The organism is Hamadaea tsunoensis DSM 44101, assembly GCF_000428945.1.
In the GTDB taxonomy this organism is placed as follows: domain Bacteria; phylum Actinomycetota; class Actinomycetes; order Mycobacteriales; family Micromonosporaceae; genus Hamadaea; species Hamadaea tsunoensis.
In genome coordinates this window covers 1-49,223 of the sequence record NZ_AUAX01000044.1, presented here as the reverse complement: position 1 = coordinate 49,223, position 49,223 = coordinate 1, and the positions used below count along the sequence as shown (strand labels likewise).

Sequence of the window (49,223 nt, the reverse complement as noted above, 5' to 3'; positions counted from 1 at the left end):
AGGACCACCGAGAACGGCCGCCGGCGCACCTTCTCCGTCAGCTGACCGCCCTCGTCGTAACCGACATACCCGGGCGGCGCGCCGACCAGACGCGAAACCGTGTACCGGTCGTGGAACTCGGACATGTCCAGCTGGATGAGCGCGTCCTCACTACCGAACAGGAACTCCGCCAAGGCCTTGCTCAGCTCCGTCTTACCGACACCCGAAGGACCGGCGAAGATGAACGAACCACTCGGACGCTTGGGATCCTTCAGACCCGCCCGCGTACGCCGGATGGCCTTGGACACCGCCTTGACCGCGTCGATCTGCCCGACGACCCGCTTGTGCAGCTCGTCCTCCATCCGCAGCAGCCGAGCGGTCTCCTCCTCGGTGAGCTTGTACACCGGAATACCGGTCCAGTTCGCCAGCACCTCGGCGATCTGCTCGTCGTCGACCTCGCTCACGACGTCGAGGTCGCCGGCCTTCCACTCCTTCTCCCGCTGCGCCTTCTGCTGCAGGAGCTGCTTCTCCTTGTCCCGCAGCTGAGCGGCGCGCTCGAAGTCCTGCGCGTCGATCGCCGACTCCTTGTCCCGGCGAACCTGAGCGATCTTCTCATCGAAGTCACGCAGATCCGGCGGCGCGGTCATCCGGCGGATACGCATCCGCGCACCGGCCTCGTCGATCAAGTCGATCGCCTTGTCCGGCAGGTAACGGTCGGAAATGTACCGGTCAGCCAGGTTCGCGGCAGCGACGAGAGCGGCGTCGGTGATCGTCACCCGGTGGTGCGCCTCGTAGCGGTCCCGCAGACCCTTCAGCATGTCTATCGTGTGGTCGACCGAGGGCTCGTCGACGTGTATGGGTTGGAAGCGTCGTTCGAGGGCGGCGTCCTTCTCGAGTTGCTTGCGGTACTCGTCCAGGGTGGTGGCGCCTATGGTCTGCAGCTCTCCTCGGGTCAGCATGGGCTTGAGGATGTTCGCGGCGTCGATCGCGCCCTCGGCGGCGCCCGCGCCGACCAGAGTGTGGATCTCGTCGATGAAGAGGATGATGTCGCCGCGCGTCCGGATCTCTTTGATCACTTTCTTGAGGCGCTCCTCGAAGTCACCGCGGTAGCGCGAGCCGGCCACGAGGGCACCCAGGTCAAGCGTGTAGAGCTGCTTGTCCTTGAGCGTCTCGGGCACCTCACCCTTCACGATCTTCTGGGCCAGGCCCTCGACGACGGTCGTCTTGCCGACGCCCGGCTCGCCGATGAGCACCGGGTTGTTCTTGGTCCGGCGGGAAAGTATCTGCAAGACGCGGTCGGTCTCCCGTTCGCGTCCTATCACGGGGTCGAGCTTGCCCAGCCGTGCCGACTGGGTCAGATTGCGACCGAACTGGTCCAGTACCAGGCCCGACGATGGTGAGGAATCGTTGCGGGCGGCCCCCACCGGGCCGGAACCGTCCTCGTCGCCGGAAAGCAACTGGATGACCTGCTGCCGGACTCGATCGCGGTCGGCGCCCAACCGGGCGAGGATGCGCGCGGCGAGGCCGTCGCCTTCGCGGACCAGGCCGAGCAGGATATGTTCGGGGCCGATGTGGTTGTGGCCGAGCTGCAGTGCCTCACGCAGGCTCAGCTCCAGCACCTTCTTGGCGCGAGGGCTGAAGGGAACCTGACCCCCGCCCGACGGCCGGCCCGGGCCGGTCTCTTTCGCCACCTGCTCGCGGACGCCCTCGACCGTGACGCCCAGCTTCTCCAGCGCCCGGGCGCCGACGCTCTCGTCTTCCTGCATCAGACCCAGCAGCACGTGCCCGGTGCCGACACTGGTGTGGTCGAGCATCCTGGCCTCTTCCTGAGCCAGCACCATCACCCGGCGCGCCCCGTCGGTGAACCTTTCGAACATGCTCATCAACGCCCTTCTCGCGGCTGATCGGATCGGCGCTGAGTCGGAGCCTCTTGGCCCCGCGGGGCGGGGCACGGGCAGGCGCTCTGCCCGAGGTCTAGGTATCTGCGGCTTACGCGGCGCTCGGGCCGGTCAGCACGAGCAGCGCACGGGGAGCGACGATGAGGTCCGTGGCCGGCGGCTCACCGGCCAGGCTGTGCGGGCGAACGGCGTACGCGACCGGCGGTCCGGCGACGTCCCACATGGCCGCCACGATCGTGGCGGGCCGCCCGGACGTCATCGCGACGCGAGTACCAGGGACATGCCCGTTCGCGCCGGCTATCAGCAGGGCATCCATGATCTGCCGGGCGCCGTCGGTCCGAACCGTCATCAGCTGGTCGGACGACGGCGGCGCGGCGGCCGCGATCCGTTCCCACCCCTCGTCAAGCACGAGGCGGACCTCCCGGTCAAGCTGTGCGCAGGCTGCGTCGAGCGTCGCCTCCTCGCCGGACTCCGCCTGCCAGGCCAGATCGATGGCGTCAGGTTCGAGGTCCGGTCGCTCGTCGATCACCAGCGCGTACGCCGACTCCAGCAGTTCCTGCCGCCCCGCCCCGCCGTAGAGGGTGCCGATGCCAGGTCCGGCATCACGTGGCGGAAACCGCCGTGTCACGTGGGCGGCCCGGCCACGGGGCAGATCGGCGGCCAGTCTCGCGTCCGCGATCCGCTCGGCGAGCGTACGCCCGAGGCGCGTCGGGTCGGCCGGATAACAGGTGCGCCCTTGATCGGCGCTGGCCGTCCCGGCCGCGAGCCGGCGTGCCGCCACGGTGTATGAGACCCCGGTGCAGGCCGCGTGCAACCGGATGGCGCGTTTGCGGGCACGATCGGGGACCGACTGCCGCCGGTGCCATCCGTCGTTCGGCGGCCGGCTGGCGTTCGGGAGCTGGTTGTCGTTCGAGGGCTGGCTGTCGTTCGACGGCTGGTTCTCGTTCGGGGGCTGGATGTCGTCCATGGCAACCTCCGGCGAGGTCTCACGCTCCCCGCCGAACAGCGACGCGGACAGCATCGGCGACATTCGGCGCGCTGAGTCGGAGCCTCTTGGCCTCGCATGACGGACGGCGTGAGCATCCCGTCGGGCTCGGGCAGGCGCACTACCCGCGCCGAGCATAACCCGCGTTCACCGTAAAGCGATCCAGTGTTACGCGCAGGGCGTACACGACACTTGCCAGTCGACGCTGGAAGTGGGATCGCGTCTTCGATGCGGGCGACGGTGTTCCGGCCGGGTATACCGCTGTCCCCCAGCGCGATCTGCGCATCCAAGAGGACCTCTATCTGCGCGGCTGACAGCGAAGGGCCGTAGCACCCGAGCGCAGCGAGCCGTCGCCATCACCACTGTGGACGTGCAGCCTGCGGTCGAGCTACATCGTCAGCGGCCTGGCCGCCGGGGAAGAGGTTGTCGGCCGCCCACGCCGGCGAGGGCGCGAGTCCCTGCGGAGGTGTCTTCCGAGGAGGGGTGTTCGCTGGCGAGCGCCGAGCGGGTCGCGTGCAACGACGCCAGCAGTTGCAGCCGGTCCGCGTCGGCTGTGCCCGGCTCAACTGTGAAGACCAGCATGACCGGGCCGGGGTTGCCCGGCAATGGGTACGTGTCCCAGTCCAGAACGATGTCGCCGACCTCGGGAACTCGGAAGGTCTTGGTGCCGCTGACCGACTCGCGTACGTCGTGCCGGGCCCACAGCCGCCGGAACTCGGCGCTGCGGATGCTCAGCTCGCCGACAATCGCGGTGGCACGGGGGTGGGTGGGGTCGGTGGCGACGGCGGCGCGCATCATGCCGATGTAGTCCAGGGCTTGGCGTTCCCAGTCCGGGCAGCTTCGCTCGCCGGTCAGCGTGTCGTCGAACATCAATAGGAGCAGGTTGAGCCGGTCGGGCGGGTAGGCGTCCGGGTCACCGAGCAGCGCCTCCGCCATCGGGTTCCAGGCGAGCAGGTCGAGGTGCCGGCCGAGTACGACCGCCGGGGTGTCCATCACCCGCAGCAGACGCCGTGTGCTGTCCGGTACCCGTTCCGGATCGCGCTCCATCCGGGCGGGCATCGGCCGGCGGGCGGCGTGGGCCAAGGTGAACAGGTGCCGGCGTTCGTTGTCGTCGAGGCCGAGCGCGCCGGCAAGCGCGTCCAGGATGTCGTCGGACGGGCGTACCTCCCGCCCCTGCTCCATCCGCTGGTAGTAGTCGGTGCTCAGGCCGGCCAGCAGGGCCAACTCCTCGCGTCGCAGCCCCGTGACCTTGCGCCGGCCGCCCGGCTCCAGGCCGACGTCGTGTGGGCGCAGCCGGCTACGCCGGGCGCGTAGGAAGTCACCGAGTTCACGAGCGTACGGATGAGGGCTGCCCACGCCACAAAGTGTGCCGCGGCCCGCACCGCCCAAGGTAGGTCCCTCAGACCTAGGCAACCGAGAACGATCGAACCCGCCCGGATCGGCCCTAACGTCGATGGTCCAGCGCATCGACACCTTCAGGAGCAGCAGATGGCCGGATGGACCGCCGACCGTATACCCGACCAGCGCGGCCGAGTCGCCGTCGTGACCGGCGCGAACTCAGGCCTCGGCCTGGTCACCGCCACCGAACTGGCCCGCCACGGCGCCCACGTCGTGCTGGCCGTGCGCGACACCGCCGCCGGCGAGGAGGCCGCCCGCCGCATCGGCGGCGACGTCGAGGTGCGCGAGCTGGACCTGGCCTCCCTTGCCTCCGTGCGGGCCTTCGCGGCGAAGCTGGCCGCCGACCACACCGTGATTGACGTGCTGGTCAACAACGCGGGTGTGGTGCTGCTCGGTCCCCGCCGCACCTCTGCCGACGGCTTCGAGCTGCAACTCGCCACCAACATGCTGGGCCACTTCGCACTGACCGGCCTCCTGCTGGGCAACCTGGCCGCGGCGCGGGAAGCCCGCGTGGTCAGTCTCAGCTCGATCACCCACAAGAACGCGCACTTGGACTTCGATGACCTGATGTTCGAGCATGACTACCGGGCAGCTGCCGCCTACGGCAGATCCAAGCTCGCCACCACGATGTTCGGCGTCGAACTGGACCGTCGCCTGCGCGCCGCCGGATCGCCGATCGTCAGCGCGCTGGCCCACCCCGGTCTCACCCGCACCAACCTGACTCCACGTGCCTGGGAACACCGTGGCCGGTTCGGGCAGCTGATCGCGTGGGCCGGCCTGCTGGCCACCCAACCGGTGGAGCAGGGCGCGCTGCCGCAGTTGCGCGCCGCGACCGAACCCGGTGTGCGGGGTGGCCAGTTCTTCGGGCCGTCCGGGCTCTGGGAGACACGGGGCCAGGTCACCGAGGCCCGGCTCAGCCGGGAGGCCGCCGATCCGGCCGTCGGCCGGCGGCTCTGGGCAGCGGCCGAGGAAATGACCGGCGTCAGATACCTCTGAACCCTGCAGGAGGTGGACACCGGCGACGGCTACCGGCCCAGCCTCGACGAGATCGTCGCATTCGCGAACGCCGGCTGGTGAGGGAGCGAACGACCTGACCCCGCTCGGACACTGCGTTACACGCGTACACAGCCAGGCAATGTGTCAACGGCTACCGATCATCAAGCGCGTACTCGTCGAGGTATCGACCGGGCCGCGTTTCGGCTACGGTGGGCCGTCTGGTGTGGAGGAAAAGCATGCGTATCGGTAAGTACGTCGTGGCGTTGACAGCAGTGTCCGCTTTCATCGTGAGCGGCTGCGGCCGGAGCTCCGATCCGGCGCCGACGGAGTCGGTCACCGGCTGGACGGTCGGCGCCTGCGTACGCCAGACGGCCGGGCCCACGGTCATCGCAGCGACCATGAATCCGGTGCTGCGCCAGGCGATGGAAGCTCAACGGCGGTTCGCGGCGGTCCCCTGCTCCGATCCGAACGCCGTCACCAGGATCGTCGCCATCGGGGCCGCCTTCGACCCGGTGACCGACCGGGGATCCGGCGACACCGGCTGCCCCGACGACACGGATGTGGCGTACCGGCAGACGGACATGTTCCCGCTCGGCGCCCACTACGCCTGCGGCCGGAATCTGAAGGACCCGCACCCCGGCGATCCCGGCGGAGGCGGCGGCCCGAAGACGATCGTCGGCGACTGCGTCGTCGTCATCGGCATGCTCGACAACGGCCTGGAGGAAGTCGCCTGCCGGCCCGCCGGCTGGTTCGCCCGCGTCGTCGGGCTGGCCACGACAGCGGCGAACTGCCCCACCGCCACGATCAGCCGACTGCCGGCCGCTTCCGGCGTACTCTGCCTCGGCTCCGGTGACGGCGGCACGATCGCCGAGGTCGGCGACTGTCTCACCGCCCGCGAAGCCGTCCTGCGGCCGATCGGCCACGTTCCGTGCCAGGGCACCGGCCAACGCAAGCTGGTCGCGCTCGTGCCGACGTCCGCGAAGTGTCCCCAGGGCACCTACCGTGAGCCCTCCCCCGGCTACGACCGCGTCCTCTGCGTACGCTGACGCCGCAGCCGCTGCGGCACCGGCGAATTTCGCATGGTTACCCCAGGGTCTGACCGGTGCCGAGTGTCAGACTCCGGTCAACGCGCACCGCCGAAGCCCAGTCGGGCTCTAGTTTGGAGTCGTCGATGGGGAGGTGGTCGCGACATGACCGTACGCGACGTGGAGAGCCGGATGCCCCACGGCCTGTCCGCCGCCGACCTCGGCGAGGCCACCGCCGAGGTGATCGGCCCGCGCGGCGAGCGCTTCGTCCTGGTCAGCTACCTCACCTCTCCGCTCGTGGTCCGCACCAAGTTGGACTACGTCCTGTTCGCCCTGCCGCCAGCCGGGTCCAATGAGGACCTGTGGCTCGAGTACGTGTCGGTCGCGAGCTACAAGTGGACGGTCCTGTCCAAGTCCGACGCGTCGTTCATCGAGCAGAGCGTGACCGACAACGGCTGCTGGTCCTGGACGGCGCAGGCGCCCGGCACCTACACGACCCGCGTGGAAGCGCGCGACGGCGACGGCAAGGTGCTGGCGACGCTGTCCCTGACGCAGACGGTGACACCGCGCGACGCCCGGCTTGAGGAGTTCCTACGGCCGCAACCCTCGCGCAGCAAGTGCGACGCGATCCGTGAGCTCGTCAACGACCTGAGCGGATACATCAATCAGGGCGCCGCGGCCACCGGCCCGACCGGCATTCCGGCGCGGCTGCTCGCCGGCGTCGTGTTCATGGAGGCGTGGGGGCGGCCCAAGGAGGGCACCGCCAACGCCAAGGCGATCCGGGCCCGCGCGGGCGGCAAGGACGATCCGGACTGGCTCGACTGGACCGAGGACCAGCTCGCCAAGCGCGGCAACCGCGAGTTCGGCGCCATCTCCGACATCCGCTGCGTCGAGATACAGGCGATCGCCGAGGTGTTCCAGGACCGCTGGGTGGGCCGGCTGACCTTCGTCGGCCCGACGAGCATGGGTGTGGCGCAGATCCAGATGGCCGTCGCGGCGATGGTTCTCGGCATGACGGCCTGGCGGGAGAAGCCGCCGGGCGGCGCGGAGAACGCCGAGGCGCGCAAGGAGATCGACGATTCCGTCGAGGAGGACTGGCGGGTGCTCCCCCGGCGCAAGCAGGTCGAGATCTTCAACCATCTGCGCTTCCCGAAAACCAACATCGCGCTGTGCGCCAAGCTGCTCGCCCGGATCAAGGAACGGCCCAACCGCGCGCTCGGCCTGCCGGTCGGCGCGGTGGCCGCCAACGCCAAGCTTGTCGGCCTCATCGCCACCGAGTTCAACGCGGGCGCGACGACGTCGAGCTTCGACGAGGCGAAGGTGCCCGAGGGCAACACCAACGGCCAGCGCGCCATCCAGTACGTCAAGGACGGCAGCGTCCTGCACCCCGAGCTGTACTTCCCGTAACCCGGTACGCACAGGTCGGCCCTGCGACCGTTGGACGACGGCTCCTCGTATCCTGCGTCGACGCCCGCCCAGCAACCGGCAGCTATTTCCGGTTGTCGGCCATCCACGCGGTGGCGAAGTCGACCAGAGCCCGCTGCGCCATGAGCCGGCCGGTGGCCTGCCCAACCTGGCCGACACGTACCGCGCCGGTCGCCTCGAACGCGGCCCCGACGGTGTCGAAGTCGTCCTCGTCCACGGCTACCTCGTCCCACGTCACCCACGCGGCCGACCCGTCCGCTTGGCGTACCGACGCACCGGACGTCATACGCGGCGGTGCCGCCTGCCGTGTCTCGGCCAGATGGAGGGACGTGCAGGAACTGTAGCCACAGCCGAGGAGAAGCACCTTCGCGTCCAGCCGATAGAGCACGCCGAGTGGTGAACCCTCGCCGTGGGCATCCTCCAACGGATGGCGCCGCACGATGTCGGCCGCGTACGGGCCCAAGGCCGCACAGGACACCTGCGGATGACCGCTTCTGACTGCGCTGGGCCAGGTGCGCACGGTCTCCGCGATGACCCCCATCCAGCGGCTCGGCGTACGCACGGCATCGAAACCGGGCATCTCGGAGCGGATCACCGGCCACCAGTCCGCCGGGGCCGGAGGATGCGCCCAGCCCGCCGGATCGCAGTTCTGCGGAGTGTGCGTCGGTACGGCCAACGTACCGTCCGGGCCGATCGCTTCCAGGATCGCGTACACGACCGCTTCCGACCCGCCGATGACGGAGCCGATGCTGCGCATGGACGAGTGAAGCATGACGACATCGCCCGAGTCGACGCCGAGCCTACGCAGATCCGCGGCGAGCGAGCGGACGGTGAGGAGGGAGGGCTGGCTCATAAGCGGGCACGGTACGGGCAGATCGCAGCGCCGGAAACGGAATTTGGGCGATCGTCGGCCCGAGACATCAGGGTGCTCTATCAAAGCGTCTCCCGACACGTCCCAGCCCGGGACCAGCGGCAGCCGGTCGAGGAACCCGGGCCGCCGCCGGTGTACCCGGTCGGTCGGGCTGATACCCGCCGCGTGTACGCGTACACGTTGGCCGTGTCGGCATCCTGCGCCGTCGGTGACGGTGGCGGCCGGCGTACCGGTGATCAGGAGATGGTGTAGGAGTCGCCGTAGGTCTTCCACTTCAGCGGGGTGTTGAGGTCGAGGTTGCCGGCCTTGAGGAAGACGCGCTGCTCGGTGTCCACGCGGCTGGTGTCGTCGTGGGCCGCCTCCGCCTTCATGGCCGCCTTGCGGGCGTCGAGGAACGCGTTGAGGTACGTGGTCTGGTTGCCGCCCTGCGCCGGCGTCTTGGCCTTGCCCATGGCGGTCTTGCGGATGCCGCCGAAGCTCAGCTTGTCGTTGCCGGGGCCGTGCATGACGATCGCGTCGTAGTAGCAGAACTGGCCGAGCGCCCACAGGCCGTCCGCGATCGCCTGCGACACCGCGGGGGTGAAGTAGACGCGGTCGCGCTCGGAGTCCTGGGCGGACCGGAACACCGAGTCCTTGGCGGCGGTGTGCCACGCGGACACGAAGGCGGATCCGAGGCCTGCGTGCGAGTCGGACCCGTTGACCTTGCGGAGGGCGGGCAGGTACTTCGCCAGTACGTTGCCCGGCTTGTTCTTGGTGTACAACTCGACCAGGTCGAGCATGTCGCCGGTACCCGAGCAGAAGCCGATGATGCCGGCGGTGTAGCCCCGGCCGTCGCCGATGTCCTCGATGTAGGTGTACTGGGCCTTCCAGTCGAGGGAGGAGTTCTCGGCGCTGGAGACGAGCTCCATCGCGATCTCCTTCTTGCGGGAGTCGGTCAGCGGCGTGTGGGTCGCTGCGAACGCCTCGCCGGCCGCCGCGACGGCGGGCAGGGCGGCGGCGATGCTCAGCGCCCCGGCGATGCCGAGGCTCCGTCGGGAAAAGTGCATGCGGGAGCTGAACACGGGGGTCCTTTCAGGACGTCGTCCGCCGGGCGGAGCGACCCGGCGAGAACTGTTAGGCAGATTGCCTAACAGATGGAAACATTGACAGCCCGGCCTGTCAATCGTCAATCATGTCCCCTCGGCCGTCCCCGTCACCGTGTCAGCGCATCCGCCGATCAGCCGGTAGCGCCAAGCCGGAAAGGCCCCGGTGGATCGCCGGCCGCCGGGCCTGATACACCCACGTCCGTAGCCTGTTCAGCGGTAACCGTCGGGCGCGTGCCGCAGCGAAGCCCACTGCTCCGCATCGTGATTGTGGATCACCAGGCGTACGCCCCGCGCGTCGGCGATCTCCATGAGACGCCGCTGGGCGAGTCGCGTCGCGGGCTCGTCGAGGTCGAACGGCGTCATGGGCCGGGCAGCCGGGTCGGTCCCCCGCATCCAGGCATCGCCGGCGAGGAGGACCGGTCCGGTTTCGGGCAGTTCGACGAGGACCGCCTGATGGCCGGGCACATGGCCGCCGCACTCCAGCACCGTGACGCCCGGCGCGATCTCGACGTCCCCGTCCACCAGGCGGTATCGCAGCCGGGGATCGTCCCAGTACGCGCGCATCCACTCGTACCGGTGCAGTCCGCTGGACCGGGCGTGCTCGTATTGCCGTCGTTGCACCACCAGGTCGGCGTGCGGGAACTCGTCGTTCGCCCCGGCGTGATCGGGGTCGAGGTGGCTGACGACCACTGTGGACACGTCCGCGGCTGCCAGTCCGAGCGCGGCCAGCCGACCGGTCACATGCTCGTGCGGGCCGACCTCGAACGGGTGGGCGGCGTCGCCGATGATCTCGGCCGGGCAGCCCGTGTCGACGAGGATGTGCCGCCCGTCGCGCAAGCGGATGAGGAAGCCGGGAATGGGCACGCCGTGTCCGCGTACGGCGCCGTAGTGGAGGAGGAAGAGTTCGGTCGCCTCGGTCATGAGAGTCACTATAAACATGAGTGACTTCAAAATTGTAGTCGCTCAGCTATGCTGCCCCCATGGACGGTCTCCGCCAGCGCAAGAAGCAGCACACTCGGCAGGCGCTCAGCGACGCCGCGACCAGACTGTTCGCCGACAACGGCTTCGACGCCGTCACCACCGCGCAGATCGCCGCCGCCGCCGGGGTCGCGGTCGGCACCGTGTTCAACTACTTCAAGACCAAGGAAGACCTGTTCTTCGATCGAGCCGAAGACCTCACCCGCGCCGCGGCCGCCGCGATCCGCGACCGCCCACCCGGTCTCCCGGCCGTCGCGGCCTTCCGGCGCTGGCACGACCGCGAAATCTCCTTTCTGCTCGACCCCCGGGGGGCCGATACCGTCCAGCGCTTCTTTCGCACCATCGCCGCCAGCCCGTCCCTCCGGGCCGCCGAACGCCGGCTCCACCAGGACATCGAGTACGCCGTGGGGCAAGCACTGCGAGCCGGCGTACCAGCCGACGACCCGACGCCGGAAGTGCTCGCGGCGCTCCTCGTCGCGATCCACCGCGTGGTCGTCGAGACGGTACGCAAGCTCACCCTCGACGGCGTACCGGAGAAGCAGCGCAAGCACCGTGTCGCCCAGGTCGCCGAGGCGGGGTTCGCCGGACTGGCTCCGGAGTTGCGCGGAGGAACAACCATGAGCACGGAAGTGCCCGCCCCTCACCCCGCCGACGCCGACTTCACCCAGCAAGGGCAGGCCTGACACCGCGCGCACGAACAGCGCCGCGCCGACCGGCACGGCTTCCTCGCGATCACCGGCATCCACGGGCCGACCGCCGAGCCGCAGCGGTTCACCGACGCACCCGGCGCGTGGACGGGTACCGCGGAGGAGATCCGGGTCGTCCTGGACGCGGTGGTACTGAACGCGCGTATGGGCGGCCACCCATACCCGCGAGGCGCCGTGGACCGCTCATTGCAAGCAGTCGAGGACCAGCTGGACCGCTTGTGGCAGCGGGCCGACCGGCCGCTTGTCCTCAGTCCAGTCGGGCAGATGGCCACCGTTCGGCAGCACGGTCGCGGTGGCGCCGGCGTGGAGGGCGAACAGGAGTACGTGTTCGAGCGGGTTCGGGCTGAGGACGGTGTCGTCGAGCGCGACGAGCAGCCGTGTCCGCTGGACGGCGGAGCGGATCCGCGGCCAGTCGAAGCCGCTTTCCGGAAAGAAGCCGGCGACCGCTTCGTAGCCGACCGGACCGGCCATCGTCGAGACGAGCACGGCACCGGCGTACCGGCCGCGCGGATCGTCGCCGTGCCGGGCCAGTAGATCGAGGAGGGCGACGCCGCCGGCTCGGGCGATGTTCGAAGACCAGGAAATGTCGATGTGGTTGTGTGCGGTTGTTGCGCAGTTGAGGGCCGTTCAACACAGTCGTGTCGAGGTCTGCGCCACGGTCTACGCCTCACTCCGACAGTGACGCGACTCCGGACGGCCCGCGGTCGCCGCTCGGCGTCGGCGATCGCGCAGCCCGTAGCCGGCGCTCGTTCAATCCTGGTCGGCACACCGGGCGATGATCTGCGGATCGTCGATGCCCCGCTGGTAGCTCTCCCACCCGACCGGGTCCTCCTCGCGCGGCGGGCGGTTCGCCGGGTTGCCCGAACCGGCGCGGACGAGGCCGCCACGCGTGCGGTCCACCGCCAGCTCGGCGTCCTGCATGGACAGAGCGAACCGGGTGACCAGGTCGCCCGCGACCTCCTGCGTGGACCGGCCGGCGAGCAGGCCGGCGATGACCGCGTCGACCACCTCGGCGTACTCGTGGTCCTGCAGGAGGAGCGTCAGATCGTCGGTGGCGACGGCCGGTTCCCCAGCGGGATCGGTGGCCGCCGGCGCGACCCGGGACAGCAGGCCGGCCGCCTCCGCCGCGGGCAGCCGCTCCTCGACGACGAACTCCGGGAGCATCAATGGGTACGCGCGTCCGGCGTTCCACGAGCGGTGGTAGGGCGGCGGATCGAGGACGACGACCCGTACGCCGCCCAGGAGCGGGATGTCGTCGGGCCGGCCTTCGTTCCAGATCCACTTGCCGTCGGCGCCGGTCAGGTTGAACCGGCCCGTGAGACCGCCGGCTGGCTGGGGCTCGCCGTCCGTGGCCGCCGCCAGTTCGGCCGCGCTCAGCGGCCGCACCGCGAGGTCGCCGGCCAGCCGCGCGGCGAGCAGAGTGTGCAGCTGGAAGTTGTCGCCGACACCGCTCATACGCAGCCGGAAGCCCTTGCCCGTGGCGCGATCCAGCACCAGCAGCGGTTCGTCGTCCAGCACACGCAGCAGCCCGGCCAGCCAGTGCGACACCTCTAGGTGCTCGGCCGTCGCCGCCACCGCCCGCGTCAGGCGCTCCCGCTGCGGCAGAGCGAGCCGGACATCCTTGCGCTGGCACAGATACAGCACCGGCTGCGTCCAGTCGTCGGCAGTGTGGAACGACGCCGTCAGCCGGTACGCCTCGCGTTCCGTCAGCTCCGCGCTCAACCGTCGCAGATCGGCGTCGGGATCGCCGCGATCCGGTTCGACGCCCAGGCGCGCGTACACCGCGAGGAACTCGGCCGCGTCTTCGAGGACCGTCGATGCCCGCTCGACCAGCACGGGCAAGGCGACCAGCGGATCGGGAGCGTCACCGGCCAGCGAGCCCACGATGCCAGCGACCGGTGCGCCAGGACCGAGCGGCGCGGCCGCCAGGACCGGCAGCAGAAGCTCCACCGCCGCCTGGCAGTCGCGCGGCTTGGCCCGACCGGCGGCCTGCGCCACGATGCCGAGGGACTGACCGAAGGCGTCCATGTCGCGGCGGGTGAGGGCGTCGGCGAGCGTACGCGCAGCGTCGACCACGGTCTTCCGGAAGATCACCGCGCGATGCTAACGGGTCCGCGCATCACCCACTGCCCCGTGCTCACTCAAGCCCGGTCGAACCTGGCCAGACCATCGGGAACCGGACACGGATGTCGGCCTACCGGTGCAGCGCGATGCCGTGGCGCCGCAGCTGTACCTGCCGCAGGTCGAACGACCGCCAGCCCGGCGGCCAGGGCCAGCGCCTGTGCCAAGGCGTGATTGACGCAGCCGGGTCTGATCATTCGGCGGTTAGTTCTCACCGGATGGGCGTATGCGCGACCACATCTCGTGGAGGCCTGGAGGAAGCTCGTCCACCAGCCCGTATCCGGGCACCCGGCGACAGGATGAGCGACGATAGACGACTCCGAGCGCTGTCGCGGCTGCCGGCAGCACGGTAAAGAGAGACTGTAGGCGCCTATCCCGTTCAACAATGGAGTCGATCCAACGGCGGGCCGGCGGCGAGGCGGCACGAACTGACCGACGCGCAATGGGAGGCGCTGCAACCACTGCTGTCGCTCGGTAGATCCACGGCAGCCGGGCCGGAATCGACCGCGTGTGCTTCTATCGACGTGCCACCGTACGAGGGAGTCGCGCCATGCATATCTCCGCTCACCTTGATGTCGACGTGATCGCCGTCGAGACCGACGACCAGCTGTCGGTGCTCGTCGAGATGACCGCGCCCACCGCACCGCAGTCCGTCGAGCCACGCCCACCTTCCACATTGGAGGTGGTGCTCGACCGGAGTGGTTCCATGGCCGGCGCCCGTCTCGACGGCGCGAAGATCGCGTTGGCCGGCTTGATCGACAGGCTGGACCCGACCGACAACTTCGGGCTGGTCACCTTCGACAACCATGTGACCGTCGCGGTGCCGGCCAGCCCGCTCGCCGACAAGAACGCGGTGAAGCGGGCGATCGCCGACGTGCAGGCCGGCGGCAACACCGATCTGTCCTCCGGGTACCTGCGGGGTCTGCAAGAGGCGGAACGGGTCGCCGGCCCGGCCGGCGCGACCGTGCTGCTCATCTCCGACGGCCACGCCAATGCGGGCGTCACCGACCCGGACGCGCTGCGCGGTATCGCCGCCAAGGCACGGGGCAAGACCATCACGACCTCTACGCTCGGCTACGGACTCGGGTACGACGAACGGATCATGTCGGCGATCGCCGACGGCGGCGCGGGCAACGAGCACTTCGCCGAGGAGCCCGACACCGCCGGCGCGCTGATCGCCGGCGAGCTCGAAGGCCTGCTGTCCCAGACCGCGCAAGCGGCATCCTTGGCCATCCACGTGTCGCCACAGGTCCGAGCGGTCCAGGTGATCAACGATCTGCCCACCACGACCAACGGCGACGCCGTGGTCGCCGAGCTGGGCAGCTTCTACTCCGGCGAGACCCGCAAGCTGGTGCTGGTGTTCGACATCCCCGCCATCGCCACCCTCGGCCTCGCGCAGGTGGCGACCTGCGTGTTCACCTGGGTCGAGCTGCCCGCACTGGCCCAGCACACGCTCACGGTGCCGGTGCACGTCAACGTCGTGCCCGGCGATCAAGCCGCTGGACGGGTTCCCGATCCAACGGTCCGGACCGAGCTGGTCTACCTGCAGGTGCAACAGTCGAAGCGCCGCGCCTCCCACCACCTGAGTGCAGGTGACGCCCAGGCCGCCCTCGGTGAGATCGCCCTGTCGCAGAGCACCATCAACCGCATCCTCGCCTCGGCCCCGGAGGCGATGCGGGCCGAGCTGGCCGACGAGGCCGCCGCACTGGCGTACGTGGCCGATCAAGTCCAGCAGGGCATGCTCTCGCGAGCAGCCAAGTATTCGTCGATGGATGCCCGGTCGAAGTCATCCAAGCACGGCCGCGAGACCCAGCCGCCGCCACCACCCACCAACCCCGTATAGGTGTGGTTCGGTCAGTCCGCGCCCAACGTCGCGGCCAGCTCGGCGTCGCGTTGCGCGAACGCCTGCCACTGCGGCGTTGCGGCGCCGGCCAGACCTGCCGCGGCGGTCTGGGTCGCTCGCCGGATCCGCCAGCCGTCCAGCCCCGAACTCGAAAAGATCGCGGGGCACGGCTCGCTCACGACGGCGCAGCGATACCTCCAGCCCGATCGCCGAGCGATCGAGGCCGCCTCCACCGCCCTGAGCCCTCAAATCAACCGGCCGAGGCCCACATCTGGCCCACACTCGATCACGAATCGGCGCCGCAGTAGAAGACAATCAAGGCCGATGACCTGCCCAAATGGGTATCACCGGCCTTGATTTATCGGGTCGGGCTGGCCGGATTTGAACCGACGACCCCTTGACCCCCAGTTGATGCAAGGGTCAGCGGTGTACTAGGCAACGCTTGCCGAGGTCACTGGACGTATTAAACTGCCCCAGTCAAGGGGTCTGTGATTGCACCATTTCTACGTCGCGTTCGCCCAGCTTAACCGCATGCCCGAACGCATCTCCACTCCAAAGTCGTCCCAAACAGGACTTCATCCGACCGGGCTACTGGAGCGGCTTCGCGGCCACCGCTTCTGCTGCAGAATGGTCGGCGTCGACGGCCCAGTCCCGCCCGTGTACGGCAGCTGGCCTGTGACCAGCGCTGCGGCGTGGTCGGCAGCCTGGCAGCTGCGACAGCGTTGACCCGGGTGTAGCAGCGCATGAGCGTTGCCGGGTCATGACCCAATGCCACATCAGCGCAAGTTGATCTTGCTCGTGGGCTGACTGATCGGTCGTGCGTGGGCTCTGCGGTTGGACCAGATTCTCCTGGTGGCTGAACATGTTGCGACTGCCCGGGTTGGCATTGTTCCTGATTGGATCTGGATCGGTGTGACCGAAGGTTGACTTTCCCGTGAATCCGGGCGACTCCAGCAACTAGGTTTTGCGCTGCGGCACGGTCGGCGACCGACCGGCCGTGCCGGCTACCAACAGAGAGAGAGCCCCGTGTCAGCGGAAAAGAGCTACTCGGTCCACGAACGCAGAATGTCACCCCGCAGGGCCAGCCGGATCGCGCTCGCACTCGCGAGTGGGGTTGCTGTCGTCGCGCTCCTACCCGCGGCCCCGGCCCAGGCGGTCACCTCGGGCGGGATCATCAACGGCGGGCGCTGGTGCTCGGCGGGCCAGCGGGTGACCGGCGGCGGTGCCTCGGTGATCGGTGAGGGCAGCGGCGACTTCAACACCCGTATCGAGGGATCCGAGGTGAGCGCGCACTTCGACCACACCACGAACACGGTGGCCGGCCTGTGGGCGACCACCATCCGCAACACTGACGGTACCTCCCACCAGATCGGCCTATTCGGCGTCTGTGTCGACAGCGTCGCCGGATACCAGGTCGTCTCGAAAGACGTCACCGTGGTCGCGGGTGGGTTCCTGCGTGACATCGCGACGTGCCCAGTGGGAACGGCGGCGCTCGGCGGGGGTGCCAACGACACTTCCTACAGCTACAACCAACCGGCTTCCGGCGATCGCATCGTCCAGGAGTCCTCGCCGGGCACCACAGGCAGCCAGTCTCTGTGGCTGACCGCCCTGCGCAACAACGACACGGTCTCCCATCTGATCAGGCTGTTCGCGGTCTGCGCCAACACCCCGGCCGGCTATCAGATCATTCACAAGGATCTCACCCTGGCCGCCGGCGGGTTCGTCCGCGACACCGCGCGGTGCCCGGTGGGCTCGGTGGTGCTCAGCGGCGGCGCGGCAGTCGTCGGCTCGGGCAGTGCCGACTTCAAGACCCGCATCCAAGAGTCTGCGCCCGGCGTGGCCGACAGTCAGTCCTTGTGGATGACCGCCCTACGCAACAGCGCCAGCGTCTCCCACACCATCAGCCTGTACGCCGTATGCGCCAACCCGATCGCCGGTTACCAGGTCGTGAGTTCGACTGTATAGAGCCGACAGGTAATGCGGCTTGTCGGTAGGTAGGCGGAAACAGCGTCCGGGCAAACTCTGGACGCTGTTTCTCGCTGGAGGCTTCTCCGTATGACGGCGTACGAACTTCGCGGGGGTCGGTGTTCTGGACTTGCTGTGACCGTTCCCGTGAGGACTGTCCTGTTGAGATGAGCTGCGGCTCTCAGTGATCATCTTGTTGTCGATGCAAGCTGGTCATCGAGCAACGCGCCTCTCCGGCGCGAACAGAACCCGGCTGCGGAGCCTGACCGTCAGCCGTCCGGCGTTCCCGCCGGCCTCCAGACAGCGGAACCAACGCCAGGCAGTACGGTCGGCGTATGCCAGGCCTTGGATTGTTTCGGCGCATCTGCCACGAGGCAGCACGCCGGACCGGTGGCGAGGTGACCGAGTTCCGCATTGCTGATGGGCCTTCGCCCAGCTTCCACCAGGGCATCATCGGCTACGAAGGCCGGGCCGTCGCGGTCGTCTGGGTCCGCGATACGGCACTCCTTGCGATCGCTGCACCCCGAGACCTCGCGTTCGCGCCGGCCCGAGTTGCAGGACCACTCACGTTCCTCGAAGTTCCAGGCTTGGCCGCCGCATTGACTGAAGCCGAAGGCTTCAGACTGCTCACGCTGACCGAGCTGGCCGGCCCGGTCGACACCGCCGAGTGGTCCAGCATCCGGCAAGAAGACATGCAGTACTGGTGCCCCGATTCACTGGGCGAGGCGCGGTTCAACTACTGGGACTGACAACGAACCATCCCGTCACCGCGGCTCGAGGGACACATGCGCGGATCTGCCGCGAACCGCGCGTTGATCAAGGGACTTGCGGCCGTCGTTGCTGTCGGCTACAGCACGCTTCGTGTGACAATCGCGGTGTGTCGGTACCGTACGTACAGCTGTCGACCGTGGCGCGTACCGTTCTTTTCGTCAGCGTTGGCGCCTTATCGGCGGGTGAACTCCTCCGGGCGCTGCTGCAGGCCCTCCGCGGTCGCCGCGGTGCGGAACGCGTCAACCTACGTGCGGAGGCAGTGTTCAGGGCGGTGTTCGTCGGCGGGATCCTGCTGTTGCCCATCGGCCGGGCTTTGGCACCGGCCGCCGTCATCGGCGGGGGTGTGTGGGTCTTCGCCCTGGGAGCGGCGATCGCATGGTTCGGCCTGCTGCTGCGCTGGTGGTCGTTTGTGAGCCTGGGCAAGTACTTCACCGTGGTGTTGGAGACCAGCAACGACCAGCCCATCGTCGACCGTGGCCCATACCGGGTTCTGCGCCACCCGAGCTACACCGGTCTCCTGCTCGCGTTCGCGGGATTCGGCTTGATGCTGGGGAATTGGGTCAGCGCCGTAGGTGCGGTGGGCTTGATACTGATCGGCCTGATCTATCGTATTCGGGTCGAGGAACGCGCCTTGAGCGCTGCATTCGGCGACCGCTACAGGGAGTTCGCCGCTAGCCGCGCTCGGCTTATCCCCTACATCTGGTAGCCCTCACGCTCAGGTGTACATCAGTGGGATTCGCGGGAGACGTCCGGGCCGCTGGCACCGACGAGAAAGTCGAGGTCCGCGCCGGTGTGGGCCTGCCCGACGGTGCGAACGTAGAGGAGTTCCCAGCCGCGCGTCGGCGCCGCGTACGCGCTGACAGTCGCCGGATCCGGGACGCGGGAAGCCAGCTCCTCGGCGGAGATGTCGATGTCGATCCGCCGCCCGGGCACGTCGAGGACGATCACGTCGCCGGTGCGTACCAACGCCAAGGGGCCGCCCGCCGCCGCCTCGGGTGACACGTGCAACACGACCGTCCCATAGGCGGTGCCGCTCATCCGCCCGTCGCAGATGCGCACCATATCGCGTACGCCCTGCTGCAGCAGTTTCGTCGGCAACGGCAGGTTGGCGACCTCGGGCATGCCGGGGTAGCCCTTCGGGCCGCAGCCGCGCAGGATCAGCACCGAATCGGCGTCGACATCGAGAGCTGGATCATCGATGCGGGCATGCATGTCCTCAATGGAGTCGAATACCATCGCCTTTCCCCGGTGCTGTAGCAGGTTCGCCGATGCGGCCGCGGGCTTGATGACCGCGCCGGAAGGGGCGAGGTTGCCGTAGAGCACGGCGATGCCGGCCTGGCCTTGCAACGGCTCGGCACGTATCCGGATCACCTCCCGGTCCCAGATCTCGGCATCGTCGAGATAGGAAACCAGCGGCTGGCCGGTCACCGTGAGCGCGGCCGGGTCGAGGAGATCCTTCACCTCGTTGAGAACGGCATGCAGGCCACCGGCCCGGAAGAAATCCTCCATCAGGAACCGGCCGGCGGGCTGGAGGTCGACGAGCAGCGGCACGGCCGAACCCGTCCGGTCGAAGTCGTCCTGCGTCAGCTCGACGCCCAGCCGCGCGGCGATCGCGAGCAGATGCACCACTGCATTGGTGGATCCGCCGATGGCGGCGAGCGCGACGATGGCATTCAGGAACGAGCCTCGGGACAGGATGGCGCTGGGCGTACGCCCTTCGGCCACCATCTCCACGGCGAGGCGGCCGGAGTCGTGCGCGGCTTCGAGGAGACGGCTGTCGGCGGCGGGCGTACCGGCGACTCCCGGGAGCACCATGCCGAGCGCCCCGGCGAGCAGACCCATCGTCGACGCCGTGCCCATGGTGTTGCAGTGGCCCCGGCTGCGTATCATCGACGACTCGGACTTCGCGAACTGCTCCGGCGACAGGGTTCCTGCGCGTACTTCCTCCGACAAACGCCACACGTCCGTGCCGCAGCCGAGCGCCTGACCCCGGAACGTCCCGGTCAGCATCGGGCCGCCGGGCACGACGACCGCTGGTAGGTTCGCCGAGGCGGCGGCCATCAGCAGGGCGGGGATCGTCTTGTCGCAGCCGCCGAGCAGCACGACGCCGTCGATCGGATTCGCGCGGATCATCTCCTCGGCGGCCATCGCGGCCATGTTGCGCCACAGCATCGCGGTCGGCCGGACGAGTGTCTCGCCGAGGGAGACGACCGGAAGGTTCAGCGGGATGCCGCCTGCCTCGTAGACGCCCTGCTTGACACTCTCAGCGACTTCGTTGAGGTGCGCGTTGCACGGCGTCAGATCCGAGGCGGTGTTCGCGATCGCGATGTGCGGGCGGCCGTCGAAGGCGTGGGCCGGTAGCCCCCGGCGCATCCAAGCCCGATGGATGTAGGCGTTGCGGTCCGTCCCCGCGTACCATTGGGAGCTGCGTTGCTCAGCCACATTTCCACCTATCGCTATAGTGAACTATCTTCTGGAATGTGGCGGAGCCTACATCTGCCGGGGCACGATCGGCGTGGCTACGCGACACCGAGAATGGCCTCGGCAATGTCGACGATCCTTGCCTTGCGTTCACCGCCGGCGACGGTCAGTGTCTTGTCGCCGATCACGACCTCGATACCCCAGTCCGCGCGGCTCCGTTGCGTTGAGCGTTGGCAAGACGGAGGCAGACTTGAGCAGTGAAGTCATCGATCGGCCCGCGCCCGTGGCTGCCGCCGAGGTCGGCGTTCGTTGAATTCCGGTTCCCGCCGGAGGTGATCGTCGTCGCGATCCGCTGGTACCTGCGATACGACCTGTCCTACCGCGACGTCGAGGAACTGCTGGTCGAACGCGGCGTGGAGGTGGACCACGTCACCGTCTACCGATGAGTGCGGCGGTTCATCCCGCTGCTGGCCGATGCCGCCCGCTTCACCCGCCACTCGCCCGGTGACCGGTGGTTCGTGGACGAGACGGGACGGGACGTCAAAGTCTACGGGGTGTGGCAATACGTGTACCGAGCGGTCGACCAGCACGGGCAGGTCATCGACGTGCTGGTCTCGAGCCGCCGTGACGCCGACGCGGCCCGCAGGTTCTTCGGTCGGGCATTGTCGACGTTGAAGGTGACCCCCACTGAGGTGGTCACCGACGCCGCCGCGGTCTACCCCGTCGTGCTGGAGGAGTTGATCCCGTCGGCGTGGCGTCACCTCGAGCAGTACGCCAACAATCCGATCGAGGCTGATCACAGCCAACTCAAACACCGGTTGAGGGCGATGCGCGGGTTACGAACCGAGAAGACAGCGCAGATCATCATCGCCGGACACGCATTCCTGCAGCCATGGCCTGCGAGGCTGTGGCTGGGGTCGCTCGGAAACACCTGCCGCCTGCGGGCTGGCCCTCTAATGGCTTGCGTCCCGGCCACAACCGCTGGCAGGGGTGGCCCGAGAGAGGTCTGCTGAGCTGTAAGAACGTACTTCAGCTCATAGTCGCCGATGAGGCGGCATGCAGGCCGCCGCACTAGTCTGGCGCTGTGATGAGTCCGCCTTCCCTCACCGAGCGCCGCTCGCCGTGGGTGGTATTCACCCGCTGCGACGATCCCTGGGTAGGCGCCGAGACGGCTGAGCTCTTGAACCGGGGCGGAAGTGTGTTCCGGCTGGATGGTCGGGAACTCCGGGATCCCGGCTCACTGTTCACCGCGTTCGCCCGTGAGCTGACCTTTCCCAGCTACTTCGAGCGAAATTGGGACGCGCTCGTTGACTGCCTGTGGGACTGGCATAGTCATGCAACCATCACGGATGACGTCGCGATCATCATCGATGATGCCGACGAGCTGCTTTACGCCGATTTCTTGGGGACCCTCGTCTCAGTTCTCTGCCAAGCGGCGTGGAAGGCCAACCTCCAGCTTGATGCCGACGGTAACCCGCACAACGACGAGCACTGGACGCCACGGGCCCTGCATACCGCCGTCCTCCTCGGCCACACGCCGCCGGCCGCCTTCGCCGAGCGTGCGGTGAGCGACCAGGATGTGGCGGTTGTCTTTGACGGTGGCCGCCTATCGGCGACTCTCACAGGCCCGGACTGGCCCGGCTTCAAGGCATGAGATTCGGTAGATTTCCAGCTTCGTCACGGCGTCGAGATAGGTCGGGAACCGGTCGGGCATGCCACGGTAGCCCGTCGACAAGATCCTCCAGTTCTTCATATGCGCGATGACGCGCTCAACGCTGGCCGTTGCGAGGCGATCACCCGGTTGAACTCGCGGTCGGACGCGGTCAGGGATTGGCCCTTCGGTTTGCGGTCGGGCACGCACAGGCCGGTACCGGTGTACGCGGTGTCGACGAAGCCGCCCGGACCGCCGTCCGCGTACAACCGGCCGACAAAGCGTTGCGCCAGGCCGCTTTCGTGCCATGCCTTGGCGTCGTGGGTGGCGCCAGGCAGCGGACGGTCGGTCAGCGCCGGCGTGCCATGGGCAGAGCCAACGACCTGGATGTTGAAGCCGCACCGATGATGTTTGCCGGAAAACATGCCAGAGGTGAAGGTGTTGGCACGCCGGTCGCCAGTCGGGGCCAGGAAGCCGTCAACACGCACCGTGGAGCGCAGTTCCTTGGCGGCGACCTGCTCGGCCAGCGGCGCAAGCACCGCGGTGATGACTGGCAGGAAGCGGTCGACCAATCGCGACACAGTGGGCTGCGAGCACCCGAACAGCTCGGCCGGCAGCGCCTGTGACACGTTGTGGCGCACGAGCAGCACCAGCTGGTCGACTTGATCAGGCGCGAGGCCCGTCATCCGGGCGCTGGCCGCCGGGGAGCGTCGGCGCGACCGAGGCGACCGCCCAGGCGGGCAGGGTGAGGTCGATGTCGAGGACGCCGTCGTCGCCGACGGTCAGCGTGCTGCGGTGGAGGCCGTCGGCGACGTGGCGCAGCTCGGCGGTCTGTTCCCGCGTGATGTTGAGCGGGGCGCCCATCTGGTACCAGGCCTCGGCGACGTTCCCGTGCTCCCAGTCGAGGATCTCCACGGTGAGCTCGGCGCCCGGGCGCAGTCCCTCGACCCGGTGCCGGACGCGGCGCTCGGGGCCCATCTCGACGAGGGCTCGCGTCTCGGCGTAGCCGTTGCGGGACGCGAGCCCCGTCGTGCCCATATCGGCGGGGTAGTTGTAGAAGATGGCCGACACGTCGCCCGTCGCGGACGAGCGGGTGATGGCGCCGTCGGGCAGCTCGGCCAGGAGGCGGTCACCGAGGCGGTGGAGCATGGCCATCGCGTGGAACGTCGGCTTGTGCAGGCCGTTCTCGTTGACGAACCCGAAGCCTCCGTGGAAGGGGCCGATGCCGCCGCCGCCCTCCTCGAACACGTCGGTGAAAGTCCAGTAGGAGATCGAGTCGGCCAGCGGCGCGCCCTTGAGGAACGCCCGGACGATGTACGCGGCGGCGAAGAGCGTGTCGTGGATCGCGTCGCGGCTCGACGGCGAGGTCGACCACTCGGTGATGTGCAGCTCGGCATCCGGGTACGGGCTGTTCTCGATGATCGTGCCCAGGACCTGCAGGTCGACGTACGTGGCGTCCTTCTGGCGCGTGATCGCTTTGAGGTTGCCCAGGGAGTCCGCCGCGTAGTCGGTCGGATACAGGTGGGTGGAGACGAAGTCGATCGGCAGCCCGCGCTGGGCGCAGTACTCGATCAGCTCGTGGATCCACACCGGCTGCCAGTCGAGCTCGTCGGGGTCGGTGGCCACCGCGGTCTCGACCTCGAGCGACGGGTCGTGGGTCTCTCCGGAGTAACGGGCGTCGGGGACGAACACGCTCGTCGACGGGCCGCCGACCCGCAGCCGGGGGTCGATGGCTTTGATCGCGCGCGCCGTGGCCTCGTATAGCTCGAAGTACTCGGTGCGCGTCCCGGTCCAGAAGTTGGGCACGAGGTTCGGCTCGTTCCACACCTCGAACGGCCACTGCCGCACCTCGTCGATGCCGTACCGCTCGATCCAGTGCCGCACGGTGGCGTCGACCAGCGCGACCCATTGGCCCATCTCCTTGGGCGGGCTGCAGTGGGCCTTCCACCAGAACAGCGTTTCGGTCTGGGTGGCGAGCTGGCGCGGCATGAACCCGAGCTCCACGAACGGGCGGGCGCCCGCGTCGAGGATCGCGTCGAACACCTTGTCGACATATGCGAACGTGTAGACCGGCTCGGGCAGCGGCTGGTTCGGGCCGAAGCCGCCGCCGTTGTCCGTCCGGTAGACGAACATGTCGTCGTGGAACAGGCCGTGGAAGCGCACGTGCCGGGCGCCCAGCACCTGGACGGCCTCGCGGAAGTGCGCCTGCCAGTCCGCCCGCAACGCCTCATTCGCGCGGCCGGCACCGACGCATTCGTTCCACACGTGATGCAGCGGCACCTCGGCGGGTTCCTGTCCGTCGATCAGCAGGGCTGACGTCGCCTGCTCAGTCATGAACAGCTCCTTCGCTCCGTCCGTGAGTAGGGCTTGCGAGCCCGGTGGGGTCGCTGACACGGAACCAGTCCACGTCGACGTAGCCCCCGGGCTCGGCAGTGGCGTAGTTGAAGAGGGCGAACCGGTACCCGGTGAAGTGCGCGAGGTCGTATTGCATCCGCAGGGTGTCGCCCAGCCACGTCCAGTTGCTGCCGTCGTACGAGTACGCGAACGACGCCGTATCGACGGCATTCCGGAAGTCGACGTCCGCGCGCAGGTAGACGACGTCCGCCCGCAGCGGCACCGGTGCGCTGGTGAAGGCGATGACGCCGTCGCCGCCTGCCCGGCGCATCACCAGGCTCTTGGTCCCGCCCTCCATCGTCACGGCAACGTATCCGTACCTGCGCTGATAGGCGGAGATGCCTGCGACGTCCCCGTCCTTCATGTACGAGACGTCCAGCGAGATGGCGCCGGAGCTCGCGGGCCCGAGCGTGCGTTGGGTGAGCGTGTTGCGCGCATCGAGGATGCTCGACGCGACGCTGCCCGTGGTCAGCCGCAGGTGTCCGGGCCGCTCGGTGAGCGACCAGAACCGGTTGTCCGGGTTGTGGTTCCACTGCCACTGGAGCCCCAGGTCCGACCCGTTCCATGCGTTCTCGGCGGACTCTGCCAGGAGGTCCGCGTTGGCCGTGTTCCAGTGGCCCGCGCGCTCGAGGAGGTTGTCGAAGTCGTCCGAGGCGACGACGGCGGCCCCGTCACCGGCCGTCCGTGCGGCCGCCGCGGGCGCTTGCGGATGGAGAGCGAACACCGGCCACCCGTCGTCGTCCCAGGTCACGCCAACGAGCTGAGGCGCACGACCCAGCGGGCCCTCGTCCTGGAACAGCATGGCGTACCACTGTCCGTCGGATGTCTGGACGACTCCTCCCTGGGCGACGCCGGTTCCGGGTCGGCCCCCGACCGTCACGCCCTGGCTGAGCACGACCCGGCCCTCCCACACGCCGCCGGCCGACTGCGGCGCCAGCGACGTCGACCGCCACAGCACCTCCTGGCGGATGCCACCCGACGGCCACTCGATCATGAAGACGTAGTAGTAGTCCCCGATCTTGTACGCGTGCGCGCCCTCGGCGTTCAGTCCGCTGGTCTGGTCGACGTTGGCGTCCTCGACGAGCCGGGTCGCCGGGCCGTCCCAGGCAAGGGTCCCGTCGTCGTGCCGCCGCAGCCTGCGCAGGTCGATCGACCCGCCACCGTAGACAAGCCAGACGTCGTCGCCGTCGAACAGCAGCGACTGATCGTGGGCGTACCCGTCGAGCACCGACCTGGTCCACGGCCCGTGCTCGATGTTGGGAGTCGAGTAGACGTACGTCTGCTGCGTGGTGAGGCTGCCGACCGACACGTAGTAGGTCCCGTCATGGAATCTGATGCTCGCTGCCCAGCTTCCCTGGCCGTACGCGTCCTGGCCGTTGCGCAGCGCCAGCGCGTCCGTGTCGTCGAGGATCGCCGCGGTGTACCCGGCGATGGACCAGTGCACCAGGTCGCCCGAGCGCATGATCGGGACGCTCGGCGCGAAGTACATGGTCGTGCTGACCATGTAGTAGTACCGGCCGTCGAAGACGACGTCCGGGTCGGGCACGTCCGCGAAGATGACGGGGTCGGTGACGTCTGCCCGCGCCCCGCCTTCGCGGATGTTCGCCTCCGGTCGGTCCATCAGCGCAGCTCGAGCGCCACGGTGACGTAGGAGTGGGCAGGCAGCTCGACCTCGAGCCCCCGGGGGTGGGGGTGCACGCCGGCATGGTCGGTAGGGGCGACGGCGTCGAGCTGTTCGGGAGTGTTGTGCGCGTCGAGCGCCTTGGCGGTCAGCACCCGCGCGGTGTGCCCGACGACGTCGCGGCCGCGCAGGTCCAGGACGAGGGTGCGGTCCGTCTCGGCGTCGAGGTTGGACAGCGAGACCAGGGCGGTGTCGCCCTTGACCGACGCGGACGCCGAGACGAGCGGCAGCTCGGTCGCGCCGACGGCGCGAGTCTCGACGCCGCGCAGGTGCACCGCGAGGGCGGCGGCGTCGTGGTGGCCGGTGTTCATGGCGAAGACGTGGTACGTCGGGGTGAGCACGAGCGCCCCGCTGTCGGGGTCGGTGAGGATCATCGCCTGCAGCACGTTGACGGTCTGGGCGATGTTCGCCATGACCACGCGCTCGGCGTGACGGTGGAACGCGTCGAAGTGCACGGAGGCGACCAGGGCGTCGCGCAGCGTGTTCTGCTGGTACAGGAACCCGGGGTTGGTGCCCTTCTCCACGTTCCACCACGTGCCCCACTCGTCCACGACCAGGCCGACCTTGCGGTGCGGGTCGTAGCGGTCCATGACCGTGGAGTGCCGGGTGAGCAGCTCTTCCATGCGCCGGGTGCGGGCCATGGTCACGTACCACTGGTCCGTGCTGAACCCGGTGGCGTCGCCCTTGTCCGACCACGGCCCGGCCATCGTGTAGTAGTGCAGCGACACGGCCTGGAACGGGCCCGCCGAACCGGCTCGGTCCGCTGCCAGGTCGTCGAACGAGCGCATGAGCGTCTCGGTCCAGTGCAGGTCGGCCTCGTTCGCGCCCGCCGCGATCCGGTACAGCAGGTTGCCACCGTGGTTGCGGCAGTAGGTGGCGTACTGCCGGGCCAGCGACGCGAACTGCTCGGCGCGCAGGTTGCCGCCGCAGCCCCACGCCTCGTTGCCCAGTCCCCAGAACGGCACCCGCCACGGCTGCTCGCGCCCGTTCGCCCGCCGCAGCGCCGCCATCGGTGAATCGTCCGCCCGGGTCAGGTACTCCACCCACTCCGACATCTCCGCCACCGACCCGGACCCCACGTTCCCCGACACGTACGGGTCCGCACCGAGCAGCTCGCACAGGTCCATGAACTCGTGCGTGCCGAACGCGTTGTCCTCCACCACGTCGCCCCAGTGCGAGTTGACCATCCGCGGGCGGCTCTCGCGCGGGCCGACGCCGTCACGCCAGTGGTAGTCGTCGGCGAAGCAGCCGCCCGGCCAGCGCAGGTTCGGGATCGAGATCGCCCGCAACGCCTCGACCACGTCCGAGCGGATGCCCCGCACGTTCGCGACCGGCGAGTCCTCGCCCACCCAGAACCCGCCGTAGATACACCGCCCCAGGTGCTCGGCGAAGTGCCCGTACACGTGCCGACTGATCGTGGCGCCGGGCAGGTCGAGGTCGATCACTGCGATCGTGCTCGTCGTCATTGTCTTCCTATCAGCTGCGTGGTCCGTCATTGCAGGCCCCGGCGAGGAGCTCGCGGAAGCCAGACCCGCATCGGGCCGGGGGCACGGTTGCCCCAGGTCGAGAACGGGATCGCTGTTACCGTTCGCTCGTCGCCGAGCTCGGTGGCGGTGTCGGGGCCGTAGAGGCCGTCCGCGGCGTTGATCACGCGGCGCCTCAGGACGAGCGTGTCGCGCGCGCCGAGAGTGATCGGCACGGGCAGGACCGCGAGGTCGTCGACGTCCAGCGGTGCGTCCAGGTCCGCCTGCTCGACACAGTAGACAACGGGTCCCCGTTCGACGGCCACCGCTGCGCGCAGCGCGTCGACGCGGTGATGGGCGGTGGTCAGCCGCGGCGTCAGGTCGAGGTCGAGCACGTAGCGGGCGCCCGGCTCCAGCGGCACCCGGGCGTACCGGGCGGCGCCGTCGGCCAGGAGCATCCGCGAGGTCCGCAGCAGGGTCCGGCGGAAGTTGTCGAGTACCCCGGAGGCCTCCACCTGCTCGATGCGGTGCGGGATCGTGGCCTCGCCGTTGCGCTGCTGCCAGGCTGCCAGCGGACCGCCGACAAGGCGTACGGACGGGATCGGCAGCGGCCGATGCCGCGTCCCGGCGAGCGGGGATGCGGGCACGGCGCGCAAGGCGGACGTGCGCGCAGAGGTGCTCACAGCTTGGTTCCCTTCGGCCGAACCGGGCTAGAGGAGCGCGCGGCGTTCCGCGCGTGAGTGCACGGCCCTACGCGCCACCGCGGGTGGAGCCACGCACCACGAGACGGACGGGCGCGACGACGTGCTCGGCCGGGCCGGTCCAGCCCGCCATCTGCCGGCGCAGCAGACCCACCGCGGTCTCGGCGACACCTTCATGGTTCGCGTCGACGGAGGTGAGGCCGGGCGGGACGAACCTCGCCATGTCGAGGTTGTCGAACCCGGCGAGCTGGACGTCGACGGGCACACGAAGCCCGCTCTCTGCCAGGGCCGCGATCGCGCCGAGCGCGATGACGTCGGTGACGGCGAAGACGCCGTCGAAGGGCAGACCGGACGCGATGACGTCGAGCAGGGCATCGCGTCCGGCCGCCGACGTGTAGGTGGAGACGGGCACCACATGGCGTGCGTCGACGTCGAGGCCGGCATCGCGAAGTGCGTGCTCCCAGCCAATCCGGCGGTCCGACGACATCATGTGCGCGGTGTCGAACGTGCAGCCCAGCGCAAGGATGCGTCGCGAGCCGTGCTCGATCATGTGCGCCGTCGCGAGGCGGGCACCCTCTTCGTTCGCCAGCCGCACGTGGTTGAAGCGGTCGGGCACGTCACGCTCGCCGAGCAGCACGATCGGCTTGGGCGTGCGCACGCGGTCCAGCTGGTCGCGGTCGAGGCCGACGACGGACAGCAGGACGCCGTCGTAGAACTGGAGTCGCGCGACGCTCAGCGCCGCCATCTCATGCTCCGCGCTGGCGCTCGTCCGCTCAAGGACGAGGTGCCGCCCGTCGGCCTCGATCAGCGGCGCGATCTTATCGGCAATCTCACCGAAGTAGTCGTGGAAGCTGGGCACGACTAAGGCGACGGTGTCGGTCCGTCCTGCGCGCAGGTTTCGCGCGGTCAGGTTGACCTCGTACCCTAGAGCCGCGACGGCGGCCATGACACGGGCACGCGTCGGCTCGTTGACCGGGAGGCGCTCGTTGAGGACGTTCGACACGGTCATGGCCGACACGCCCGCCTCACGGGCGACGTCCGCCATCCTCACCATGTGCATTCTCCTTTGCGCGCCGTTTTACCAGCCCAGGAGCCTCTCGCGAGAGGCTCGCCGCCCGGCCACACCGCGGGGGCGCCGTCATATTATCGATAAAATGCTGCTTGGCAAAGTGCGTCCAACCAGCGTGACGGGGAAGAACGTCTGGTGACCCGGTGGGGGGCCGGCACCATCCCCACGCCTACGGCGCCACCATGGTCACCGTCTCGCCGGCCCGCCGCGACACCCGGAGCCTGATCCGCACCGGCCCGTCTCCGGGCACGTCGATGGTCACCTCCCGCGTCGCCGAGGCGTGGAGCACCAGCACCCCGTCCCGCCACTCAAGATCGACGGCGTCACTGCCCGGACGCGCAGTCCGCGCGCCTTTCCCGATGGCCATCCGGCGGGCAATGCCGGCAGGATTGTGACGATATCGGCGTACGAGCGAGGGTACCCGGCCGGGTACGGCTGAACGTACCCAGCTTCTGCATGATCCAGAGTCGACTGTCGTGGCGCTGGGTGGGGCATGCCGGCTGTCGGCGTTGGGTAGCTCGTCGTGCGTCGGAAGAGTGGGGCGGCGGGCTCGAACCAGTGCGGCTGGCCGGCCGCTTCGCGCACGCCGCGCAGGGCAGCTGTCAGGTCCCTGGACCTGGCCGCCACCAGGGGTGCGGTCCGGGGGCCTACCGTCACTGGCCGGCTATGCCCGCTCCGGAAGGCCGACGACGGTGTATCCCTCGATCGAGCCCATCCCTTTCGCCGTGACCTCGGCCTACCACCGCCACCGCCGAAGTGGCCAAAGTGAACGGGCAGTCACGCTGTGGGATCGAGCGCGTACGGCGAGCTGGGTGCGTTCAGCCGTACCTACCTGTCCACGCCAACCTGTACGCCGACAGGGCGTCGTTCTGGAGGGTGTGGCGCATGCGGCTCGTTGCGTGTGGACCGGGACGTCACGGCGGAGTCTCGGTTGGCGCGCGAGGGCTTGACGGAACTCGATCGCCTCTCTACTTTATCGCTAAAATCACGCCGGGATTAACACGTGAGGCCGAATTCGCGTCCGCACCGCACAGCTTCCGGTCAACGTCGCCCGGACATTTTTCTCACAGCAGAGACGTCCGGACAGTTCTCGTAAGGAGAGACATGAAGCGCAACCTTAGACTCGGCGGCCTGCGCCGGGCCGGGCGGCAGCTCACCGTGGCCGCCGCGGCCATGGCACTGATCGCCCTGCCTGCCTGCTCGCCGGACAAAAGCGCGGACGACTCGGAAACGCTGAGCCCCAGCAACCCGACGACGCTCTCGGTCTGGATCACGTCGGCCCAGCAGGCTCCGGCACCCGACAACAAGATCACCAAGCTGCTCAAGGACAAGCTCGGTGTCACCCTCACGTACGAGATCGTCACGCCGGACAACGAGGACCAGAAGATCGGTGTCATGCTCGCGGGCGGTCAGTACCCCGACCTCATCGGCACCGGCGACCTGAAGCAGCGTTTCCTGGAGGGCGGCGCTCTCCGGCGCCTGGACGACATGCTGAAGACGGGGCACTACCCCAACCTCGCTGCGCACGTCAAGGACGACATCAAGAAGATGAGCTACTCGGGCGACGAGGTGGACAAGGGCCTGTACATCTTCCCGAACTACAACCGCTTCTACGGAGACGTCACCGGCGGCACCTACTACGGTCCCGCGTTCTGGATCCAGAAGCGTGTGCTCGCGGACGCTGGCTACCCGGACCTCAGCAACATGACGCTCGACCGCTACTTCCAGCTCATCTCGGACTACAAGACGAAGCACCCCCAGACCAACGGCGCCCCGACCGTCGGCTTCGAGATTCTGGCGTCCAAGGGCCGTGAGTGGGGCATGACCAACCCGCCGGCGCAGCTGGCAGGCGCCCCGAACAACGGTGGCGTCATCGTCGACAGCGACAACCACGCGTCGATCTACGCCGACAAGGACGTCGCGAAAAACTTCTACAAGGTCCTCAACCAGCAGTACAACGCGGGTCTCGTCGACCCCGAGTCCTTCACCCTGACGTACGACCAGTACACCGCGAAGCTGGCCACCGGCACCGTCCTCGGCATGCACGACCAGGGCTGGGACTTCCAGACCGCCACCCAGTCGCTGCAGAGCGCCGGCAAGGACGAGGACACCTACGCGCCCGTCATGCCCGTCTACGACGGGGTGACGCCCTGGTACGCCGACCGCCCCGTCATGAACATCAACCAGGGGTTTGGTGTCTCGGCCTCCAGCAAACAGCCGAAGAAGGCACTGAAGTTCCTCGACACCATGCTCAGCGAGGAGTGGCAGAAGACGCTCTCCTGGGGCATCGCCGGCGAGGACTACCAGGTCGGCGCCGACGGCGTCTTCTCCCGCACGGACGAGCAGCGCAAGAACTACAAGGACATCACCTGGCGTTCCCACAACCGTCTCGACGCGCTGCTCGACATGCTGCCCAAGCATCAGGGCAAGTTCTCCGACGGCAACGCCTACAGCCCCGACGACCAGCCCGCCGAGTTCTACGCGACGCTGAGCGACTACGACAAGAACTTCATGGCGAAGTACGGCAACAAGAAGACCTGGCTTGACTTCATGAACAAGGCGCCGGAGAACCCCAAGTATTACCCGGCGTGGAACATCAAGCTCTCCGACGACGCCAACCAGGTCAACCAGCAGCTGACCGACACCAGCGTGCAGAACCTGCCGAAGATCATCGCCGGCAAGCCCGCCGACTTCGATGCCAAGTGGCAGGCCTACGTCGACGCCATCCACAAGGTCGACGTCAAGGTGTACGAGGACGCAGTCAACGCTGGCATCAAGAACCGTCTGGCCAACTGGTAACAGTCTGCGAGCAGTCGTGGTGGGCGGCGTGCGCCCCCACCACGACGCGTTCTCGATTACCACCCACTGCTCCTGACGAGGTTGGACAGATGACGGACGCCAAGGTCAGCACCCCTGTGACCGCCACCGGGCTCGAACCGGCCCTAGAGCCCGCGAGCAGCTCGCGTGCCCAGAAGCGCAAGGCCCGAAAGAATGCGGCGAAGGATCCCAAGCGCAAGATCACCTGGGACAGGGTCTGGGCGCAGCGAGCCCTGCTCGCGATGTCCGTCCCGCTGCTGATGTACCAGATCCTGTTCAAGTACGTCCCGGTCTACGGCTGGGCGATCGCCTTCCAGCACTACAAGCCGGGTCGCGGCAGCATCTGGAACCAGCGGTGGGTGGGCCTCGAAAACTTCCACAACCTGTTCACCGGTGTCAACGGTGAGCGGTTCCGCCGGGTCGTGGTCAACACGATGGGACAGTCGGTCCTGACCCTGGTCGTCGGGACCTTGGGGGCCATCGTTCTGGCGCTGCTGCTGAACGAGGTCAAGAACCTGCCGTTCAAGCGGATCCTGCAGAACATCACGTACATGCCCCACTTCCTCAGCTGGGTGATCGTGGCGAGCCTGGCATCGGTGGCGCTCTCGCTGCCCTCCTCCGGCGGGTTCATCAACCAGGGCCTCATGAGCCTGCACCTCGTTGACCATCCGGTCCTGTTCCTGACCCAGCCGAACTACTTCTGGGGGATCGTCGCCGGGACGAGCCTGTGGAAGGAGCTGGGCTGGAACACGATCCTCTACCTGGCCGCGATCACTGCGATCGACCCGGGCCTGTACGAGGCCGCCGAGGTCGACGGAGCAGGCCGCTATCGCAAGATGTTCAGCATCACGCTGCCGAGCATCAGGCCCACGATCGTCGTGCTGCTCATCATCAACAGCGGCTGGATCCTGTCCACGAACTTCGAGCTGCCGTACTTCCTCGGCAACGGCCTGGTCTCCGACAAGTCCGAGACCATCGACGTCTTTGTACTGCGCTATGGCTACCAGCTGGGCAACTACAGCCTCGCCGTCGTCGCGGGCATCTTCAAGACCATCGTCGCCGTCATCCTGGTGGGCTCGGCGAACCTAGCGGCCAAACGCCTCAACCAAGAGACGCTGGTCTAGGAGGACTTCATGTCAAGCACCACTGTCGCGAAGCCTCCGGCGCGGCGCGCATCACGAGGCGGGACACAGCGTCGCAAGCGGACGGTCGAGCAGATCATCTTCACGACGCTCAACACGATCTTCCTGCTGGCCCTCGCAGCGCTCATGATCTACCCGCTGCTGAACACGCTCGCCATCTCCCTGGACGACGGCAACGACGCCGTCCGTGGCGGAATCGGCATCTGGCCTCGGGTCTTCTCGCTGCAGAACTACAACGTCGTGTTCAACATGACCACCATCTACCAGGCGTTCTTCATGAGCGTCCTGAAGACGGTCGTGGTGGTGACGACAAACCTGTTCTTCACCTCGATGCTCGCCTACGCGCTCAGCCGCAAAGAGTTCATCTTCCGCCGCTCGATCACCCTGATCTTCGTACTGACGATGTACTTCGACGCCGGGCTGATCCCCAACTACCTGCTCATCAAAGACCTGGGCATGCTGAACAGCTTCCAGGCCTACTGGGTGCCGACGATCATCAGCGCGTTCAACTTGATCATCCTGCGCACGTACATGAAGTCGATCCCCGACGAGATCATCGAGTCGGCACGGATCGACGGCGCGGGCGAGTTCCGCATGTGGTGGCAGATCGTGATGCCGCTCTGCAAGCCCACGCTGGCCGTGGTGGGTCTGTTCGTGGCCGTGGCCAGCTGGAACTCCTGGCTGGACACCCTGCTCTACAACTCGGGCGATCCGGCGTTGTCCACCCTGCAGTACGAGTTGCAGAAGCTGCTGGCGAGCTCGATGAACGCCGGCATGAACTCCGTGGCCGCCACGGGCAGCGCGCACTCTGGCGGGCAGGTCACCACACCGATCGCGCTGCGGTCGGCGATCACCATGGTCGCGGCCGTCCCCATCCTGTTCGTCTACCCGTTCCTGCAGAAGCACTTCGTGTCCGGTCTCAGAATCGGCTCCGTGAAGGGCTGATGGCGTCGGCCTCCGCCCACCGCGGCAGGCCGGCTCCCTCCTCAGGACCCGCAACTCCGCGCACTGAAAGGCCCCGACCATCTTCCGTTACAATCCCGCGTCGCGACTGTGGCGCATCCTGGACTCGCTCGGCTCCGTCATCGTGATCAGCCTGTTCTGGCTCGTGAGCCTCGGCCTTGTCGTGACGGCGGGAGCGGGAACGGTGGTCGCCTACGAGGTGTGCCGCCGGTACGTCCTGGGCAAGGACGCTGGCCCCTGGGCCATCGCCACGAAGGCCTTGCGGCAAAGCTGGAGGCAGGCGACCGTCATCGGCCTGCTGGCCGTCCCGGTCGCGGCCGTCGGCATCCTCACGCTCTCCTACCTGCCCACTCTCGGGCTGGCCGAGGTCTGGGTGCCACTCATTGTCGTCGGACTATTCCTCCTGCTCCTGGTCTTCTGGTGCCTCCCCCTCGCAGCCCGCTTCACCAACCCCACCTGGCGCCAGATGCTCAACGGGCTCACGTTGGGGCTGACGACGCCCAGCCTGACGTTCCTGCTCGGGATCGCCGTGGTCCTCGGGGGCGTCGCCATCTGGAACTTCATGCCCGCGGTGTTCGTGGCGCCCGGCCTGATCCTCCTGTGGTGGTGCTACCTGCTCGAGCGGTTCTTCGTCGCCCGGGGGTACGTGCAACTGGAGCCGAAGGAGGCGGAGGTCTGACGCTCTTCAGCCGTGGACCTGGGTTGTCTCGGGGTGAGGCTCCGTCAAGACTGAGCATGCCCGGCGATGTCGGTCAGTGGCGTGGACCGCCGATCACCGCGGGTCCACGCCGCCGAAGTCGTTCTTCGAGAGCCTGACGCGCGAGCGCGAGGAGGCCGCTCAGATTGACGGGCTCGGCCTCCAGGTACCGATAGAAACTCTAGAAATCGAGATCATCAATGGCCAGCAGCGCTCTTACTTTCCCCGTCCCTGAGGCTGAGGTTACCGGCGTGGAGCTGCACGTCGCGAAGTCTGGTTCCGACACCGCCGCCGGAACCGCGCAGGACCCCCTGCTCACGATCGGTGCTGCCGCGGCCCTGGCTCAGCCGGGGGACACCGTCGTCGTGCACGAAGGCGTGTACCGCGAGTGGGTGAACCCGCCGCGCGGCGGTACGGCTGCCGCGCCGATCACCTACCAGGCTGCGCTGGGCGCGGATGGCCTGTTCGAGAAGGTGACGATCTCGGGTGCTGAGGTGATCGCCGACTGGCATCCGCACGCCGGCTCGGCGGGCCGGGTCTGGGTGGCGACCGTGCCGAACTCCCTGTTCGGGTCGCGCAACCCCTACCTCGAGCGCATCGGTGGGGACTGGTTCTTCGATCAGGTCAACACCTGGCACACGGGCGAGGTGTATCTCGACGGCAAGTCGTTGTACGAGTCGCTGACCATGGCCGGCGTCGAGCACCCCGAGGTCACCGTGGACTCGTTCGACCAGGCGGGCTCGCTGCTGACCTGGTACTGCGAGGTGGGCGACGACGTCACCACGATCTGGGCGAACTTCGGGGGCGCCGACCCGGCGGAGCACCAGATCGAGATCAACGCACGCGCGTTCGTCTTCTGGCCCGCCGCCACGGGCATCGACCACATTACGGTGCGCGGGTTCACCCTGACGAAGGCCGCCACGCAGTGGGCCCCGCCCACGGCGCTGCAAGAGGGCCTGATCGGCCCGCACTGGTCGAAGGGCTGGATGATCGAGGACAACACGATCACCGACTCGAAGAACGTCGGCGTCTCGCTGGGCAAAGAGGCCAGCACCGGGCAGAACGAGGCGGCCGCAGGGCCGAAGGGCGCGAAGGGCGGCACACAGCGCGAGCGCGAGGTGATCCAGCGGGCGCTCGCCCTGCGCGGGGCCGCCGCGGGCGAGCCGCACCCGTGGGACCGGGACCACGTCGGCTCCCACACGGTGCGCCGCAACACGATCCGGGACTGCGAGCAGGCCGGCATCGTCGGGCACCTGGGGGCGGCGTTCTCGACCATCACCGACAACCACATCTCCCGCATCCACGTGAAGCGACAGTGGCACGGCGCCGAGGTGGCCGGCATCAAGCTGCATGCCGCGATCGACACAGTGATCAGCGGGAACACCATCCACCACACGCACCGTGCCCTGTGGCTCGACTGGCAGGCCCAGGGCACCCAGGTACGGCGCAATGTCTTCTACGCCTCCACCGCCGAAGACTTCATGGTCGAGGTCTGCCACGGCCCCTACCTCGTGGACTCGAACCTGTTCCTGTCACCGTGGGCGGTCAAGGACATGTCCACCGGCGGCGCCTACGTGCACAACTACATTGCCGGTCGCATCGCGAACTGCACCGAGCACCAGCGGTACACCCCGTACCACCTCCCGCACTCCACGGCCGTCTACGGAGTCTCGAACATCCTCGGTGGAGACAACCGGTTCTACAACAACGTCTTCGTCGGCAACCGCGCGCGCGCCGAGCGCACCGAACCGCAGTCGGAGCCGACGCTCGCGAGCTTCTGGTCCGGCGCGATCGACATCGACGGCGTGCCCGGGCAGGCCACCTTCGTGCCCACCCCGGTGGGCACCTCGCAGTACGACGTCTACCCGGTGGCGCAGGAGTACCCGAACGAGGGCGGCAGCGCGCTGGCCGGGCCGCGCCTCCCGGTCTGGATCGAGGGCAACCTCTACGCGGAGGGCGCCGAGCCGTTCCGCGCGGAAGCCACGGCCATCATCACAGGCGCATCACCCGTGCGAGTCGAGGTGCTCGATACCGCAGCCGGCACCCTTCGCGTCGAGGTGACCTACCCGGGCGGCACCCACGTGGTCGCCCCGGTGACAACCGAGCGCCTCGGGACCAGCTACCAAGCCGAGATGGGCTACACCAACCCCGACGCGTCTGACCTGGACCTGAGCGCCGACCTCTGTGGGATCCTCCGAGGTGAGGTTGTGCCCGGGCCGTTCGCCGCATCGGCGCCCGTCACCCGGATACTCGCCGCACCAGAACCGGCGGGCCGGCGCTAAGAACTCCTAACAGACTCTTCTATGCCTGTTGTCAAGGCATGAGGAGCTGTAGTTGTCGGAAGACTGCGCGGCAGATGTAGCGTTGAGGAGGCGGCGGATATCGCGGTTGGTTTTGCCTTCACCCCGGCGGCGGAGTCGCCCTCCGGCCAGACGGGAAGATCCTCATCACGGGCAACGCGGCCAACGGCTTCGTCTACACAATGCGACTGAACCCGGACGGCACCCGGGCCCTCACCTATGGCCTCGCCAACCAGCAGGGCCTGTCCATGATCATCGGCCGGACCGACTCAGCGCGACACCGCCGCAGCTGGTCGCGCTGCCCGACGGGTCGGCAGTCGTCGCCCAGATCAGCGCCGGCGATGGGCTGCCGTACGCCGCTGTCCGCGTCGACCCGACTGGAAGGACGCTTCTGTGGGGCGCAGAGGCACACGGGCCGGTCGCGTACGTCCACCGTGCCGGGTGCGGAACATTCCCTTGCTCCGCCGACTATCTCGCCGTCAACAGCCTGTCCACCGACTACGACATGCAGGTCGCCCGGATCTCTCTGTCCGGCCAGCCGCTCAGCTCCAGCGGCCGGATCTTCGACGACGGTCCCGGTAGCGCCACCGCACCTAGCACGATCGCCACCACCCCGGGGGGCGAGGTTCTCGTCACCGGGTACGGCAGACCGTCGCATCACAGCGTCCTCGTCCGCGTCGATGGCACCACCGTCACACCAGGCCCACTCGGCGGGGTGTTCGTCGCCGTCAACGATCATCATGACGGACCAGGCCCGCTGACCACCGACCGAGCCGGCGCCGTCGCGTACCTCACGATCGACGACGACGTTCCCAACCAATGGAAGATCGCAGCTGTACGCCTTCAGCCGCAGACCAATCCCGATCACGCACCCGCAGCGCGGCCCGACACGGCCACCACCGCCACCGGCACCGCGGTCGACGTCCCCGTCCTCGCCAACGACACCGACGACGACGGCGACCCGACAGCCCTGCTGAGCACGACCATGCCTGCCCACGGCACAGCCTCGATCACCGGCGACGACACCATCCGCTACATCCCGGCACCAGGATTCACCGGCACCGACTCGTTCAGCTACACGATCACCGACGGACGCGGCGCCGTGGCCTCGGCCACCGTCACCGTCACCGTCGGCGCCGCAGGCCCCGACGTCACCATCACCGCAGTGCGCTGCTTCCTCGGCGGCCCACCCCCGGCCGACGGCAAGACACAAATCATCATCTCCGTCGACGCCACGATCGTCGGCACGTTCCCGCCCGGATCGGGACCGCTGCGGTCCACGCTGCTCACACCGACCGGCGGCCTGACCAACACACGAACCCTCACCGGACTCACCAGCCAAACCGTCACCCACACGATCACCACCACCGTGAAGACGACAGCACAGACGTTCCCGCGTACGGTCGCACTCGATCCAGGCGGCCTGCTGCCCGAGGTCAACGAAGACAACAACCGCCTACTCATCGAACCCGCCCAGCCCGCAGGGACCGCGCCGACCAGCCCTCAGCCGATCGACTGTGGAATCCACCGCGCCGACGACGACCAACTCACCACCGCCGAGGACACCACTGTCACCTCAGACCTCCTCGCCAACGACTACGATCCGGCAGGCTACCCGCTCACCGTCACCGCCCACACCATCCCCGCCCACGGAACCGTCACCGTCACCGCCGCCGGCGTGGCCACCTACACCCCCGCACCCGACCGGCACGGAGCCGACACCTTCACGTACACCGTCGACAACGGAAACGGCCAGACCGAGACCGCCACCGTGCGGGTCACCGTCACCGCGGTCGAGGACCCACCCGTCGCCGCCGACGACAACATCGCCACGATCACCGGCCAGCCGGTCGCCATCAGCGTCCTGGCCAACGACACCGACGCCGACAACGACCCGCTCGCCATCGAACAAGTCACCACCCCAGACCACGGAACAGCCACCATCGACACTGCGACGTCCATCGTGTACACCCCCGCGGCCGGGTTCAGTGGCGACGACGCGTTCACCTACACGATCGGAGACGGGAAAGGCGCGCACGCGACCGCGACCGTCCATATCCGCGTCGATGCCCACCCTGGGAACGTGACCATCGCCGCGGTCCGCTGCTTCACAGTCGGACCGCAGCCAGCCACCGGCAAAGCGCAGATCCTCCTCGTCGTGTCAGTCGCGGTCGCCGGCGCCTTCCCCCCGCCCGCAGGACCGCTACAGTCCAGCCTCATCACACCGGCCGGGGCCGTCACCAACATCAAAACCCTCACCGGCCTGAGCAGCCAGGACGTCACCCACACCATCAACACGACGATCAAGGGAGTCGACCAGACCTTCACCCGGACGATCGCCCTGGACCGCGACGGCGTGGTGACGGAGTCCGACGAGACCGACAACACCATCACCGTCGCACCCGTCCAAATCGCCGGGCCTGTCCCTCCGGGCATCAGCGAGATCAGCTGCGGCCTGCCGTAGCGCAGGCGCATCAGCCTGCGGACGTGGACGGAGGCGGACATCGACCTCGCCCCCGTCGGCGCCTGAGCGGCGGCCGGCGCGGTCGACGCTCCGTACCTGCGTGGCCGACGTGTCGTAAAGCGGGCTACGCCAGGCGCCCGCCAATTCACGCACAGGCATTTACGCAGAACCAACAGCTCTGATGCATTCTGGTGCCGACCGTATGTCGCGGCGAATATCCATATTAGATGATGGTTCCGATGCAGAGCAGTCGAGAGGACCGATCGCCGACCTCAAGGAGGTATGCGCGTCGGCCAGGAGCGCTCGATGCTACGTTCGCCTGGACCGGCTACCTGATCTGCTCCGCTCCGCGCTGACCGCCATCAGCCAGCCGACCGATGGCTGCTCTCATGCTTTCCTCGGTGGCCGTGCCAAGGCGCTCGAATTCGATCTTCAGGAACGGCGTGGCAAGATTCGCGATGCCGTGAAATTCGATCGTGGCGTCGTAGGTGATCTCAGAACCGTTGGAGGAGGGTCGCACCGTGATGTCGTCAGTCGATGTTGCGGTCTTGTTCGTGCCGACAAGCGTTACTCGATCTGCCTCCAGCCTTGTCAGGCGGTAGGTCAACTCTGTCTGGCGACCTAGAACCTTGGACACGTTGGTCCAGGTCGAGCCAACTTGTACGGGTCCGGCACTGACCTTGGTACAACGAACGGTGCCCGGATCCCATTCGGTAGCATTGGCGAAGTCGGCCAGGTACGCCACGACCGTTTCAGGCGGTTTGTCGACGGCAAAAGTCCGTGAGATGTGAATCATCGTCGCCCCTCAGTTCATAGCCAGGCCATCGCGGCAGCTATCAGCTTTCTCTGCGAGCGGTTACCCAGACGATCGCCTTGTGATACCAGGTCGAGCAGTGAGTACGCACCGTTCGTCGTGTCCGGCACCGGCAACACAGTCGCTTACGCCGGTTCGGCCAGGGAATGGTTCTCCGATCCCGGTGAGGTTCCCCCGATTGCTCGGAGAGTGTGATCTTCCCCTGGATTGGCGGAGTGGTTTTGGTTGGCTCAGGCCGCGAGGAGGGTTTCGGGGCGGAGCCTTTCAAACTCGATCGGGGTGAGGTAACCCAGAGCGCTGTGGCGGCGTTGCCGGTTGTGATGAGGCGTGAGTCGATGTTCGATGGATTTCGAGGTTGGTGATCGCGGCGAAGTTGGTGGTCATCCGCCGGTAGCTGTAGGCCAGGTATACGTGCCGAACAGGTCACGGTCGCCCGCCTCCCCCGCCGACAACCGGGCGGTACCCAGCCCGTCGAGCACGTCCTGGACCGCCTGAACACACATCTGCCGGTACGCGGTCGCGTCGGGCCGGCGGGTCAGGAAGGCGTACCCGCCGCAGGTGCCGGGTTTTCGATGGACGCTCGGGTGAGGCGCTCGGCGAGGATGGCGACGAAGGTCCGGATCGGGGCTGCGGAGAGTTGGTGGTAGAAGCCGTCGACCAGCTGTTCGAGGTCCGGGCTGGAGATCCGCTGGGGCGGGTAGCGTCGTCGGAGCCGGGCGACGATCTCGGTGATCTGCTGGTCGTCGGTCTGCGGGCGAGCGAGCTGTGTCATGGACATGTGCCGTCACGGCCTTTGGTCGAAGACTTCCAGCATGGCACGCCGCGAAGGTCTTCCCGCCGCGCCGATCATGAACATTGGACGCTGTCCGGCGGCCGCCGTTGCCAGGGCGCTTCAGAGCCAGTCTCTGCGCTTGAAGACCACGAACAGCACGGAGGACAGGATCAGGATCAGCCCCGTCGAGGCGTACACGCCCCAGCCCGTGGCGAACCCGGGATAGGGCAGATTCTGGCGTAGAACCGGTGATGGCGGTCGGGACGGCAATGATCGCCGCCCAGCTGGTCACCTTCTTCATGATCAGATTCATCCGGGTTGGCCTGGATGGTGAGCAAGGAGTTGAGGACCTCCCGCATCGGCATGATCACCCGGCGTAGGACGACGAGGTTCTTGCGCAGCGCGAACGACCGCCGCTGTATGGCCTGTATCTGCGATCGCCGTACGCGCTGAGGAACAGGTGCGTGGCGTAACGGTCGAGTTTGGGGCGCTGGGACTCGTCGAGCGCGTCTTCCACGGCCAGCTCGTGCAGGCCGAACTCGGCGCTGGCCGGCGCGAAATCCGCGGGCGTCGGACGGCTCAGGTCCAGCCACACCACGGACCCGGCCTCGGCCAGATGTTCGGAGATGTCCGCCAAGGGAAAGTCCTGCAGTACGCGTACGCCGTCGCGGTACAGCCGCGTGTGCGCCCGGGGGCGGGACCCGCGCTCCAGCGTCGCGACAGGTGGAGAATCGTCAACAATCATGATGGGTACGCCTTCGCTGGACCGGGAGCCGCTGGTGGGCAACCGCGGGGTCCAGGCGGGCGGGCGACGCTTTCGCCTCCCTTCACATCACACTACGCCGATCCGGTCTCGCCCTGTCCGGCGCTCGTGCCCGCCTGCTCGCGCGGAACGCACACGACGAGGGCCCCCGCGTCGATCGCGACGGCCAGTTCGCGGTTGCTGTCGATGACGTCGCCGTCGAGTTCGCGGGCCTGCGGGCGTGTCGCCTGGATGCCCACGGTCCGGGCGGTGAACACGTCCATGTGCGGCACGCGGCGCCGGTGCAGCAATATCGACACCGACATCGTCAGCCAATGCCGCAGGGTACGCGGAGCGATGACCGCGACATCGAGTACGCCGTCGTCCGGCTCCGCCTTGCGCAGCAGCCGCACACCGGCCTGAAGGTCGCCCATGTTCGCCACGAGGACACTTCGCGCGCGCCGCCGCAGGGGCGTGCCGCCGTCCAGGGTGATGTCGACGTGCATGTACTCGCCGCGCAGGTGCCGCAGCGCCGACACCGCGTACGCGAAGGCGCCGGTACGGGCCTTGAGTGCTTCGGGGGCGTCGTCCATCATCCGGGCGTCGAAACCGATCCCCGCCATGACCGTGAAGCACCGTTCGCCGACGCGCCCGACGTCGATCCTGCGCCGCTCTCCGTCCACGGCGGCCGAGATCGCGCCCGCGATGTCGGTCGGCAGGCGCAGATTGCGGGCGAGCAGGTTGCCGGTGCCCAGAGGCAGTACGCACAGCGCCACCGGCGTACCGGCGAGGGCACCGGCGCACTCCATGACGGTGCCGTCGCCGCCGCCGACGAAGAGAACCTGCGCCCCGGCGGCGACGGCCTCCTGAGCCTGCGTACGGCCGGTGTGCTCGGTCGTCGTGGCCGCCCACGTCGGCGCCGGCCAGCCCGCTTCGGCGAGCTGAGCCTCCAGCGCCGTCCGAAGGCCGGCCTCGTCACATTTGGTGGGGTTGACGATGACCGCCGACCGCAAGACTCCCATGGTCACGTCATGCCCGGACGGGGCGGCAGCCGAAACCCGGTCCGATATGCCGCCCGCCCTCGTAGCTGTGGTTGTCAGCGGCGCAATGGTGTACGGTCAATCTCAGATCGGTAAGATTCGATCTTCGATCCGCCTGGACCACGCGGTCACCACGAGCAACCCTTTGCCGGTATCACTGCGACGTGTCCACAGACGCGATGACCATGGAGCCATCCGCCGCCCCGACGGGCTTCGTTCCCGACGGCACGGCGAGATCCCATGCCGAGACTTCATTCCTGGGGGGTAGCGGTCGCGGGGCGGATCACTTCCGCCCCGCGACCTGCCCGCGATCTACGGTGCGTCCGGGCCCGGCAGCTGCTCGGTACCGTCCACTATGGCGCGTGAGAGTTCCGACAGCCGCCGGTTCCCGCTCCGGGAGTGGCTGCGCAGCAGCCCGAACGCGTCGTCCATGTCGATGTGTCAGCGCTCGGCGAGCACACCCTTGGCCTGTTCGATCACGATGCGGCTGTTGAGCGCGGCCTGCAGCTGCTCGGTGAGCACGTCCCGGCGGCGGATCGCCCGCTCTTGGAGCAACCCGATGGTCGCCACGTCCGCCAGCGCCTGGCCGCTGTGCAGCTTCGCCGGGTCCAGCGAACCCGGTGTGACGTCGAAGAAGTTCAGCGCACCGATCACCTGCTCGCGCAGCCGCATCGGCACGGCGTGCACAGCGGCGAAGCCGACAGCCGCCGCGGCCTCCGTGAAGCGCGGCCACCGGTCCCCCACAGCGAGGTTGGCGACCGAAACCGGCCGGCCGGTGCGAAAACACTCCACGCACGGACCTTCCTCGGCCTGCAGCTGGAACAGTCATGGTGCTGTGCTCGCGTTGTTTGTGCTGGTGGCCGGGCATCGCTCCAGCAGCACGCAGTCAGAAGCCTGCGGATCACCAATCCGCTGGTCGGTAAACCAACACCTTGCCGCCTCGACGCTCCGACCGGCAGTCTCGGCTGAGCGAAGGAACGATGGTGACGTCGATGGCGGCGACTGCCGCGCCCCTCGCGTACTCCGGGGACTCTGCGTCGTCCAGAGCTGCTGTGCGATCCTGCAGGCGCAGCAGTCGCCGCTGGCGATGTCCGCTCCAACCAGGAAGCTCGCGGGCCGCTGAGCGTGCCGAGGCGACCGTCCTGTGCCGGAGTGCGGCGTTCGGCCGTGGATCAGGAGCCGGTGGTCGTGGGCACCTTTTGCCGCTCGGTTGCGGTTTCCGCCTGAGCCTGTCCGGAGATCATCTTGTGACCGTCGTGGGAGCCGATCGCCGTGTTGTCCGCCCGCATGATCTCGATCTTGCGGGGCTTGGCCTGTTCGGCGACGGGGATGGTCAGGGTCAGCACGCCGTCTCGGTACTCGGCGCGGATCTGGTCCACGGCCAGTCCTTCGCCGAGCACCAGCTGACGGCTGTACGTGCCAGACGGCCGCTCGGAGACCAGATAGGTGCAGTCGTCCGGATCGCGGCGGGTGCGCTGGGCGCGCACGGTCAAGGTCTGGTTTTCCGCTGACACGTCCAGGGAGTCCGCGTCGATGCCGGGAAGATCGAACCGGCACACGAACTCGTCGCCGGCTCGCATGCAGTCCATCGGCATCAGTGACGGCGTACGCGCGGTGCCGAACACCTCCGTGGCGAGCCGGTCGAAGTCACGAAACGGGTCGAAACGCAGGCCAGTCATTACCAACACACCTCCAGATCTGTTCGGGGCACAGCCCCAGTCATTGTTGTTTCCTCGCATGAGGCCAACGGTGATGATGTTCGTCCTGTTGGTCACCGGCAGAGCGGCCGGCGCCGTTGATCAGTGCCGCGGGTTGGGCGGTCGGCGGTCACCGAGCCGCGACCGGTGGTCACGGCGATGGTGGGAGGAGCCAAGCCGGGCCACCATGATCACCTCCTCATCAGGGTCCGTCTCTCAACCGATAACCGTGCCCCACGGGCATACAAAATCTATAGCCGCTGTGATAGATTCTGTCAACACAGCCGGAGTCTACGCAGGACCTCTGAGACCGCTTTCGCGCCGCAGCATCGGGAGCGCCGAGGGGCCCCCCTTCCGCGGCGCCGGCGCCCATGGTGTTACGCGAGTGGCCGCCGGTCGAGTCGTCCGTGCCCGCTAGGGCGACCGATGCTGGACTGCGCCGATATTCTCGGAGGTGACAAGATGAGCACTCTGACACTGTCGATCGCCAGCAGCCCTGTGCTGGAGCGCACCGAAGTTCTCCTCGTCATCGGTGAGATCGACCTCACGACCGCCAGTCATCTGAGCACTGCCATCAAAGATGTCGTCTGCCGCGGCGGCATCCAGCGGCTCACCATCGATCTTTCCCAGGTCACGTTCCTGGACTGCGCCGGAATCCGCGCCTTGATCGACGGCGGCAACTGGGCTGCCGTCCATGACGTCGCGCTGCATGTGGCAAATCCCCACGGCATCGTCCACCGTGTCTTGCAGATGACCGGCGTCCTCAACGAACTCACCGGCAAGGCCACGCCCCTCGCAACCAGCACCAATCGGCCGCCGGCGGGCATCGACCATCCACCGGCATCTGATCCGCACAAGCTCACCGTGCTGACAGGCGGTTACGCCAATATCCGGTTCGCGTACGCCGATGCCCGACTTCGCTGCCACCTTGGTCGGCTGGTGCTGGCGGATCCTGCGGACGGTGCGATGTAGGCGTGACACTTCCACTCGTACGTTACGCAGAGCAGCTGAACTCGGTGATCGCCGGACGCGATCTGCTTGCCGCTCGTTTGACGAATGCCGACGACAACGGCGCGGGGCGAGGGCTGGGGCGCCGTCTTGGCCGGCGCCATCGCCTCGTCAGTCGGGCTTCTGGCTCTGGTTGAGGCGTAGTGCTTCCGCCAGCTGGTCTTCGAGGATGATGATGCGGCAGGCTGCGTCGAGGGCGGTGCCCTGGTCGACGAGTTCGCGGGCGCGGGCGGCCAGGCGCAGTTGGTAGCGGGAGTAGCGGCGGTGGCCGCCGCTGGATCGCTGCGGGGTGATGAGTTTCGCCTCGTCGAGGCTGCGCAGGAAGCCTGGGGTGGTGCCCAGCATTTCGGCGGCGCGGCCCATGGTGTAGGCGGGGTAGTCGTCGTCGTCGAACATGTCCTGTGTGGTGGTCTGACTCAATTCTCACCTTCATGACGAGGGCCCCGGCGCAGCAAGCGCCGGGGCCCAGGGTTACGGGTGAAACACCATCACCGGCAACGTGTCGCCGGTTGTCGTTTTCGCACGGGCTGCCGTGAGCGGCGCCAGGTGCGAGGATCGCATAAGCGTGACCGAGACCACCTTTCGTACGGATGGAAAACATCGGTGACCGCCAGGCTCAGCTAACCGGCCTGCAACGGGCGATCCAACGGTGTACCAACCCTCCCTTTCCTCAGCTTTCTGCTGTTCCTTACCTGGTGCTGTCGTGCTCGCAATCATGTTCCGGTGCTGAAGCCCCACGCGAATGTCATGGCCCCTGCACGTACGGCTGACTGCTACAGGCGAAGCCCCAAAACGTGAACTTGGCCGCGCCTGTCACTCCCGGCTATCCGAAACCGGGCCGAGCTGTCGTGCCACTGCGATGTTGCCTGCCGGTGCCAGAACCCCACTCACCTTCATGGTCCCGTACACGTTCGGCGCCTTACTGCTCCGGTGAAGGCTCCACTCGGAACATTTGATCCAGTACCAGCATGGGCTGGCAATGTTACGTCGGCGTCTTCATATTCCCTCATTGCTTACCTCAGGAACTTTAACCAACAAACCCCAGGATGTCTACCGCCGTCGCCATAGATTTACTGAGAGCTTCAGGAGACCTGCGGCATCGGCATAACGCCTGGCTACTGCGCCCTCATCACCCGTGGCGCGTTCGCCCCCAGACGCAGGCATTCCCGTTGGTCCAGACCGCAGGCCGCCGGAGCCGCAACGACCCGCCGGGCGCATCGTCATGGACAGTTCGTCACGCGGGATACCGCTAGCAGCGATCGCCCCCGCCGGGATTCGTCATCGTCGCCAAGTTCTACGACATCGAGTCCGGTCGCACCGCCCCAGCCGCGCGCGGTCAGCAAGTCCATGCCGCGCTGCCGGATATCCCCATCGCTCGTGACGGCGGCATCCGTGACCTGATGCCAGCTGACGCACCTCGCCTCTTGTACGCCCAGACTCACGTTCACGACGGTATTGAGCCGGCGCGCTCGCCCTGCCGTTGCCCTGCGAATGCCTGTCCCGGCGGGAACTGGGTACGTGTCGGGGGCGCGCCCTCGCCGATAGCCGATCTCGTCGCCCTGGTGAACCCTGAACATCGACTGAGGCGAGTAATACCTGCACCAACCGCGCCGCTTCCATGTGCCGGCTCACCGAGCCTGCAACGTATCCCAATCCTGTGGGTGCGGATCCTTGACTTGGGCCTGGACCTCGCCCTCCAACCCGCAATGCGTGCACTGCGTGGGCCTGGAGTACCAGATGCCACCACAACTGCAGTCGAGCCTGCACGTGGCCACCGTCGTGAGCCAGGGGGGACCGAGCAGCCGCAGGCACTCGACACCGACCTGAATCGGCCGGGGCCGCGGCCTCTTAATACGGCAGCCGAAGATCGTTTTTTGTTCGCCCGGTCGATGGTCACGGGTTGGCAAAGTCGGTGTGTGGCAGGGGAAGTAGGCACGGTCGCCGCTAGATCATGTCTGTTGTGGACATACATGAGGTCGCGGCGACCGTTGCCGCCAGGATAGACCCTGCCGGGTGGCGGGAGGAGTTCGACTCGCTGTTCGCGCGCGTGGCGCCGGCGTTCGCCCGGGTCGAGCCCCGCCGTCGAGCCCGGCTGTTCGTCCAGGCCCTGCTCGGCCCGATCGAGGTGCGTACCTGCTGGCAGATCGCGGAGTACGCCGGTGAGAGTGATCCCGGTGGGATGCAACGGCTCCTGGCGTCGGCGTCGTGGGATGACGCGTTCGTGCGGGCGCAGATCCGTGACTACGTGGTGGCCGGGCTCGGCCCCGGCGGGGTGCTGATCGTGGACGAGACCGGCGACGCCAAGAAGGGGATCAAGACCGTCGGCGTGCAGCAGCAATACACCGGCACCCTCGGGAAGGTCGACAACGCGCAGGTCAGTGTGCATCTGGCCTACGCCACCCGCGCCGGCGGCCGGGCCTTGGTCGACTTCCGGCTCTACCTGCCCGCCGGCTGGACCGACGATCCGCAACGGTGCACCGCCGCGAACGTGCCCGACGACATCGGCTTTTCGACCAAGCCACAGCTGGCTTGGCAGATGATCGAAGACGCCCTCGACGCCGGTGTCGAAGCCGGATGGGTGACCGGCGACGAGGTCTACGGCAACGACACGAAGCTGCGCGCCCACCTACGGGCCCGGCAGGTCGGCTACGTCCTGGCGATCCGCTGCGACACCGCCCTGACCCGCTGGGACCATCCGAGCCTGACCATCACCGCCGCCCAGCTGGCCGCCTCACTACCCGCCGAAGTGTGGGGCCGCTACCTGGCCGGCTGGGGCTCGAAAGGACCCCGCTACTACCAGTGGACGTGGGTGAACATCATCGAGACCGAAAGCGACGCAACCCACCACGGCCACCACTGGCTACTGCTGCGCCGCAACGAAACCACCGGCGAAACCGCCTACTACCGGTGCTGGTCACCGACCCCCGTCAGCCTGCCCACCCTGACCTGGACCGCCGGGCTGCGCTGGCCGATCGAGTCCTGCTTCCAGGACACCAAAGGCCAGACCGGCCTGGACCAACATCAGGTCCGCACCTGGCTCTCCTGGCATCGCTACACCACCCTGGTCCTACTCGCCGCGGCGTTCCTGGCCGTGCTCGCCGCCCAACAGCCCCGACCCCAGCCCTCCGCCGTCCCGCCCGCCGACGAGATCGGACCACTGAGCGCGGCCGAGATCCGCCGCCTCCTCACCTTCGTATTCGCCAAGCCCGATATGACGATGCGGCATGCGCTGTCCTGGCTCGCCTGGCGCCTCGTCCACCAAGCCAGAGCCCGCCACTACCACCACAAACGCCGAACCCTCGTCGACATCAGTCGATGATCAGAATCTTCGGCTGCCGTA

The 49,223-nt window shown here is 67.9% G+C and carries 40 protein-coding genes and 1 pseudogene; 18 read left to right on the top strand and 23 right to left on the bottom strand.

From position 1 onward, the window contains the following. The 3 genes from G401_RS0137185 to G401_RS51075 form a co-directional block, all read right to left on the bottom strand. On the bottom strand, positions 1-1,856 hold a 1,856-nt coding region (locus G401_RS0137185; RefSeq protein ID WP_027346474.1), incomplete at its 3' end, for an ATP-dependent Clp protease ATP-binding subunit. A 112-nt stretch (positions 1,857-1,968) separates the two neighbouring features. Beyond that, on the bottom strand, positions 1,969-2,898 hold the full coding sequence (locus G401_RS0137180; protein WP_027346473.1) for a hypothetical protein: 930 nt from the start codon (positions 2,896-2,898) through the stop codon (positions 1,969-1,971). Between the two features lie 360 nt (positions 2,899-3,258). Next, the gene (locus G401_RS51075; RefSeq protein WP_245602046.1) at positions 3,259-4,218 is read right to left on the bottom strand and encodes a helix-turn-helix transcriptional regulator; all 960 of its coding nucleotides are present in this window, start codon (positions 4,216-4,218) and stop codon (positions 3,259-3,261) included. Positions 4,219-4,350: 132 nt separating this feature from the next. Here G401_RS51075 and G401_RS0137170 point away from each other — a divergent pair, with 132 nt between their 5' ends. The 3 genes from G401_RS0137170 to G401_RS0137160 all read left to right on the top strand — a co-directional run bounded on the left by G401_RS0137170 (position 4,351) and on the right by G401_RS0137160 (position 7,688). Then, the gene (locus tag G401_RS0137170; protein WP_027346472.1) at positions 4,351-5,256 is read left to right on the top strand and encodes an oxidoreductase; all 906 of its coding nucleotides are present in this window, start codon (positions 4,351-4,353) and stop codon (positions 5,254-5,256) included. A gap of 236 nt (positions 5,257-5,492) precedes the next feature. Then, positions 5,493-6,302, top strand: a complete 810-nt coding sequence (locus tag G401_RS53835) for a hypothetical protein (protein ID WP_051367809.1) — start codon at positions 5,493-5,495, stop codon at positions 6,300-6,302. 144 nt (positions 6,303-6,446) lie between these two features. Beyond that, positions 6,447-7,688, top strand: coding sequence for a hypothetical protein (locus G401_RS0137160; protein ID WP_027346471.1), 1,242 nt, complete (start codon positions 6,447-6,449; stop codon positions 7,686-7,688). An 82-nt stretch (positions 7,689-7,770) separates the two neighbouring features. Here the strand turns inward: G401_RS0137160 and G401_RS0137155 are convergent, their stop codons facing one another. From G401_RS0137155 to G401_RS0137145, 3 genes are all read right to left on the bottom strand, one after another. Further along, a complete protein-coding gene (locus G401_RS0137155; RefSeq protein ID WP_027346470.1) occupies positions 7,771-8,559 on the bottom strand; it encodes an aminoglycoside N(3)-acetyltransferase in 789 nt (262 codons plus the stop codon). A gap of 254 nt (positions 8,560-8,813) precedes the next feature. Further along, positions 8,814-9,638 (bottom strand): chitosanase, encoded by an 825-nt coding sequence (locus G401_RS0137150; protein ID WP_281174226.1) that lies wholly within the window; start codon positions 9,636-9,638, stop codon positions 8,814-8,816. A gap of 234 nt (positions 9,639-9,872) precedes the next feature. Further along, on the bottom strand, positions 9,873-10,583 hold the full coding sequence (locus tag G401_RS0137145) for an N-acyl homoserine lactonase family protein (protein ID WP_034594262.1): 711 nt from the start codon (positions 10,581-10,583) through the stop codon (positions 9,873-9,875). Positions 10,584-10,642: 59 nt separating this feature from the next. Here G401_RS0137145 and G401_RS51060 point away from each other — a divergent pair, with 59 nt between their 5' ends. Continuing rightward, positions 10,643-11,323, top strand: coding sequence for a TetR/AcrR family transcriptional regulator (locus G401_RS51060; RefSeq protein WP_051367807.1), 681 nt, complete (start codon positions 10,643-10,645; stop codon positions 11,321-11,323). A 207-nt stretch (positions 11,324-11,530) separates the two neighbouring features. Here the strand turns inward: G401_RS51060 and G401_RS0137135 are convergent, their stop codons facing one another. Then, positions 11,531-11,833: a hypothetical protein gene (locus G401_RS0137135; protein ID WP_027346467.1), complete on the bottom strand. Its 303-nt coding sequence runs from the start codon at positions 11,831-11,833 to the stop codon at positions 11,531-11,533. A 264-nt stretch (positions 11,834-12,097) separates the two neighbouring features. Further along, complete coding sequence (locus tag G401_RS53830) at positions 12,098-13,441, bottom strand: hypothetical protein (RefSeq protein ID WP_051367805.1); 1,344 nt, start codon at positions 13,439-13,441, stop codon at positions 12,098-12,100. A 577-nt stretch (positions 13,442-14,018) separates the two neighbouring features. On the opposite strand from G401_RS53830, the gene G401_RS51050 reads away from it, so the two are divergent. Beyond that, on the top strand, positions 14,019-15,311 hold the full coding sequence (locus G401_RS51050) for a vWA domain-containing protein (protein WP_064741952.1): 1,293 nt from the start codon (positions 14,019-14,021) through the stop codon (positions 15,309-15,311). Between the two features lie 11 nt (positions 15,312-15,322). Here G401_RS51050 and G401_RS56955 read toward each other — a convergent pair whose 3' ends face one another. Further along, on the bottom strand, positions 15,323-15,490 hold the full coding sequence (locus tag G401_RS56955; protein WP_169734298.1) for a hypothetical protein: 168 nt from the start codon (positions 15,488-15,490) through the stop codon (positions 15,323-15,325). An 886-nt stretch (positions 15,491-16,376) separates the two neighbouring features. Here G401_RS56955 and G401_RS0137110 point away from each other — a divergent pair. The 3 genes from G401_RS0137110 to G401_RS0137100 all read left to right on the top strand — a co-directional run bounded on the left by G401_RS0137110 (position 16,377) and on the right by G401_RS0137100 (position 18,753). After that, the gene (locus tag G401_RS0137110) at positions 16,377-17,276 is read left to right on the top strand and encodes a hypothetical protein (RefSeq protein ID WP_027346465.1); all 900 of its coding nucleotides are present in this window, start codon (positions 16,377-16,379) and stop codon (positions 17,274-17,276) included. A 398-nt stretch (positions 17,277-17,674) separates the two neighbouring features. Next, the gene (locus G401_RS0137105) at positions 17,675-18,025 is read left to right on the top strand and encodes a hypothetical protein (protein WP_211240953.1); all 351 of its coding nucleotides are present in this window, start codon (positions 17,675-17,677) and stop codon (positions 18,023-18,025) included. A 128-nt stretch (positions 18,026-18,153) separates the two neighbouring features. Then, the gene (locus G401_RS0137100) at positions 18,154-18,753 is read left to right on the top strand and encodes a methyltransferase family protein (protein WP_051367802.1); all 600 of its coding nucleotides are present in this window, start codon (positions 18,154-18,156) and stop codon (positions 18,751-18,753) included. Positions 18,754-18,773: 20 nt separating this feature from the next. Here the strand turns inward: G401_RS0137100 and G401_RS0137095 are convergent, their stop codons facing one another. Continuing rightward, positions 18,774-20,489 (bottom strand): IlvD/Edd family dehydratase, encoded by a 1,716-nt coding sequence (locus G401_RS0137095; RefSeq protein WP_027346462.1) that lies wholly within the window; start codon positions 20,487-20,489, stop codon positions 18,774-18,776. Positions 20,490-20,755: 266 nt separating this feature from the next. On the opposite strand from G401_RS0137095, the pseudogene G401_RS51045 reads away from it, so the two are divergent. Beyond that, positions 20,756-21,358, top strand: a pseudogene (locus tag G401_RS51045) (IS6 family transposase); the annotation flags it as partial. A gap of 197 nt (positions 21,359-21,555) precedes the next feature. Next, positions 21,556-22,122, top strand: coding sequence for a barstar family protein (locus tag G401_RS53820; RefSeq protein ID WP_245602048.1), 567 nt, complete (start codon positions 21,556-21,558; stop codon positions 22,120-22,122). Positions 22,123-22,217: 95 nt separating this feature from the next. On the opposite strand, the gene G401_RS0137075 is transcribed toward G401_RS53820, so the two are convergent. The 6 genes from G401_RS0137075 to G401_RS0137050 form a co-directional block, all read right to left on the bottom strand. Continuing rightward, positions 22,218-22,805 carry a transposase family protein gene (locus G401_RS0137075; RefSeq protein WP_027346461.1) on the bottom strand — a complete coding sequence of 196 codons (588 nt, stop codon included), beginning with the start codon at positions 22,803-22,805 and terminating at the stop codon, positions 22,218-22,220. Further along, positions 22,786-24,453 (bottom strand): GH39 family glycosyl hydrolase, encoded by a 1,668-nt coding sequence (locus tag G401_RS51035; protein WP_051367793.1) that lies wholly within the window; start codon positions 24,451-24,453, stop codon positions 22,786-22,788. Before G401_RS51035 ends, G401_RS0137075 begins: the two co-directional genes overlap by 20 nt. Next, entirely contained in the window at positions 24,446-26,134 is a 1,689-nt protein-coding gene (locus G401_RS51030) for a glycoside hydrolase family 43 protein (protein ID WP_051367790.1), read from the bottom strand. Before G401_RS51030 ends, G401_RS51035 begins: the two co-directional genes overlap by 8 nt. Continuing rightward, positions 26,134-27,660, bottom strand: a complete 1,527-nt coding sequence (locus G401_RS0137060; protein WP_027346460.1) for an alpha-N-arabinofuranosidase — start codon at positions 27,658-27,660, stop codon at positions 26,134-26,136. The genes G401_RS51030 and G401_RS0137060 overlap by 1 nt, the downstream gene beginning before the upstream one ends. Positions 27,661-27,686: 26 nt before the next feature. Further along, on the bottom strand, positions 27,687-28,340 hold the full coding sequence (locus tag G401_RS0137055) for a hypothetical protein (protein WP_157546744.1): 654 nt from the start codon (positions 28,338-28,340) through the stop codon (positions 27,687-27,689). 67 nt (positions 28,341-28,407) lie between these two features. Next, a complete protein-coding gene (locus G401_RS0137050; RefSeq protein ID WP_027346458.1) occupies positions 28,408-29,412 on the bottom strand; it encodes a LacI family DNA-binding transcriptional regulator in 1,005 nt (334 codons plus the stop codon). Between the two features lie 1,119 nt (positions 29,413-30,531). On the opposite strand from G401_RS0137050, the gene G401_RS0137040 reads away from it, so the two are divergent. From G401_RS0137040 to G401_RS0137010, 6 genes are all read left to right on the top strand, one after another. Beyond that, the gene (locus G401_RS0137040) at positions 30,532-32,226 is read left to right on the top strand and encodes an extracellular solute-binding protein (RefSeq protein ID WP_034594260.1); all 1,695 of its coding nucleotides are present in this window, start codon (positions 30,532-30,534) and stop codon (positions 32,224-32,226) included. Between the two features lie 89 nt (positions 32,227-32,315). Next, positions 32,316-33,368: an ABC transporter permease gene (locus G401_RS0137035; RefSeq protein WP_027346455.1), complete on the top strand. Its 1,053-nt coding sequence runs from the start codon at positions 32,316-32,318 to the stop codon at positions 33,366-33,368. A 9-nt stretch (positions 33,369-33,377) separates the two neighbouring features. Next, positions 33,378-34,331: a carbohydrate ABC transporter permease gene (locus G401_RS0137030; RefSeq protein WP_027346454.1), complete on the top strand. Its 954-nt coding sequence runs from the start codon at positions 33,378-33,380 to the stop codon at positions 34,329-34,331. Positions 34,332-34,473: 142 nt separating this feature from the next. Continuing rightward, positions 34,474-35,028, top strand: coding sequence for a DUF624 domain-containing protein (locus tag G401_RS0137025; RefSeq protein ID WP_027346453.1), 555 nt, complete (start codon positions 34,474-34,476; stop codon positions 35,026-35,028). A 269-nt stretch (positions 35,029-35,297) separates the two neighbouring features. Then, positions 35,298-37,328, top strand: a complete 2,031-nt coding sequence (locus tag G401_RS51025) for a right-handed parallel beta-helix repeat-containing protein (RefSeq protein ID WP_051367788.1) — start codon at positions 35,298-35,300, stop codon at positions 37,326-37,328. A gap of 523 nt (positions 37,329-37,851) precedes the next feature. Then, positions 37,852-39,810, top strand: coding sequence for a cadherin-like domain-containing protein (locus G401_RS0137010; RefSeq protein ID WP_027346452.1), 1,959 nt, complete (start codon positions 37,852-37,854; stop codon positions 39,808-39,810). Between the two features lie 328 nt (positions 39,811-40,138). Here G401_RS0137010 and G401_RS0137005 read toward each other — a convergent pair whose 3' ends face one another. The 6 genes from G401_RS0137005 to G401_RS0136970 form a co-directional block, all read right to left on the bottom strand. Beyond that, positions 40,139-40,606 carry an SRPBCC family protein gene (locus tag G401_RS0137005; protein ID WP_027346451.1) on the bottom strand — a complete coding sequence of 156 codons (468 nt, stop codon included), beginning with the start codon at positions 40,604-40,606 and terminating at the stop codon, positions 40,139-40,141. 553 nt (positions 40,607-41,159) lie between these two features. Continuing rightward, complete coding sequence (locus G401_RS0137000) at positions 41,160-41,396, bottom strand: three-helix bundle dimerization domain-containing protein (protein WP_157546743.1); 237 nt, start codon at positions 41,394-41,396, stop codon at positions 41,160-41,162. 367 nt (positions 41,397-41,763) lie between these two features. Beyond that, positions 41,764-42,141 carry a CorA family divalent cation transporter gene (locus tag G401_RS57390; RefSeq protein WP_027346449.1) on the bottom strand — a complete coding sequence of 126 codons (378 nt, stop codon included), beginning with the start codon at positions 42,139-42,141 and terminating at the stop codon, positions 41,764-41,766. Between the two features lie 92 nt (positions 42,142-42,233). Then, positions 42,234-43,160 carry a diacylglycerol/lipid kinase family protein gene (locus G401_RS51020; RefSeq protein WP_245602044.1) on the bottom strand — a complete coding sequence of 309 codons (927 nt, stop codon included), beginning with the start codon at positions 43,158-43,160 and terminating at the stop codon, positions 42,234-42,236. A 459-nt stretch (positions 43,161-43,619) separates the two neighbouring features. Beyond that, the gene (locus G401_RS53815) at positions 43,620-43,994 is read right to left on the bottom strand and encodes a GAF and ANTAR domain-containing protein (protein WP_281174227.1); all 375 of its coding nucleotides are present in this window, start codon (positions 43,992-43,994) and stop codon (positions 43,620-43,622) included. 356 nt (positions 43,995-44,350) lie between these two features. Then, positions 44,351-44,917 carry an Hsp20/alpha crystallin family protein gene (locus G401_RS0136970; RefSeq protein ID WP_322787773.1) on the bottom strand — a complete coding sequence of 189 codons (567 nt, stop codon included), beginning with the start codon at positions 44,915-44,917 and terminating at the stop codon, positions 44,351-44,353. Between the two features lie 420 nt (positions 44,918-45,337). Here G401_RS0136970 and G401_RS56945 point away from each other — a divergent pair, with 420 nt between their 5' ends. After that, positions 45,338-45,847: an STAS domain-containing protein gene (locus G401_RS56945; protein ID WP_169734299.1), complete on the top strand. Its 510-nt coding sequence runs from the start codon at positions 45,338-45,340 to the stop codon at positions 45,845-45,847. A 147-nt stretch (positions 45,848-45,994) separates the two neighbouring features. Here G401_RS56945 and G401_RS0136960 read toward each other — a convergent pair whose 3' ends face one another. Then, complete coding sequence (locus G401_RS0136960) at positions 45,995-46,279, bottom strand: MerR family transcriptional regulator (protein ID WP_034594258.1); 285 nt, start codon at positions 46,277-46,279, stop codon at positions 45,995-45,997. Positions 46,280-47,843: 1,564 nt separating this feature from the next. Between G401_RS0136960 and G401_RS0136955 the strand changes: the two genes are divergently transcribed. Then, positions 47,844-49,202 carry an IS701 family transposase gene (locus tag G401_RS0136955; protein WP_245601610.1) on the top strand — a complete coding sequence of 453 codons (1,359 nt, stop codon included), beginning with the start codon at positions 47,844-47,846 and terminating at the stop codon, positions 49,200-49,202. Positions 49,203-49,223 lie beyond the last annotated feature (21 nt).

Bases quoted from the DNA above. Each gene is read 5' to 3' on its own strand.
- G401_RS0137180 (WP_027346473.1), bottom strand. From the start codon at position 2,898: ATGCTGTCCGCGTCGCTGTTCGGCGGGGAGCGTGAGACCTCGCCGGAG.
- G401_RS0137170 (WP_027346472.1), top strand. From the start codon at position 4,351: ATGGCCGGATGGACCGCCGACCGTATACCCGACCAGCGCGGCCGAGTC.
- G401_RS53835 (WP_051367809.1), top strand. From the start codon at position 5,493: ATGCGTATCGGTAAGTACGTCGTGGCGTTGACAGCAGTGTCCGCTTTC.
- G401_RS0137160 (WP_027346471.1), top strand. From the start codon at position 6,447: ATGACCGTACGCGACGTGGAGAGCCGGATGCCCCACGGCCTGTCCGCC.
- G401_RS0137155 (WP_027346470.1), bottom strand. From the start codon at position 8,559: ATGAGCCAGCCCTCCCTCCTCACCGTCCGCTCGCTCGCCGCGGATCTG.
- G401_RS0137145 (WP_034594262.1), bottom strand. From the start codon at position 10,583: ATGACCGAGGCGACCGAACTCTTCCTCCTCCACTACGGCGCCGTACGC.
- G401_RS51060 (WP_051367807.1), top strand. From the start codon at position 10,643: ATGGACGGTCTCCGCCAGCGCAAGAAGCAGCACACTCGGCAGGCGCTC.
- G401_RS51050 (WP_064741952.1), top strand. From the start codon at position 14,019: ATGCATATCTCCGCTCACCTTGATGTCGACGTGATCGCCGTCGAGACC.
- G401_RS0137110 (WP_027346465.1), top strand. From the start codon at position 16,377: ATGTCACCCCGCAGGGCCAGCCGGATCGCGCTCGCACTCGCGAGTGGG.
- G401_RS53820 (WP_245602048.1), top strand. From the start codon at position 21,556: ATGAGTCCGCCTTCCCTCACCGAGCGCCGCTCGCCGTGGGTGGTATTC.
- G401_RS0137075 (WP_027346461.1), bottom strand. From the start codon at position 22,805: ATGACGGGCCTCGCGCCTGATCAAGTCGACCAGCTGGTGCTGCTCGTG.
- G401_RS51035 (WP_051367793.1), bottom strand. From the start codon at position 24,453: ATGACTGAGCAGGCGACGTCAGCCCTGCTGATCGACGGACAGGAACCC.
- G401_RS51030 (WP_051367790.1), bottom strand. From the start codon at position 26,134: ATGGACCGACCGGAGGCGAACATCCGCGAAGGCGGGGCGCGGGCAGAC.
- G401_RS0137060 (WP_027346460.1), bottom strand. From the start codon at position 27,660: ATGACGACGAGCACGATCGCAGTGATCGACCTCGACCTGCCCGGCGCC.
- G401_RS0137050 (WP_027346458.1), bottom strand. From the start codon at position 29,412: ATGGTGAGGATGGCGGACGTCGCCCGTGAGGCGGGCGTGTCGGCCATG.
- G401_RS0137040 (WP_034594260.1), top strand. From the start codon at position 30,532: ATGAAGCGCAACCTTAGACTCGGCGGCCTGCGCCGGGCCGGGCGGCAG.
- G401_RS0137035 (WP_027346455.1), top strand. From the start codon at position 32,316: ATGACGGACGCCAAGGTCAGCACCCCTGTGACCGCCACCGGGCTCGAA.
- G401_RS0137030 (WP_027346454.1), top strand. From the start codon at position 33,378: ATGTCAAGCACCACTGTCGCGAAGCCTCCGGCGCGGCGCGCATCACGA.
- G401_RS0137010 (WP_027346452.1), top strand. From the start codon at position 37,852: ATGCAGGTCGCCCGGATCTCTCTGTCCGGCCAGCCGCTCAGCTCCAGC.
- G401_RS0137005 (WP_027346451.1), bottom strand. From the start codon at position 40,606: ATGATTCACATCTCACGGACTTTTGCCGTCGACAAACCGCCTGAAACG.
- G401_RS0137000 (WP_157546743.1), bottom strand. From the start codon at position 41,396: ATGACACAGCTCGCTCGCCCGCAGACCGACGACCAGCAGATCACCGAG.
- G401_RS57390 (WP_027346449.1), bottom strand. From the start codon at position 42,141: ATGATTGTTGACGATTCTCCACCTGTCGCGACGCTGGAGCGCGGGTCC.
- G401_RS51020 (WP_245602044.1), bottom strand. From the start codon at position 43,160: ATGGGAGTCTTGCGGTCGGCGGTCATCGTCAACCCCACCAAATGTGAC.
- G401_RS0136970 (WP_322787773.1), bottom strand. From the start codon at position 44,917: ATGCGAGGAAACAACAATGACTGGGGCTGTGCCCCGAACAGATCTGGA.
- G401_RS56945 (WP_169734299.1), top strand. From the start codon at position 45,338: ATGAGCACTCTGACACTGTCGATCGCCAGCAGCCCTGTGCTGGAGCGC.
- G401_RS0136960 (WP_034594258.1), bottom strand. From the start codon at position 46,279: ATGTTCGACGACGACGACTACCCCGCCTACACCATGGGCCGCGCCGCC.